51 protein-coding genes (1 of these 51 running past the window's edge) are annotated in these 57671 nt (G+C 66.5%); 13 read left to right on the top strand and 38 right to left on the bottom strand.

The features are described from left to right. A partial coding sequence (locus tag DOM66_RS16255) for a hypothetical protein (RefSeq protein ID WP_157959081.1) occupies nucleotides 1-184 on the top strand: 184 nt, incomplete at its 5' end. 103 nt (nucleotides 185-287) lie between these two features. On the opposite strand, the gene murB is transcribed toward DOM66_RS16255, so the two are convergent. The 7 genes from murB to DOM66_RS16290 form a co-directional block, all read right to left on the bottom strand. Continuing rightward, complete coding sequence (gene murB / locus DOM66_RS16260; protein ID WP_110690898.1) at nucleotides 288-1319, bottom strand: UDP-N-acetylmuramate dehydrogenase; 1032 nt, start codon at nucleotides 1317-1319, stop codon at nucleotides 288-290. Next, the gene (locus DOM66_RS16265) at nucleotides 1312-1815 is read right to left on the bottom strand and encodes a low molecular weight protein-tyrosine-phosphatase (protein ID WP_110690899.1); all 504 of its coding nucleotides are present in this window, start codon (nucleotides 1813-1815) and stop codon (nucleotides 1312-1314) included. Before DOM66_RS16265 ends, murB begins: the two co-directional genes overlap by 8 nt. Then, nucleotides 1808-2584, bottom strand: a complete 777-nt coding sequence (kdsB, locus tag DOM66_RS16270; protein WP_110676660.1) for a 3-deoxy-manno-octulosonate cytidylyltransferase — start codon at nucleotides 2582-2584, stop codon at nucleotides 1808-1810. The genes DOM66_RS16265 and kdsB overlap by 8 nt, the downstream gene beginning before the upstream one ends. Further along, nucleotides 2581-2781: a Trm112 family protein gene (locus DOM66_RS16275; RefSeq protein ID WP_110676662.1), complete on the bottom strand. Its 201-nt coding sequence runs from the start codon at nucleotides 2779-2781 to the stop codon at nucleotides 2581-2583. Before DOM66_RS16275 ends, kdsB begins: the two co-directional genes overlap by 4 nt. Nucleotides 2782-2880: 99 nt before the next feature. Beyond that, complete coding sequence (gene lpxK / locus DOM66_RS16280) at nucleotides 2881-3897, bottom strand: tetraacyldisaccharide 4'-kinase (RefSeq protein WP_110690900.1); 1017 nt, start codon at nucleotides 3895-3897, stop codon at nucleotides 2881-2883. Beyond that, nucleotides 3894-5678, bottom strand: coding sequence for a lipid A export permease/ATP-binding protein MsbA (gene msbA / locus DOM66_RS16285; protein ID WP_110690966.1), 1785 nt, complete (start codon nucleotides 5676-5678; stop codon nucleotides 3894-3896). Before msbA ends, lpxK begins: the two co-directional genes overlap by 4 nt. Nucleotides 5679-5756: 78 nt before the next feature. Then, the gene (locus DOM66_RS16290) at nucleotides 5757-8114 is read right to left on the bottom strand and encodes a DNA internalization-related competence protein ComEC/Rec2 (RefSeq protein ID WP_245392470.1); all 2358 of its coding nucleotides are present in this window, start codon (nucleotides 8112-8114) and stop codon (nucleotides 5757-5759) included. Nucleotides 8115-8216: 102 nt separating this feature from the next. On the opposite strand from DOM66_RS16290, the gene DOM66_RS16295 reads away from it, so the two are divergent. Then, nucleotides 8217-8747 (top strand): DUF2062 domain-containing protein, encoded by a 531-nt coding sequence (locus DOM66_RS16295; protein ID WP_110676670.1) that lies wholly within the window; start codon nucleotides 8217-8219, stop codon nucleotides 8745-8747. Nucleotides 8748-8882: 135 nt separating this feature from the next. On the opposite strand, the gene DOM66_RS16300 is transcribed toward DOM66_RS16295, so the two are convergent. Together DOM66_RS16300 and DOM66_RS16305 are read right to left on the bottom strand one after the other, a co-directional pair. Beyond that, complete coding sequence (locus DOM66_RS16300) at nucleotides 8883-9602, bottom strand: ABC transporter ATP-binding protein (RefSeq protein ID WP_110676672.1); 720 nt, start codon at nucleotides 9600-9602, stop codon at nucleotides 8883-8885. Further along, nucleotides 9595-10836 carry a lipoprotein-releasing ABC transporter permease subunit gene (locus DOM66_RS16305; RefSeq protein WP_110676674.1) on the bottom strand — a complete coding sequence of 414 codons (1242 nt, stop codon included), beginning with the start codon at nucleotides 10834-10836 and terminating at the stop codon, nucleotides 9595-9597. The genes DOM66_RS16300 and DOM66_RS16305 overlap by 8 nt, the downstream gene beginning before the upstream one ends. Nucleotides 10837-11319: 483 nt before the next feature. On the opposite strand from DOM66_RS16305, the gene DOM66_RS16310 reads away from it, so the two are divergent. From DOM66_RS16310 to DOM66_RS16320, 3 genes are all read left to right on the top strand, one after another. Continuing rightward, nucleotides 11320-12381 carry an agmatine deiminase family protein gene (locus DOM66_RS16310; RefSeq protein ID WP_110690901.1) on the top strand — a complete coding sequence of 354 codons (1062 nt, stop codon included), beginning with the start codon at nucleotides 11320-11322 and terminating at the stop codon, nucleotides 12379-12381. 119 nt (nucleotides 12382-12500) lie between these two features. Further along, a complete protein-coding gene (locus tag DOM66_RS16315) occupies nucleotides 12501-13400 on the top strand; it encodes a carbon-nitrogen hydrolase (RefSeq protein ID WP_110690902.1) in 900 nt (299 codons plus the stop codon). A gap of 275 nt (nucleotides 13401-13675) precedes the next feature. Then, nucleotides 13676-14620, top strand: a complete 945-nt coding sequence (locus DOM66_RS16320) for a DNA replication terminus site-binding protein (protein ID WP_245392471.1) — start codon at nucleotides 13676-13678, stop codon at nucleotides 14618-14620. 23 nt (nucleotides 14621-14643) lie between these two features. On the opposite strand, the gene sthA is transcribed toward DOM66_RS16320, so the two are convergent. From sthA to DOM66_RS16370, 10 genes are all read right to left on the bottom strand, one after another. Then, nucleotides 14644-16035 (bottom strand): Si-specific NAD(P)(+) transhydrogenase, encoded by a 1392-nt coding sequence (sthA, locus tag DOM66_RS16325; RefSeq protein ID WP_106420335.1) that lies wholly within the window; start codon nucleotides 16033-16035, stop codon nucleotides 14644-14646. A gap of 146 nt (nucleotides 16036-16181) precedes the next feature. Further along, a complete protein-coding gene (gene nqrM / locus DOM66_RS16330) occupies nucleotides 16182-16439 on the bottom strand; it encodes a (Na+)-NQR maturation NqrM (RefSeq protein ID WP_110690903.1) in 258 nt (85 codons plus the stop codon). Then, nucleotides 16436-17506, bottom strand: coding sequence for an FAD:protein FMN transferase (locus tag DOM66_RS16335; protein WP_232825256.1), 1071 nt, complete (start codon nucleotides 17504-17506; stop codon nucleotides 16436-16438). The genes nqrM and DOM66_RS16335 overlap by 4 nt, the downstream gene beginning before the upstream one ends. After that, on the bottom strand, nucleotides 17503-18735 hold the full coding sequence (gene nqrF, locus DOM66_RS16340) for an NADH:ubiquinone reductase (Na(+)-transporting) subunit F (protein WP_110676682.1): 1233 nt from the start codon (nucleotides 18733-18735) through the stop codon (nucleotides 17503-17505). The genes DOM66_RS16335 and nqrF overlap by 4 nt, the downstream gene beginning before the upstream one ends. Nucleotides 18736-18769: 34 nt before the next feature. Then, entirely contained in the window at nucleotides 18770-19390 is a 621-nt protein-coding gene (gene nqrE / locus DOM66_RS16345; protein WP_035474533.1) for an NADH:ubiquinone reductase (Na(+)-transporting) subunit E, read from the bottom strand. Next, complete coding sequence (locus DOM66_RS16350; protein ID WP_110676684.1) at nucleotides 19383-20063, bottom strand: NADH:ubiquinone reductase (Na(+)-transporting) subunit D; 681 nt, start codon at nucleotides 20061-20063, stop codon at nucleotides 19383-19385. The genes nqrE and DOM66_RS16350 overlap by 8 nt, the downstream gene beginning before the upstream one ends. Before the next feature lie 2 nt (nucleotides 20064-20065). Next, complete coding sequence (locus DOM66_RS16355; RefSeq protein ID WP_110690904.1) at nucleotides 20066-20845, bottom strand: Na(+)-translocating NADH-quinone reductase subunit C; 780 nt, start codon at nucleotides 20843-20845, stop codon at nucleotides 20066-20068. Next, nucleotides 20842-22074, bottom strand: coding sequence for an NADH:ubiquinone reductase (Na(+)-transporting) subunit B (locus DOM66_RS16360; protein WP_110676688.1), 1233 nt, complete (start codon nucleotides 22072-22074; stop codon nucleotides 20842-20844). The genes DOM66_RS16355 and DOM66_RS16360 overlap by 4 nt, the downstream gene beginning before the upstream one ends. Before the next feature lie 106 nt (nucleotides 22075-22180). Then, nucleotides 22181-23530 (bottom strand): Na(+)-translocating NADH-quinone reductase subunit A, encoded by a 1350-nt coding sequence (locus DOM66_RS16365; RefSeq protein ID WP_110690905.1) that lies wholly within the window; start codon nucleotides 23528-23530, stop codon nucleotides 22181-22183. Nucleotides 23531-23854: 324 nt separating this feature from the next. Then, nucleotides 23855-25306: a glyceraldehyde-3-phosphate dehydrogenase gene (locus DOM66_RS16370; RefSeq protein ID WP_110676692.1), complete on the bottom strand. Its 1452-nt coding sequence runs from the start codon at nucleotides 25304-25306 to the stop codon at nucleotides 23855-23857. 277 nt (nucleotides 25307-25583) lie between these two features. Between DOM66_RS16370 and mfd the strand changes: the two genes are divergently transcribed. Next, nucleotides 25584-29033, top strand: coding sequence for a transcription-repair coupling factor (gene mfd, locus DOM66_RS16375; RefSeq protein WP_110690906.1), 3450 nt, complete (start codon nucleotides 25584-25586; stop codon nucleotides 29031-29033). A 66-nt stretch (nucleotides 29034-29099) separates the two neighbouring features. On the opposite strand, the gene DOM66_RS16380 is transcribed toward mfd, so the two are convergent. Then, entirely contained in the window at nucleotides 29100-30224 is a 1125-nt protein-coding gene (locus DOM66_RS16380) for a metallophosphoesterase (protein WP_110690907.1), read from the bottom strand. 120 nt (nucleotides 30225-30344) lie between these two features. Here DOM66_RS16380 and DOM66_RS16385 point away from each other — a divergent pair, with 120 nt between their 5' ends. Both DOM66_RS16385 and DOM66_RS19675 read left to right on the top strand, forming a co-directional pair. After that, nucleotides 30345-32000, top strand: a complete 1656-nt coding sequence (locus DOM66_RS16385) for an FMN-binding glutamate synthase family protein (RefSeq protein WP_110690908.1) — start codon at nucleotides 30345-30347, stop codon at nucleotides 31998-32000. 129 nt (nucleotides 32001-32129) lie between these two features. Next, complete coding sequence (locus tag DOM66_RS19675) at nucleotides 32130-32297, top strand: hypothetical protein (RefSeq protein WP_157958861.1); 168 nt, start codon at nucleotides 32130-32132, stop codon at nucleotides 32295-32297. A gap of 132 nt (nucleotides 32298-32429) precedes the next feature. On the opposite strand, the gene DOM66_RS16390 is transcribed toward DOM66_RS19675, so the two are convergent. The 3 genes from DOM66_RS16390 to topA all read right to left on the bottom strand — a co-directional run bounded on the left by DOM66_RS16390 (nucleotide 32430) and on the right by topA (nucleotide 35941). After that, nucleotides 32430-32669: a hypothetical protein gene (locus DOM66_RS16390; RefSeq protein WP_110676701.1), complete on the bottom strand. Its 240-nt coding sequence runs from the start codon at nucleotides 32667-32669 to the stop codon at nucleotides 32430-32432. 162 nt (nucleotides 32670-32831) lie between these two features. After that, on the bottom strand, nucleotides 32832-33323 hold the full coding sequence (locus DOM66_RS16395; RefSeq protein WP_110690909.1) for a DUF6586 family protein: 492 nt from the start codon (nucleotides 33321-33323) through the stop codon (nucleotides 32832-32834). Then, a complete protein-coding gene (gene topA / locus DOM66_RS16400) occupies nucleotides 33320-35941 on the bottom strand; it encodes a type I DNA topoisomerase (RefSeq protein WP_110690910.1) in 2622 nt (873 codons plus the stop codon). The genes DOM66_RS16395 and topA overlap by 4 nt, the downstream gene beginning before the upstream one ends. Nucleotides 35942-36475: 534 nt before the next feature. Here topA and pyk point away from each other — a divergent pair. Beyond that, nucleotides 36476-37939: a pyruvate kinase gene (pyk, locus tag DOM66_RS16405; RefSeq protein ID WP_110676707.1), complete on the top strand. Its 1464-nt coding sequence runs from the start codon at nucleotides 36476-36478 to the stop codon at nucleotides 37937-37939. A 148-nt stretch (nucleotides 37940-38087) separates the two neighbouring features. On the opposite strand, the gene oadA is transcribed toward pyk, so the two are convergent. Both oadA and DOM66_RS16415 read right to left on the bottom strand, forming a co-directional pair. Then, nucleotides 38088-39905, bottom strand: a complete 1818-nt coding sequence (gene oadA / locus DOM66_RS16410) for a sodium-extruding oxaloacetate decarboxylase subunit alpha (RefSeq protein ID WP_110676708.1) — start codon at nucleotides 39903-39905, stop codon at nucleotides 38088-38090. Between the two features lie 33 nt (nucleotides 39906-39938). Beyond that, a complete protein-coding gene (locus DOM66_RS16415) occupies nucleotides 39939-41354 on the bottom strand; it encodes an acetyl-CoA carboxylase biotin carboxylase subunit (RefSeq protein WP_110676710.1) in 1416 nt (471 codons plus the stop codon). A 143-nt stretch (nucleotides 41355-41497) separates the two neighbouring features. On the opposite strand from DOM66_RS16415, the gene DOM66_RS16420 reads away from it, so the two are divergent. Beyond that, entirely contained in the window at nucleotides 41498-42484 is a 987-nt protein-coding gene (locus DOM66_RS16420; RefSeq protein WP_110676712.1) for a LysR family transcriptional regulator, read from the top strand. A gap of 120 nt (nucleotides 42485-42604) precedes the next feature. Here the strand turns inward: DOM66_RS16420 and DOM66_RS16425 are convergent, their stop codons facing one another. The 13 genes from DOM66_RS16425 to DOM66_RS16485 form a co-directional block, all read right to left on the bottom strand. Further along, nucleotides 42605-43123: a GAF domain-containing protein gene (locus tag DOM66_RS16425; RefSeq protein ID WP_110676714.1), complete on the bottom strand. Its 519-nt coding sequence runs from the start codon at nucleotides 43121-43123 to the stop codon at nucleotides 42605-42607. 144 nt (nucleotides 43124-43267) lie between these two features. After that, complete coding sequence (lipA, locus tag DOM66_RS16430) at nucleotides 43268-44257, bottom strand: lipoyl synthase (RefSeq protein ID WP_198651809.1); 990 nt, start codon at nucleotides 44255-44257, stop codon at nucleotides 43268-43270. 61 nt (nucleotides 44258-44318) lie between these two features. Further along, on the bottom strand, nucleotides 44319-44987 hold the full coding sequence (gene lipB / locus DOM66_RS16435; RefSeq protein ID WP_110690968.1) for a lipoyl(octanoyl) transferase LipB: 669 nt from the start codon (nucleotides 44985-44987) through the stop codon (nucleotides 44319-44321). 5 nt (nucleotides 44988-44992) lie between these two features. Then, nucleotides 44993-45280: an HP0495 family protein gene (locus tag DOM66_RS16440; RefSeq protein ID WP_110676716.1), complete on the bottom strand. Its 288-nt coding sequence runs from the start codon at nucleotides 45278-45280 to the stop codon at nucleotides 44993-44995. A 120-nt stretch (nucleotides 45281-45400) separates the two neighbouring features. Then, entirely contained in the window at nucleotides 45401-46627 is a 1227-nt protein-coding gene (locus tag DOM66_RS16445) for a D-alanyl-D-alanine carboxypeptidase family protein (protein ID WP_110676718.1), read from the bottom strand. Between the two features lie 27 nt (nucleotides 46628-46654). Continuing rightward, entirely contained in the window at nucleotides 46655-47674 is a 1020-nt protein-coding gene (locus DOM66_RS16450) for a septal ring lytic transglycosylase RlpA family protein (protein ID WP_188115207.1), read from the bottom strand. Next, nucleotides 47671-48699, bottom strand: coding sequence for a lytic murein transglycosylase B (mltB, locus tag DOM66_RS16455; protein ID WP_110676721.1), 1029 nt, complete (start codon nucleotides 48697-48699; stop codon nucleotides 47671-47673). The genes DOM66_RS16450 and mltB overlap by 4 nt, the downstream gene beginning before the upstream one ends. 35 nt (nucleotides 48700-48734) lie before the next feature. Beyond that, nucleotides 48735-49874 carry a rod shape-determining protein RodA gene (gene rodA / locus DOM66_RS16460; RefSeq protein ID WP_110676723.1) on the bottom strand — a complete coding sequence of 380 codons (1140 nt, stop codon included), beginning with the start codon at nucleotides 49872-49874 and terminating at the stop codon, nucleotides 48735-48737. Then, entirely contained in the window at nucleotides 49864-51759 is a 1896-nt protein-coding gene (gene mrdA, locus DOM66_RS16465) for a penicillin-binding protein 2 (RefSeq protein ID WP_110690912.1), read from the bottom strand. Before mrdA ends, rodA begins: the two co-directional genes overlap by 11 nt. 87 nt (nucleotides 51760-51846) lie before the next feature. Then, nucleotides 51847-52314: a 23S rRNA (pseudouridine(1915)-N(3))-methyltransferase RlmH gene (gene rlmH, locus DOM66_RS16470; RefSeq protein ID WP_110690913.1), complete on the bottom strand. Its 468-nt coding sequence runs from the start codon at nucleotides 52312-52314 to the stop codon at nucleotides 51847-51849. Continuing rightward, nucleotides 52311-52688 (bottom strand): ribosome silencing factor, encoded by a 378-nt coding sequence (gene rsfS, locus DOM66_RS16475; protein ID WP_110676728.1) that lies wholly within the window; start codon nucleotides 52686-52688, stop codon nucleotides 52311-52313. The genes rlmH and rsfS overlap by 4 nt, the downstream gene beginning before the upstream one ends. Before the next feature lie 100 nt (nucleotides 52689-52788). Continuing rightward, nucleotides 52789-53487 carry a nicotinate-nucleotide adenylyltransferase gene (gene nadD / locus DOM66_RS16480; protein WP_110690969.1) on the bottom strand — a complete coding sequence of 233 codons (699 nt, stop codon included), beginning with the start codon at nucleotides 53485-53487 and terminating at the stop codon, nucleotides 52789-52791. Further along, nucleotides 53474-54757 carry a glutamate-5-semialdehyde dehydrogenase gene (locus tag DOM66_RS16485; RefSeq protein ID WP_110676730.1) on the bottom strand — a complete coding sequence of 428 codons (1284 nt, stop codon included), beginning with the start codon at nucleotides 54755-54757 and terminating at the stop codon, nucleotides 53474-53476. The genes nadD and DOM66_RS16485 overlap by 14 nt, the downstream gene beginning before the upstream one ends. Before the next feature lie 358 nt (nucleotides 54758-55115). Here DOM66_RS16485 and DOM66_RS16490 point away from each other — a divergent pair, with 358 nt between their 5' ends. The 3 genes in view from DOM66_RS16490 to DOM66_RS16500 are tightly spaced (each overlapping or abutting the next) and all read left to right on the top strand, a layout consistent with a single transcriptional unit that may run on beyond the window. Next, nucleotides 55116-55943 carry a hypothetical protein gene (locus tag DOM66_RS16490; RefSeq protein ID WP_157959082.1) on the top strand — a complete coding sequence of 276 codons (828 nt, stop codon included), beginning with the start codon at nucleotides 55116-55118 and terminating at the stop codon, nucleotides 55941-55943. Then, a complete protein-coding gene (locus DOM66_RS16495; RefSeq protein WP_110676734.1) occupies nucleotides 55934-56854 on the top strand; it encodes a diguanylate cyclase domain-containing protein in 921 nt (306 codons plus the stop codon). Before DOM66_RS16490 ends, DOM66_RS16495 begins: the two co-directional genes overlap by 10 nt. Beyond that, nucleotides 56851-57671, top strand: partial view of a bifunctional DedA family/phosphatase PAP2 family protein gene (locus tag DOM66_RS16500; RefSeq protein WP_110690915.1) — the 5' portion only. 586 nt of this gene lie beyond the right edge of the window; only the first 821 of its 1407 coding nucleotides appear in the window; the start codon lies at nucleotides 56851-56853; its stop codon lies off the right edge, out of view. Before DOM66_RS16495 ends, DOM66_RS16500 begins: the two co-directional genes overlap by 4 nt.

Here is a 57671-nt window from a genome sequence, read left to right on the forward strand (position 1 = left end):
AGTCGACGCCAAGGCTGATACCGTAGCGCCACAGGCAGCGACGGCAGAGAGCGCCCAGGCCGAAGAGGCTCAGCCGCAAGCCAAGGCAGACGAAGCCAATACTTCACGTCCGCCCCGCCGCCGCCGCGCGCACAACGATCCGCGCGAGAAGCGGCGTCGTGAACAGGGCAACAGCGACAGCTGATTGCGCCCACCACGCAAAAAGCCCAGACCTCGGTCTGGGCTTTTTATTGTTCGGGCCAGCGCTATCACTGGCACGCTCATTCGCGGGTGAAGCGGTGCCGGCCCTAGCTGTCGGCCTCATGCACCTGGCGCGGCTCCCGCACCAGGGTAACGCCGAAGGTGGCGTGAACGCGCTCGGCTATCGCCGCGGAGAACGCCAGCAGCTCGGCGAGATCGCCGCCGCCGAAATGCACCAGCACCAGCGCCTGGCGGGCATGAATGCCGAAGGCGCCCTGTCGCCACCCCTTGAGACCACAGCGCTCGATCAGCCAACCTGCGGCCAGCTTGACCCGGCCATCGGGCTGGGGGTAGCACGGCAGCTCGGGATAGCGCTGCGTCAACTGCGCCGCGCTCGACGCCGAGACCACGGGATTCTTGAAGAAACTGCCAGCGTTGGGCAACTCTCGCGGATCGGGCAGCTTCTCGCGACGAATGGCGCAGATGGCAGAGAAGATCTCCTCCAGCCCAGGGCTCTTCGACACACGCTCGGCGAGTACGCCATAACCCAGCTGCGGATGCGCACGACGTGACAGCCGCAGCGCCAGCCGCGTGATCACGACCTGATTGGCCAGTTCGCGCTTGAATATGCTGTCACGGTAACCGAGCGCGCAGGCCGTGGATGCCAAGCGGTGACACTGGCCGTCACGACGATCGACGAACTCCACCCAGAGCAGTACATCGCTGAGCTCCACCCCGTAGGCACCGATATTCTGGATCGGCGCGGCCCCGGCAAGACCGGGGATCAGGGCCAGGTTTTCGATTCCCCACAGCCCGCGCTCGACACACGCCGTCACCAGCGCATGCCAACTGACGCCAGCCCCCACCTCCACCACCACGGACTCACCCTCGCCCGGGGCGAAGGTGATATCGGGCAGCTCGGGCACCAGCGTCAGGCCAGCCAGGCGTGCCGGCAGCAGCAGATTGCTACCACCGCCGAGCACCGTCAGCGGCCAGTCGTTGGCATTGGCCAGACGCAGCGCCGCAGCGACCGAGGTGCTGTCCTGCGCGCACCAGAAGCGCTCGGCGATGCAGGGTAGCGCCATGGTGTTGGCGTGACTGAGATCGCGCGCATGTTCGAGCGCCTCGGGCTCACGCATCTGGCGCCACCGGGAAGCGCTGGGCGAGGCTCTCGGCCAGTCCGGCCACCGCCGCTTCGATCCGCTCGATGGCGAAGGTGAATCCTGCCTCGCCCCCGTAATAGGGGTCGGGCACGTCGGCCTCGGGCTCGCCGGCATAGTGCAGAAGCCGGGCCAACCACGCCCGACTCGAGTCCGGCGCCAGCGCCAGCGCCTGGGCGAGATTGTCGCCATCCATGACCAGTATCTCGTCGTAGCGGTCGAAATCCTCGCGCACCAGCTGGCGGGCACGCAGTTCGCTCAGGTCGACCCCCCGCTCCCGCGCCGCCCGCTGGGCACGTAGATCCGGTGGCTGACCGACATGCCAGGCGCCGGTGCCGCAGGAGTCGACCGCGACCCGCTCGGTCAGGCCCAGCTGCGCCAGGCGCTGACGCAGCATGCCCTCGGCGGTCGGCGAGCGACAGATATTGCCCATACAGACGAACAGCACCCGGTAACTCGGCTCACGTTCAGCCATGCGCACCCCGTGCCGCGAAGTGCTCGCGCACCCGCTCCAGGTCTTCCTGAGTATCCACGCCTCCGGGATAGGGCGAGGTGACGTCAGCGACCTGGATCAGATGCCCCTGCTGCAGCGCGCGCAGCTGCTCCAGCTGCTCCAACTGCTCCAGCGGCGCCGGCGGCCAGGTCACGTAATCGGCCAGAAAGCCGGCACGATAGGCGTAGAGACCGATATGCCGACGCCAGGCATCGGTCTCCAGCAGCGTCGGCGGCTGGGTCTTCCAGGCGTTGCGATCCCACGGGATCGGTGCCCGCGAGAAGTAGAGGGCGCGTCCGCTGAGATCGGTGACCACCTTGACCACATTGGGATTGAATAGCGTCTCCACATCGAGGATCGGCTCGGCCAGTGTGGCTATCGAGGCGCGCGGATCGCCTGCCAGGCGCTGCGCCACCAGATCGATGGCCGCGGCCGGCAGCAGCGGCTCATCGCCCTGCACGTTGACCACCAAAGTGTCGGCGGCCAGCGCTAGCGCCTCGGCGACCTCGGCCAGGCGATCGGTCCCGGAGGGATGATCGCCGCGGGTCATCACGACCTCGGCGCCGAACGCCCGCGCCGCGGCCTCGATCCGCGCATCATCGGTGGCGATCACGATCCGCGCAGCACGACTCTCGCCGGCGCGCTGCCATACGTGCTGTACCATCGGCAGGCCAGCGATCTCCATCAGCGGCTTGCCGGGCAGACGGCTCGAACCGTAGCGGGCCGGAATGACGACGACGAATTCACTCATGGTGCCGGCGCCGCCTTACCGAGCTTCTCCTCGGTGGTCATCACCCGGGCCTCACTCTCGAGCATCACCGGGATGCCGTCACGGATCGGATAGGCCAGCCCGCTGACCGAGCTCTTGAGCTCGTTGCGCTCGCGGTCGAAGGTCAGCTCGCTGTGGCTGACGGGACAGATCAGCATCGCTATCAGTTCCTTGTCCATGGTCTCTCCTCGTGGCGATTCGGAGCGGACGGGTGTCCGCGGAATGTCTCATGCGACTGGCGTCTTTCATTCGGCCGCTGCGCCGGCGTGGCAGGATAACTAGGATGGCCGTTGCCACTGATCGACGCACGCCGCCCACCACCGCTCGAAGCCGTCATCCGGCGCGGCGATCACGTCCAGCACCCAGCAGCGCTCGTCGGCGAAGCCGCGGCACTTGACCCCATCCTTGGCCGTCATCACGATCGGCCGGTCGCCCTCGGGGAGGTCGGCGGCGCTGAAGTCGTGGTGATCGGCGAAGCGATGAGCACGGTGCGTAACGCCCAGCGCCGCCAGCGTGGCGAAGAAGCGCTGCGGATGACCGATCCCCGCCAGCGCCTCCACCGGCGTATCGGTGGCGAACGGCGGCTGTTCGATCGGCCGGGTCTCGCCGCTGAGCAGATGGCGCCAGGCGCGGGGACGCACCTGCATGGCGAAGCGCGGCACACCGGGCGCGTCACGCTTGGACAGCGGACCGAGCCCGCCGTTACCGATCAGGGCATCGACCGCTGCCAGGCGTTCGAGGGGCTCACGCAGAGGGCCCCGTGGCAGGCAGTGGCGATTGCCGAAGCCGCGCTCACCGTCGACCACCGCGATCTCGAGTGTCCGCCCCAGGGCATAATGCTGCAAGCCGTCGTCCGCCAGCAGCACGTCGCAGCCGCGCGACTCGATCAACGCCTGGGCGGCCCGCGGCCGACGCGGGTCGACCGCCACCGAGACGCCACTCTGCTGCGCCAGCATCAGCGGCTCGTCGCCGCTGTGTGCCACCGGCGTCGTGGGCTCGACCAGCAGCGGATAGGCGGGCGCCTTGCCGCCGTAGCCCCGCGACACGATGCCAGGACGCCAGCCCTGCGCCACCAGCCACGCGGCCAGCCAGGCGACCAGCGGCGACTTGCCGGTACCGCCCACGCTCAGATTGCCCACCACCACCAGCGGCACCGGCGGCTGCCACACCTCACGTCGACCCTGCCGATAGGCCGCACGGCGGCGGCGGACGACGCCGCGGTAGAGCACCTCGAGGGGTTGGAGCAGCGCCAACCAGGGGGCGCCCTGATACCAGGCGCGCTCGAGTGGCGTCACGTCTGCTCCTGAAACTGAAGCTTATAGAGCGAGGCATAAGCGCCCTCCTGGGCCAGCAGCTCGGCGTGGGTGCCGTTCTCGATCAGCTCACCCTGCTCCATCACAACGATGCGATCAGCGCGCTCGATGGTCGACAGACGGTGGGCGATGACGAAGGTGGTACGCCCCTGGCAGACCGTCTCCAGGGCCTGCTGGATATAGCGCTCGGACTCGGTATCCAACGCCGAGGTCGCCTCGTCGAGGATCAGTATCGGCGCATCCTTGAAGATCGCGCGGGCGATCGCCAGGCGCTGACGCTGGCCACCGGAGAGCATCACGCCGTTGTCGCCGACCAGGGTGTCGTAACCCTGCGGCAGGCGCTCGATGAACTCGTGCGCATAGGCAGCCTTGGCGCTGGCGATCACCGACTCTCTCGATGCGTCAGGAGCGCCGTAGGCGATATTGCCAGCGATCGTGGTATTGAACAGCGTCACCTGCTGCGAGACCAGCGCGATCTGCTGGCGCAGCGGGGACAACTGGTACTCCTGGATATCGATGTCGTCGATCAAAATGCGCCCGGCGGTGGGCCGGTAGAAGCGCGGCAGCAGGCTCATCAGGGTCGACTTGCCACTGCCCGAGCGCCCGACGATGGCTACCATCTGCCCTGTCGGCACCTCCAGATCGATGCCCTTGAGCACCTCGGGCTGATCCTCGTCATAGGCGAAGCGCACCCCCTCGACACGTACCCGGCCAGCCAGGCGGTGCGGCACGCGCTCGCCCTCGTCGACTTCGGTCGGTCTGCCGAGCAGCCCGAACAGCTCCTGGGAGGCGGAGAGCCCCTTCTGGATGATGCTGTTGACGTCGGTCAGCGAGCGGATCGGCTTGGCCATCAGCGACGCGGCAGTGATGAAGGCGACGAACTCACCGGGAGTCATGGCGTTCATCAGCTCGGGCGCCATCGCCAGCCACACCAGGCCAGCGAGGGCCAGCGCCACCAGTAGCTGGATCACCGGTGTGCTGGTGGCCTTGGTCATCGCTTCCTTGATGCTCTGCTCGCGGTTGTAGTTGCTCGCCGCCTCGAAGCGGCGCTTCTCGTACGCTTCGGCCCCATGGGTGCGCACCACGCGATAGCCGGTCAGCGCCTCGGAGGCGACATGCGTGACCTCCCCCATCGAGTTCTGGATGCGCCGGGAGATACGCCGGAAACGCTTGCTGGTGTAACGCACCACCAGTCCGATCAGCGGCGTCACCGCCAGGAAGATCAGCGTCAGAAGCCAGTTGGTCCACAGCAGATAGCCGATCAGACCGATGACGAAGAGTCCCTCGCGCAGGATGACGGTGATCGCGTTGGTGGCCGCGCCGGTGACCTGGTCGACGTGATAGGTCACGCGCGAGATCAGGTGACCGCTGGAGTGCATGTCGAAGAAGCGCCCCGGCAGATGCAACATATGGTTGAAGACGTTGCATCGCAGCTTGTGCACCACGTTACGCGCCACGTTGCTCATGTAGAAGGTGCCGAGGAAGGTACCCACGCCCCGTGCGGCGAACATCATGATCACGAACAGCGGCAGAAAATAGCGGAAGTCGGCATCGGGATGCTGAATACCGTCGATCAACCGCTTCATCATCTCTGCCAGCGCCGTACTGGAAGCGGCATAGATCGCGTAGCCCAGCACCGCCAGCGCGAATGAGCGCCACTCCGAGTGCACGTAGGTGAGAAGGCGTCGATAGAGTGCCCAACTGGAAGCTTGTGACACGGTAACTCCGTTCGACTGGATAGAGAGAGCGTCGCCCGCGAACATACGGGCCCAGCAGACGGCCGGGCCAATGCCGGCGCGGGGCGATAACCACCAGGCCAGCGACACGCGCCGCGGGCGCATTCAGGGGCTGGATTCTACCCCAACATCCCCGGCGTCGACAGTCGCCCGGCGTGACCATCCCGGATGACGCTGGGTCTCGACCTCGATCCCGCTCGCGCTCAGCACGAACCGCACGGCACCGTCGTAGGCGGTGTTCCAGATGCGGCTGCCCACCGCCTGGAAACGCGCCACCACCGCCGGCCTGGGGTGACCGAAGGGGTTGCCGCGACCACTGCTGAAGACCACCTCACGCGGGCGCGTCGCCGCCACGAAGCTCGGCGCCGAACTGGTGGCACTACCGTGGTGACCGGCCACCAGCAGATCGATACGCCCCACACCCAGACGTGGCAACAGCTGGTGGCGTTCGATGGCGACCCCGGCGTCACCCGTGATCAGCACCCGTCGCGAGCCGAGCGTAACCAGCAACACGCAGGAGCGATCATTGCGCGACAGCGCCTCGGCGTCCGCCGGTGGCGACAGAAACCGCCAGCTGGCGCCATCCGCGCGCCAAGCCTCACCGGCAACACACGGACGCGATGGCAGGCCAAGGGTATTGCCACGCGGCGCCCACCAACGGTCCACGCGGTGCTGCGCCCGCAGTGCCGGCACCCCGCCGGCATGGTCGCGGTCGCTGTGGGTCACCACGACCGCATCGAAGTGCTGATCCGGCGGCCACAACAGCGTCAGCGGCATGAAGCCGGAGCCGAAACGCGGCCCGGCGTCCACCAGCACGCGCTGATGGCGACTGCGCAGCTCGACCAGTTGACCCTGGCCAACGTCGTAGACCGTCACCACCAGCGTGCCTGGGGGCAATAGCGGCGCGCGCAGCAGGGCCACGCTCACCAGCAGCAGCACGCCGCCCCAGAGGCGTAGCGTAGTGGCAAGGCCCGGCAGCAGCCAGAGCAGCGCCCACAGCAGCAGCGCCAGGGCCAGCGGCCAGTGCCACCACGCTGCAGGCTGCCACAGCGGCACGACCTGGGCGCTCCAGGCGAGCGCCGCGGCCACGCTCCGGGCCAGCAGATCGAACGGTGCCCACACCCAGCCGGCCAGCATGGGCCAGGCCACTAAGAGCCAGCCGCAGAATCCCAGCGGCACCATCAGACTCCCCACCACGGGTACCGCCAGCAGATTGATCAGCGGCGCCGCCGGCGCCAGCCGACCGAAGGCTAGCAGTACCGCCGCCGCCATCACCGGTGCCAGCAACCATTGGGTGCGCAGCAGTGCCAGGCACCAGCCGCGCACCCCGCGCGGGCGCGGCCTCCCCGACCAGGCCAGGATCAGTACCGCTACCGCAGTGAACGAGAGCCATACGCCTGGCAGCCACGGCGCCATGGGATCGGTGATCACCACCAGGGCCAGGGCCAGCCACCACGCCTGCCACCAGCCCGGGGCATGACGCCCGCTGGCCACCCACAGGCCGATCGCGGTCATCAGTGCGGCCCGCAGCGTCGGTGGCGCGAAGCCGGCAAGACCGGCGTAGGCGAACGCCGCCAGCGCCGCCCCCGCCCAGGGCCAACCGGTCAGCCGCCAGGCATCGGGCACCAGCCAGCGTGCCAGGCGCCGCAGCAGCCACAGCACCAGCGCCGCCACCATCCCCACATGGAGTCCCGAGATCACCATCAGGTGAGTCGTGCCGGTAGCGTTGAGCAACGCCCAGTCATCCGAGGTCAGACCAGCGCCGGCGCCCAGCGTCAGCGCCGCCAACCAGCGCTTGCCGAGGGCGCTCATCGGCACCTCCGCCAGACTATCGAGCGCCGCCTGGCGCAACGAGAACGCTGCCGGCGCCAGACGCTGAGCCGTCTCCGTCGCGCGCACGTAGCCCAGGGCATGGATACGCTCCCGGCGCAGCCAGGCGGCGTAGTCGAAGGTGTCCGGATTGGTGAAGCCCAGCGGCGGGCGCAGGCGCGCTGTCAGTACCCAGCGCTCCCCCGCGACCAGAGTGTTGTCGGCGTACCAGGAGAGGCGCACCCGCCCCAGCGGCGGGCAGGCGATATCCTGCGCCAGCGCCTCGCACCGGGTGACACCCAGTTCGAAGCGGGTACGCCGGCCGTCGCGCGCGAGGTTCTCGACCACGCCCCGAAGGCGGAACTCCTGCCCCGCCAGGGCCTCGCCTAGCCGCCCTGCCCGGTCATGGGCCAGCACGAGCGCGCACCAGGCAGCCACCAGCAGACATAGCCCGCCGCCCACCAGCCCCCTGCGACCAGTCCACCCCGTCGCCCGCGCCAGCATCGCACCCAGCAGCAGCAACACCCCCAGCAGCGCCAGCCCCATCCCGGTGGCCGCGGGTAGCGCCTCGCCAGCCAGGGCGCCACCGATCGCCGCCAGGGCCAGCGGCATCGCCAGGCCCGGACGCCATGCCCTACAGAGCGCTGTCATCATCCCCGGATGCCGGCGTTGGCCGGCGGTAAAGGCCGCTGCAAGACATGGCGAGCCCTCGGCGTTGTATGGATAATGGTCACTCTTCGTCCAGCGAGCGGTCTCATGCCTCGTCGATGGTTACAACGCTACATCCCCAGTCAGGAGAGACTGCAGCGCACACGCTCACTGCGCTTCATGCACCACATGCTGGGCGACCCCGCACTGTGGATCCTGTCGCGGCGCAGTGTCGGCAACGCCTGCATGGTCGGGTTTTTCTCGGCGATGCTGCCGATCCCGTTCCAGATGGTGCTGGCAGCCTTCGGTGCCTACTGTTTCCGTGGCAACCTGCCGCTCTCGGTGAGCCTGGTCTGGATGACCAACCCGCTGACCATGCCAGTGGTGTTCTACTTCAACTACCGGGTCGGGGCCTGGGTCATGGACTACCCTGCGCGCCACGTGCCCGACCACATCACCACCGCCTGGATCGCCGGGCAGATGGCCCATATCGTGGTCCCGCTGTTCGTCGGCTCGATCCTGGTCGGGCTGGTACTGGCGCTGTCGAGCAATCTATTGGTGCGCCTGATCTGGCGCTGGCAGATCGCCCGCAGCTGGCGCCGCCGGGCACGCCATCGCGCCCGGCGCCAGCGCCACTGATCGCGTCCCGGCGAGAACGCGCCTCCCGCTTCACGCCTCCCGATGAGAGCTCTCACGGCACGCCCCAAAACGACGCCGCCCTGAACGATTGATCGTCCAGGGCGGCGCGGGCTTTAGTCAGTCGTGCTCGCGGTGTCAGGCGGGCGTCAGTCGCCCCTTGTCGAGGCGCAGCTTGCGATGCTGATGATCGGCAACCGCTGGATCATGGGTGACCACCACGAAGGCGCACTCGGTACTCGAGGCGAGCTCATCCATCAGTGCGAGTATGTTCGACGCGGTGGTCTGGTCCAGATTGCCGGTGGGCTCGTCCATCAGCACCAGGCTGGGATCGGTGACCAGCGCCCGCGCGATCGCCACGCGCTGACGCTCACCGCCGGAGAGCTCTCCCGGCTTGTGGTCACCGCGCGGCGCCATGCCCACCCGGGTCAGCAGCTCCAGCGAGCGCGCTATCGCCGCCTTGCGCGACTGCCCGCGGATGATCAGCGGCAGCGCCACGTTCTCGGCGGCGGTGAACTCCGCCAATAGATGGTGGAACTGGTAGACGAAGCCGACGTAGCGATTGCGGAAGCGCCCCAGCGCCGCTTCGCCGAACCCCGCCAGCGAACGCCCGCCGATCACCACCTCGCCGCCGCTGGGACGGTCGAGCCCCCCCAGCAGATTGAGCAGCGTGGTCTTGCCAGACCCCGAGCTGCCCACCACCGCCACTCGCTCGCCCGCCGCGACCTGTAGATCGAGATGGTCGAGCACGGTGATGTCCTGCGGCCCTTCGCTGTAGACCCGGGTCAACTGCCGGCAGTCCAGCATCGGCTCGCCATGTGCCGCCCCAGACCTGCGATCGATGGATACATCACTCATAGCGCAGCACCTCCGCGGGCTGGATTCGAGCCGCCCGCCAGGCGGGATAGAGCGTCGAGATGAAGGTCAGCACGAAGGCGCTGGAGACGATCACCCAGACATCGTCCCACTCCAGTCGCGACGGCAGATAGCTGATGAAATAGACGTTGGGGTCGAGGAACTGGATGCCGGTCACCGACTGGAACCAGGCGATGATGTCCGACACACTCAGCGCCAGCGCGATACCCGCGACCACGCCAAGCACGATGCCGATGATGCCGATCGCCAACCCCTGGACCACGAAGATGCCCATGATCGAGCGCGGCGTCGCACCGATGGTGCGCAGAATGGCGATATCGGCGTGCTTGTCGGTGACCACCATCACCAGGGTGGAGACGATATTGAACGCCGCCACGGCCACGATCACCATCAGCAGCAGGCCGATCATGTGCTTCTCCATCTGAATCGCCTGGAACAGATTGCCGTGGGTGTAGGTCCAGTCCAGTCCGCGATAGCCGGCCCCCAGCGAGCTGACGATATCGCGAGTCACGGGGCCGGCCTTGAACAGGTCATCGAGCTCCAGACGCAGGCCATCGACCTTGTCGCCGAGACGCGCCAGCGCCTGCATGTCTTCGATGTTGGCATAGGCCAGGTTGGCGTCGAGATCGGCGCCCACCTTGAAGATGCCGCTGACGGTGAAACGCTTGAGCCGCGGGAAGACGCCGCCCGGCGTGATCGAGGCTTCCGGCACCAACAGCGTCACACGGTCGCCGACCCCGACGCCCAGATTGCGTGCCAGCAGGTCGCCCAGAATCACGTTCCAGCTTCCCGGCGTCAGGTCATCGAGGGAACCGGCCTGCATGTGCTTGCCGATGATCGACACCTTGCGCTCGTACTCGGGCTGGATACCGGTCACCAGCGCCCCCTGGGTGCGCCCGCCCGCGGAGAACATGCCCTGTTGCCGCACGTAAGGCGCTACTGCGACGACGTCACGATGGTGGCTCACCCGCTCGGCCAAGGCCTTCCAGTCGCGCATGCCACCCATCTGCTCGATGCGTGAATGCGGCACCATGCCCAGCACACGCGTGCGCAGCTCGTGATCGAAACCGTTCATCACCGAGAGCACCAGGATGAGCACCGCCACACCCAGGGCCAGGCCCAGCATGGAGGTCAACGAAATGAAGGAGATGAAGTGGTTACGGCGTTTGGCCCGGACGTATCTCAGGCCCACCAGAAAGGGTAAACGGTCGAGCATCAGGTTGGGTTCCTTGTCAGCAGCGCCTCATGTTACGGGTTTTGATGCGCCCCGCAAACGCTTGATCCGGGCCGCTGTTCCGCGCGACATCCGGCAAGCGTCATCGCATTGTCAACCATCGAGAACAGACTCGTAGCCTCAGGCGCCTCCGCCCGTCGCGACAGCCAGTGAAAGGTGGGCCAGGCCTGCCACGCGGAGCGCGCTATCGCCCGGTCAGAACAGTCTTGGGTAACCGTCGAATAGGCCGCCATGCGACACCGCCGCGCAGCCGAGGCGAGCCAATCGGCCAGGAGACAGACACCGCTCGGCGTGAAATTCCACAGCTTGCTAGACTGGCGATCAGAGCTGAGACGCTGCCAGGCCGTCAGAGGTTCCCTGCCGACGCTGACATCGCGCTTGCATCGCCCCGGCCAGGCTCTAAAATGCCGCGTCCTCCGGCATCCGTGCCACCCTTCGCCGCCACCATCCGCCATGGAGACCGCCTTGACCCCGCGCCTGCTTCCGGAGTGGCATCCCCAGGATGCCGTGCAACTCACCTGGCCCACGCCCACCAGCGACTGGGCGCCGCTGCTCGACACCATCGAAGCGACGCTCGAGGCGATGGTGGTGGCGATCGCCCGCTATCAGCCGGTGCTGGTGTGCGTCCACGACGCCATCCAACGCGAGCGACTGACGCAGCGTTTCGACGCCCTCGGCGTCGACCCGCAGCGACGTGCCCTGGTCATCGCCGACAGCGACGATACCTGGGCCCGCGACCATGGGCCGATCGCCGTCTCCCGCGACGGCGCGATCAGCCTGCTCGACTACGTCTTCACCGGCTGGGGCGGCAAGTTCCCGGCCACACGCGACGATCGACTCAGCCGCGCGCTGGCCGCCCAGGGCGTGTTCCAGGCGCCGTTGACGAGCCAGGACCTGGTCCTCGAGGGCGGCGCCATCGAGAGCGATGGCGAAGGCACGCTACTGACCACCAGTGCCTGTCTGCTCAACCCAAACCGCAACCCGGCGCTCGACCGTGCCGCGGTCGAAGCGCGCCTGTGCCGGGATCTCGGCGCCTCACGGGTGCTGTGGCTCGAGCACGGCCATCTCGAGGGCGACGACACCGATAGCCACATCGATACCCTGGCGCGCTTCTGCGATGCCGCCAGCATCGCCTACGTGCGCTGCGACGACTCCGAGGATCCGCACTACGCCGAGCTCGCCGCCATGGAGCGCGAGATTCAAGATCTGCGTCGCGAAGATGGCTCGCCATATCGACTCTTCGCGCTGCCCTGGCCAAAGGCCTGCCACGATCCCGACGACGGTCACCGCCTGCCGGCCACCTACGCCAACTTCCTGATCATCAACGGCGCGGTGCTGGTACCGACCTATGGCGACGCCGCCGACTTCCGCGCCCTCGAGGTACTGAAGGCGGCGTTCCCCGACCGTGATCTGATTCCGATCGACTGTCGTGCCGTGATCCGCCAGCATGGCAGTCTGCACTGCCTGACCATGCAGTTGCCCCGCGGATCGCTGGCGCCCACGCTGTTCTCGGCGGACGCCGACTGAGTGAGCACCGCCCAGCAGCGTGTCGCCGCTGTCGTCAGTGCACGACGATCACCGCATCATGGTCATCGCATCGCCACCGCATGACTGCTACCGCACTATTGCCACCACAAGGAGGAGGCATGTCCCAGACACTCAAGGTCGGCCTGGTTCAACAACAGGCGTGGCCCGACAAGCAGCAGAGCCTTGCCGTCAGTGCCGAGGGTATCCGCAACCTCGCTGCCCAGGGCGCTCAGCTGGTGCTGCTGCAGGAGCTGCACGCCACGCACTACTTCTGCCAGTGCGAAGATGCGGACCTGTTCGATCTCGCCGAGCCACTGGACGGCCCGACTGCGCAGACCCTGGCCGAGCTGGCACGCGAGCTCGACATCGTCATCGTCGGCTCGATCTTCGAGCGCCGCGCCGCCGGGGTCTACCACAACACCGCAGTGGTCATGGATCGCGCCAAGGGGCGCGTGGGCCACTACCGCAAGATGCACATCCCTGACGATCCGGGCTTCTACGAGAAGTTCTACTTCACCCCCGGTGACGGCGACGAGCGCCAGGGCTTCGAGCCGATCGACACCTCGGTGGGTCGCCTCGGCGTGCTGGTGTGCTGGGACCAGTGGTACCCGGAAGCCGCACGCCTGATGGCACTGGCGGGTGCCGATCTGCTGCTCTATCCCACCGCGATCGGCTGGCATCCGCCGGACGATCAGCCCGAGAAGCAGCGCCAGAAGGATGCCTGGACCCTGATCCAGCGCTCCCACGGCGTGGCCAATGGCCTGCCGGTGGTGGTCGCCAATCGGGTCGGCCATGAGCCGGATCTGACCAAGGTGAGCGACGGCATCGACTTCTGGGGCGGCAGCTTCATCTGCGGCCCGCAGGGTGAGCTGCTCGCTCACGCCGGCGAAGAGAGAGAAAACCTCCTGGTCGAACTGGACATGCGCCGCAGTGAGCAGGTGCGCCGCATGTGGCCCTACCTGCGCGATCGCCGCGTCGACGCCTATGGCGACCTGACCAAACGCTACCGCGACCGCTGAACGACCGCGTGCACCGGACGGCCGGCCGTGCTCACGTCACGGCCGGCCAATGTCCTCATGGCCGAGGGCATCACCCGTTCACCGCACCCCACGGATCTCTCCCTGTCAGTTCGTGATGTCGCCGCCGGAGCTCTCCCTCAGGGCGAGTCGTCATCGGCGCCCAGACACACACCACCACACCTGCCGAACCCTCATGCCCGGCAATCCGCTATCCCGACGTTGAACTGGCTATAAGATAACGGTATAAACTGATCAAAAACGTCGCGGAGTGGCTTATGGAACTGCAATACCAGCTGCTGGCCGAGCTGGAGTCGGATTTCGACGAATTGATCGCCGCCGCCGATCAGCTTGCCAGCACCTACGCCGAGGCGCCGACGCCGGCCTGGGCACTGGGCGACGTCGCCATCGATGCCGCCTGGCTCCGCCGAGCCCTGACCGACTTCTGGTACCAGGATGGGCAAGATGGGCGCGAGACGCGCAGCTATATCGGGCTGATCGTCGCCAGCCCCGAGCTGATGACGGCGGTCGAGACGGTCAACGCCGCCAAGGCGCGCTTCGCTGCCACCCTCAAGCACATTCGCGAAGCCGCGCCGCGACTGGTGCCCGAGATCAAGGCGGTGCTGCCCTTTCGCCATCCGGCGCTGCACGATCATCTGCGCGGCCAGGGCTTGGCGCGGCTGCATCTCAAGCAGTGCTGGCGCCAGCTGCCGATCGCCGATGCCCCGGTCTCGCGGGTACGCCTGGCGTGGTATACCAGCGGCCGCTCGATCAAGCGTCTGAGTGTGGCCGACGCCGAGGCGCGGCTGGCACGCATGGACACCGCCGGCGCCCATATCCGCATCCAGCTGCGCAAGTTGGGCAACATTCCCAGCGACGAGCCGCTGGCGCAGATCCAGAACCAGGCTCCGGTGATGCGCGCCAACCTGTTCTTCCGCGAAGCGCTGGCGGATGGCCGTCAGCGGCGCGCCATGAACCTGCCGCTGCCGCTGTTCATCCCCGACCCGACCCTCAGGCTGCCCGACCACAACGCCCCGCCGCTACAGCCACCAGCGAGTCGCACCCGGGCCAAGCGTTCGGACCAGCGCCTGGAAGACGAACCTTTCCTGCCCAGCCTGCGCGTCTACCGCTACCGCAACCCGGCGCTGCAACTGGCCGAAGCGCGCGAGCAGGCCTCAAGAGGGCCAGCAACACCAGCGCCCGGCGAGGAGGCCGGGCGCTGAGGGCGAGCCGTCAGCCGCGCACGTCAGAACAGCCGATTGAGTCCGTTCTGCGCGGCAATACGATAGGCCTCGGCCATGGTGGGATAATTGAAGGTGGTATTGATGAAGTAGCGCAAGGTGTTGGCTTCGCCCTGCTGCTGCATGATCGCCTGACCGATGTGTACGATCTCGGAGGCCTGGTCACCGAAACAGTGAATCCCCAGGATCGCGAGGGTTTCGCGATGGAACAGGATCTTGAGCATACCGGCGGTGTCACCGGTGATCTGCGCCCGCGCGGTATCCTTGAAGAACGCCTGGGCCACTTCGTAGGGCACCTTGGCCTCGGTCAGCTCGCGCTCGGTCTTGCCCACCGAGCTGATCTCCGGAATGGTGTAGATCCCGGTGGGAATATCGTCGACGAAGCGGAAGTCGCCGCCCAGAAACTCGTCACTGGCGTTGCGCCCCTGATCGTAGGCGGCGCTGGCCAGGCTGGGCCAGCCGATCACATCGCCCACCGCATAGATGTGCGGGATCGCAGTGCGGTAGTGATCATCGACCTGCAGCTGGCCGCGGCCGTTGGGCTCGAGGCCGATCGTCTCCAGACCCAGCTCGTCGGTGTTGCCGGTACGCCCGTTGGCCCACAGGAAGGCATCGGCGCGCAGCCGCTTGCCCGACTCGAGATTGACCACCACCCCCGATTCGTCACCCTCGACGCTGCGATACTCCTCGTTGTGCCGGATCAACACACCGTTGTTGCGCAGCTCGTAGGAGAGCGCGTCGCTGATCTCGTCATCCAGGAACGACAGCAGCCGCTCACGGGTGTCGATCAGATCGACCTTGACCCCGAGCCCCGAGAAGATCGAGGCGTACTCGGAGCCGATCACCCCGGCCCCGTAGATGATCAGCGTGCGCGGCGTGTGCGACAGCCCGAGGACGGTATCCGAGCAGTAGATACGCGGATGGCGGAAATTGACGTCCGCCGGCCGATACGGGCGCGAACCGGTGGCGATCACGAACTGCCGCGCGCTCAGCTCCTCGACACCCTCGTGGTTGTCACGCACCACCACGGTGTTCTCATCGCGGAAGCGTGCGGTGCCGAAGAACAGGTCGATCCGGTTGCGCGAATAGAACTTGGTGCGCAGCTCGACCTGCTGGTCGATGGTGACCCGCGAGCGCTCGAGCACCTTGGGGAAAGAAAACCAGCGCGGCTCGCCGATATCGCGGAACATGCGGTTGGTGTTGAACTGCATGATCTGCTTGACCTGATGCCGCAGCGCCTTGGAGGGTATCGTGCCCCAGTGGGTGCAGTTCCCGCCTACCGACGACTGTCGCTCGACCACCGCGACCCGCTGGCCGTGCTTGGCCGCATTGATGGCGGCACTCTCCCCGGCGGGGCCCGAACCGATCACGACGACATCGTAGTTGTAGACTGCCATGGATTTCGCCTGCTCCTTGACTTGGCTAATTCTGAAGATGGTGGGCAAAAACGCCGGTGCGGTCGTCATCGCGACCGCACCGGACCGCCAGTCGGCGGGTATCGACTCTCGAGACGGCAACCGGGGCCACCATACGGCGGCCCGACTCAGCGCTTGATGGCGTCGTAACCGAGATCGGCGCCACGATTCTCGTCGCTGCGCCGACGTGCGCCCACCGCATTCTTGCGGCTCTCCTCCTCGCACACCTGGTCGTTGCCACCGCAGATGTCACAGCCGTTCTTCAATCCCAGGGTGTTGAGTCCCCCACAGGAGCCACTGATCGGCTTGCGCCCCACAATGACCCCGATCGCCATGCCGGCAACCAGCAGCAGCATGAGAGCGAAGGCCAGAATCCAGATCATCATGATTGCGTCTCCTCATCGGCGTCCGCGAGATAGGCCTGAAAGGCGTCGGATGCCCGCGTCTCGAACCCATCGGCCGTCTTGACCACCAGATAGACCGCGAGCTTTTCCCGCTGGGCCATCTGCATGCCCGCCTCGGGACCGAGCACGTCGATCGCCGTGGCCAGGGCGTCCGCGGTCATGCAGTCAGGGGCGATGACCGTCACCGACACCAGATGGTGCTTGATCGGCCGCCCGGTGCGCGGATCGATGGTATGTGAATAGCGCTCGCCGTCATCCTCGAAGTAGTTGCGGTAGTCCCCCGAGGTGGCGACGGCGGCAGCGTCGAGTTCAATGATACGCTGCACGCTGCGCTCGTACGAGATCGGTTTTTCCACCGCGATCCGCCACGGCTCACCGCCGGGCTTGTCACCATGGGTGCGGATCTCGCCGCCGACCTCGACCAGATAGCGCTCGACCCCGGCGGCCTCGAGCGCCCGGGCTGCCTGATCGACACCATAGCCCTTGGCGATCCCCGAGAGATCGACATAGACCGGTTTGGTCTTGGTCAGGGTATTGCCGTCGAGCTCGAGCGCGCGGTAATCCACCGACTTCAGGGCCTGGGCGATCTGGGCGTCATCCGGCACCCGATCGGGATGCTTGTCGGGGCCGAATCCCCACAGATTGACCGCATTGCCCACGGTGACATCGAAGGCGCCATGGGAGAGTTTGCCGATACGGATCGCCTCGCGAATCACCGCTGCGGTCTCCGGCGACAGCGTGAAGGGCTCACCCACCGGCGTGCGATTGAAGCGCGACAGCTCCGAGTCCGGCTTGTAGGTCGACATCAGCTGGTCGACCTGCTGCAGCGCCGCCTTGACCGAGTCCTCGATCTGCGCAAGCTGAGCGTCGTCGTAGTCACCGTAGAAGGTGATGTGGAAGCCGGTGCCGTAGATCGGCCCCTCGAGCCGATAGGACTGCGGTTCACGCTGGCAGCCGGCCAGCACCACGGCCATCGCCATGACCAACGACAGCAGGGCCAACCCCCGAAGGATTGGCCCTGCCATCTTGCGCGTGGGTCGCGGCGTCATCCGCCGAAGTCATCCAGCATGATGTTCTCCGGCTCGACCCCGAGATCGGTGAGCATCTTGATCACCGAGGCGTTCATCATCGGCGGCCCGCACATGTAGTACTCGCAATCCTCCGGCGCCGGATGGTCCTTGAGATAGTTCTCGTAGAGGACGTTGTGGATGAACCCGGTCGGGCCCTCCCAGTTGTCCTCCGGCTGCGGATCGGAAAGCGCCAGGTGCCAGTCGAAGTTGTCGAACTCCTCGGCCAGCTGGTCGTACTCTTCGTTGTAGAAGGTCTCGCGCCAGGAGCGTGCACCGTACCAGAACGACATCTTGCGCTTGGACTTGAGACGCTTGAGCTGGTCGAAGATATGGCTACGCATCGGTGCCATGCCGGCGCCACCACCGATGAATACCATTTCGGCGTCGGTATCCTTGGCGAAGAACTCGCCGAACGGCCCCATGACCGTGACCTTGTCACCCGCCTTGAGACTGAACACGTAGGTCGACATCAGCCCCGGCGGATGGCTCGACTTGGGCGGCGGTGTGGCGATACGGATGTTGAACTTGAGGATACCCTTCTCTTCCGGGTAGTTCGCCATCGAGTAGGCACGAATGATCTCCTCGTCATTCTTGTGCGAGATGTTGAACAGCCCGAACTTCTCCCAATCGCCGCGGTACTCCTGCTCGATATCGAAGTCGGAGAACTTGACGTCGTAGGGCGGTGCCACCAGCTGCACGTAGCCGCCGGCACGGAAAGCCACTTCCTCCCCCTCCGGCAGCTTCAGGTTGAGCTCCTTGATGAAGGTGGCGACGTTGGGGTTCTCGATGACCTCACACTCCCACTTCTTCACCCCGAAGACCTCGTCGGGCACGCGGATCTTCATGTCCTGCTTCACCGGCACCTGGCACGAGAGACGCCAACCCTCGTTCTTCTCGCGCATGGTGAAGTGCGACTCCTCGGTGGGCAGGATCGAACCGCCGCCCTCCTGGACCCGGCACTTGCACTGCGCGCAGGTGCCACCGCCGCCGCACGCCGACGACAGGAAGATGCCATTGGCGGCCAGCGTCTGCAGCAGCTTGCCGCCGGCCTGGGTGGTCACGGTGTTGTCGGGATCGCCATTGATCTCGATCGCCACGTCGCCGCTGCTCACCAGCCGCGAGCGCGCGGCCAGGATCACCGCAACCAGACCCAGCACGATCACGGTGAACATGACGACGCCGAGCACGATGATAGATGTATCGACCATGTCGGTTTCCTATTTGCCTAGATTGCGTTGGGCGTCAGAGCTGAATGCCGGAGAAGGACATGAAGCCCAGCGACATCAGACCGGCCGTGATGAAGGTGATGCCGAGACCCTGCAGGCTCGCCGGCACGTCACTGTACTTGAGCTTCTCACGGATACCCGCCAGGGCCATGATCGCCAGCGCCCAGCCAGCGCCGGCACCGGCACCGTAGATCACCGACTCGCCGAAGGTATAGTCGCGCTGCACCATGAACAGCGACGCACCCATGATGGCGCAGTTGACCGTGATCAGCGGCAGGAAGACACCCAGCGCGTTGTAGAGCGCCGGCACGAACTTGTCGAGGAACATCTCCAGGATCTGCACGATCGCCGCGATCACGCCGATGTAGCTCAGAAGCCCCAGGAAGCTGAGGTCGATCTTGTCGGCCCCGGGGATACCGGTCCAGCTCAGCGCGCCCGCCTTGAGCAGATAGTTGAGGATCAGGTTGTTCATCGGCACCGTGATGGTGAGCACCACCACGACCGCGATGCCCAGACCGATGGCCGAGGAGATCTTCTTCGACACGGCGAGGAAGGTACACATGCCGAGGAAGAAGGCCAGCGCCATGTTCTCGACGAAGACCGCCTTCACGAACAGGCTAACGTAGTGCTCAAACATTGGCGGTCTCCTTGATCTTGGCCTTGCTGTTGGCAACGATGCGGTATTCGGTCTTCTCGACCTGCTCCGGGTTGAACCAGCGCAGCACCCAGATGAACAGGCCGATGACGAAGAAAGCCGACGGCGGCAGCAACATCAGGCCGTTGGGAACGTACCAGCCGCCGTTCTGCACCGTCGGCAGCACGGTCATGCCGAACACGCTGCCCGAGCCCAGCAGTTCACGCACGAAACCCACGATCAGCAGGATCACGGCATAGCCGAGACCATTGCCGACCCCGTCCAGGAAGCTCATCACCGGGCCGTTCTGCATGGCGTAGGCCTCGGCACGCCCCATGACGATACAGTTGGTGATGATCAGACCGACGAACACCGACAGCTGCTTGGACATGTCGTAGGCGTAGGCACGCAGCACCTGGTCGACCACGATCACCAGCGAGGCGATGATCGTCATCTGCACGATGATGCGGATCGACGACGGGATATGGTTGCGGATCAGCGAGACGAACAGGTTCGAGAACGCGGTCACCGCGATCACCGCCAGCCCCATGACCAGCGACACGCTCATCGAGTTGGTCACCGCCAGCGCCGAACAGATCCCCAGCACCTGCAGCGCGATGGGGTTGTTCTTGAACACCGGCGAGAGGACGACGTCTCTTACGGAGTCTTTGGCCATGGTCACGCTCCTCCTTGGGAATCGTCATGGAACCGGGCGAGATAGGGCGCGAAGCCCTCGTCACTCAGCCAGAACCGCAACATGTTGGTGACGCCTCGACTGGTCAGCGAGGCACCCGACAGCGCATCGACCTGATACTCGCCGCTGGCGCCGCCTTTCACGAGATGAATCTTCGGATCCTGATAGTCGCCGTCGGCGTAGATCTTCTTGCCATCCCACTTGGCCTTCCAGCGCGGGTTGTCCACCTCGCCGCCGAGTCCGGGGGTCTCGGACTGATCATAGTAGGACAGCCCGACGATGGTATTGCCATCGCCGCGCACCGACAAGAAGCCCTCCATCAGGCCCCACAGCCCCTGGCCGCGGATCGGCAGCACGATCTGCTCGGGGTCGTCGGGATCGCCGACCAGATAGACCGTGGCGTAGTTCTCCTGACGCCCGATACCGGCCAGATCCTCCTGACCCGACAGGGTGCGAGAGGTCGCCGGGTCCTTGGCCGCTTCGAACTGGTCATAGGTCTCGGGATCGAGATTGTCGGCGTACTTGCCGTTCTTCAGATCGACGACACGCGGGGTGATCAGCTCGGCGTACTTCTTGTCGACGTTGTCACCCGGCTTGTAGAGCTCGGTCACCTGCAGGATGTTGGACTTGCGGTCCAGCTCCTGATTCTGCACCTGCTTGGGCTTGAGCACCACCGCAGCGGACGAGACCACCACGGAGCACACCACGCAGAGCGAAAATGCCACGATGAGCGTCTTCTTGATCGAGTTGTTGCTCGCCATCAGACAGCCTCCTTCTCGGCGGGCAGCACGGCAGCCAGGCGCTTGTGACGCCGCTTGACGTTGGCCTGCACGAAGATGTGATCAATGAGCGGCGCAAACAGGTTGGCGAACAGGATCGCCAGCATGATGCCCTCGGGGAACGCCGGGTTGACGACGCGGATGAGTACCGTCATCACGCCGATCAGGACACCGAAGATCAGCTTGCCAGGGTTGGTCATGGAGGCCGACACCGGGTCGGTGGCCATGAACACCATGCCGAAGGCGAAGCCCCCCAGCACCAGGTGCCAGTACCACGGCATCGCGAACATCGGATTGCTGTCGGAGCCGACGACGTTGAACAGCGCCGAGGTCAGGATCATGCCGAGCATGACACCGCCCATGATGCGCCAGGAAGCGATACGCGTCAGCAGCAGCACCGCCGCGCCGAGCAGGATCGCCAGGGTCGAGGTCTCGCCCATGGACCCCATGATGAAACCGAAGAAAGCGTCCAGCCAGCTGTACTGCTGGTGCAGGCCATCCATGCCGTTGAGCGCGGCGTTGGAGAGCGCGGTCGCGCCGGTGTAGCCATCGGCCGGCACCCACACGCTGTCGCCCGAGATCTGCGCCGGGTAGGCAAAATAGAGGAAGGCACGCCCGGTCAGCGCCGGGTTGAGGAAGTTCTTGCCGGTGCCGCCGAAGATCTCCTTGCCGATCACCACGCCGAAGCTGATGCCCAGCGCCACCTGCCACAGCGGAATGGTCGCCGGCAGGGTCAGCGCAAACAGCACGGAGGTGACGAAGAAGCCTTCGTTGACCTCATGGCCGCGCTTGATCGCGAACAGCACTTCCCAGAAGCCGCCGACCACGAAAGTGACGAAGTAGATCGGCAGGAAAAAAGTCGCCCCGAGCACGAAATTGGCCCAGATGCTGCCCGGATCGTGGCTACCGGCCAGTGCCAGGGTGATCGCCTCGCGCCAGCCGCCCATGGCCTGGAAGCCGCTGGCGATGGCGGTGTTGGCCTGATAGCCGGCGTTGTACATGCCGAAGAACATCGCCGGGAAGGTGCACAGCCACACCGTGATCATTATGCGCTTGAGGTCGATGCCGTCGCGCACGTGCGTCATGCTCTTGGTGACGCTGGGCGGCGAGTAGAAGATCGTGTCCACCGCCTCATACAGGGCGTAGAACTTCTCGTACTTCCCGCCCTTCTCGAAATGAGGCTCCAGCTTGTCGAGCGTGTTGCGAATACCCATCGTCAGGCCTCTTTCTCGATCATGGTCAGGTTGTCACGTGGACCCGGAACGAGACCGTACTCGTACGAGGTCGGGACATCAGGCAAGTTGCGAATCCTCATCTCCGTCAGGCCTCTTTCTCGATCATGGTCAGGTTGTCACGCAGGATCGGACCGTACTCGTACTTGCCCGGGCACACATAGGTGCACAGCGAGAGATCCTCCTCATCCAGCTCGAGACAGCCGAGCTGCATGGCCGTCTCGATGTCGCCGACGATCAGCGAGCGCAGCAACTGCGTGGGCAGGATGTCCAGCGGCATGACTTTCTCATAGGCGCCAATCGGCACCATGGCGCGCTCGGAGCCATTGGTCGAGGTGTTCGGCGCATAGTTGGGCAGCCCCAGGAACTGGGAGACATAGATGCCCATCACCGAATGGCGATTGCGCCCCGGCGAGAGCCAGCCCATGAAGGCACGCTTGTTGCCCTCCTCGAGCAGCGAGAACTGGTTGTGGAAGCGCCCCAGGAACTCGCGACTGCCCTCGCACTGACTGCCACCGAAGACCGACCCCGAGATCACGCGGGTATCTTCCGGCTTGACGATCTCGCCGTCGAGCAGCTCGCTGCTGCTGGCGCCGAGACGCGTACGCACCAGACGCGGATTGTTGGCCCGCGGGCCGCCGATCGCCACCACACGGCTGGTATCGAGCACGCCGTCGACGAACAGCTTGCCCACCGCGATCACGTCTTGGTAGCCGAGATGCCAGACCTGACGCTGCAGGCCGACCGGCGACAGATGATGAATGTGCGTCCCCACCAGACCGGCGGGATGCAGACCGTCGAAGCCCTCGGCCTGGATACCCTCGAGCTCGTCGCCCGGGAGCTGCGCCGAACCGCGGCGGCACACGAACACCTTGCCCGGGGTCAGGTGGCGTAGCGCCTGCAGACCGTGGCGGAACGCCTCGGCATCGGCATCGATCACCACCTTGGGGTCCGCCGCCAGCGGATGGGTGTCGATCGCGGTGACGAAGAGATCCGCAGGCACAGCATCGAGCTCCGGGGTGCGCGAGAACGGACGCGCACGCAGTGCCGTCCACAGCCCCGATTCGACCAGTTGCTCGACCACCTGCTCACGCGACAGGCTCGCCAGCGCGTCGGCGCCGTGGGCGGTGAAGCTCACGCTCTGCTCGTCTTCGTCGAGCTTGATCACCACCGACAGCAGACGCCGCTTCTCGCCGCGATGGATGGCCACCACCTCACCCGCGCCCGGGGCGGTGAAACGCACACCCGCCACCTTCTTGTCGGTGAACAGCAGCTGGCCCCGCTTGACGCGGTCGCCCTCGCGGACCTCCATGGTCGGCTTCATGCCGACGTAGTCGGTCCCGAGCAGCGCCACGTGACGCACGGCTCGTCCGGCGTCGATACGCTGCTCCGGCGCCCCCGCGATGGGGAGATCCAGGCCTCGTTTGACTTCGATCATAGTCTCGCCCAGTTATCGAATCTGATTGACGTAAGGAAAGAGTTTCGACGGACGCCGAGGCACCCCCGCTCGACCGCGGTAGCGCCGTGGAGTCAGGAGACAGCGTCACGGACTTCGAATGCTTTTCTTATCAGAAAGGGTGACTTCCATGACCCGTGCGCGGCACGGACCACGCCAAAAAACGCGCACCAGTATAATGAGAGAGGCCCCGAAAGACCACTCATCCAGCCCCTTCACTCCCCCCACAATAACGAAAAAGTCCCGACGGCGCCGGGACTTGTCTACGACCAAAGTCTAACTCATGCCGCGCCGGCGGCGGCCACCTCAGGGGGTGGCCGGCAGGTAGCGATGGCGCACGTTGGACATGTGCTGGAGGATGCGCACCACCTGACAGCTATAGCCGAACTCATTGTCGTACCAGACGTAGAGTACCGCATGCTTGTCGTTGGCGATGGTCGCCTTGGCATCGATCACCCCGGCATGGCGGTTGCCGACGAAGTCCGACGATACGACCTCGGGGGAGTCGACGTAGTCGATCTGCTTGTGCATCGGCGAGTGCAGCGCAGTCTGGCGCAGGTACTCGTTGAGCGCCTCGCGCTCGGTGCCCCGCTCCAGCGTCAGATTGAGAATCGCCATCGAGACGTTGGGGGTGGGCACGCGAATGGCGTTGCCGGTGAGCTTGCCGGAAAGCTCGGGCAGCGCCTTGGCCACCGCCTTGGCCGCGCCAGTCTCGGTCAACACCATGTTGAGCGGTGCACTGCGCCCGCGGCGATCGCCCTTGTGATAGTTGTCGATCAGGTTCTGGTCGTTGGTATAGGAGTGCACCGTCTCGACGTGGCCGTGGACGATGCCGAACTCGTCGTCCATCGCCTTGAGCACCGGCACGATGGCGTTGGTGGTACACGAGGCGGCCGAGACGATGCGGTCGTCGTCGCCGATCGTGGCGTGGTTGATACCGTGCACCACGTTCTTGAGATCGCCCTTGCCCGGTGCGGTCAGCAGCACCTTGGCCACGCCCTTGGCGGCCAGATGCTGGGACAGCCCTTCACGGTCGCGCCACTTGCCGGTGTTGTCGACGACGATGGCATGGTCGATGCCGTAGGCGGTGTAGTCGACCTCGGCCGGCGCGTCGGCATAGATGACCTGGATCACGTGACCGTTGGCGATCAGCGCCTGGCGCTCGCGGTCGACGTCGATCGAGCCCGAGAAAGGTCCGTGGACCGAGTCGCGGCGCAGCAGGCTGGCACGCTTCTCGAGATCGTCGCCGCTGCCGCGCACCACGATCGCCCGCAGTCGCAGCAGGTTGCCGCCGCCGGCCTTCTCGATCATGATCCGCGCCAGAATACGGCCGATACGGCCGAAGCCGTAGAGCACCACGTCCTGGGGTTCCCCACCCATGCCGCTGGCGTCGTGGCCACCGATGATGTCGGCCAGCTCACGCTCGAGGAAAGCGCGCACGTCGGACTCGCCGGCATGCTTGAACGCCACCGCCAGACGCCCGATGTCGATGTGCGCCGGCCCCAGGTCGAGCTCGGTCATCGCGCGCACCATGGGCAGCGTATCCGCCACCGTGAGCTCGGTACCCTCGACCTTGCGCACATAGCGATGGTTCTTGAGGATGCGCGTCACCGAGCGGTTGATCAGCGAGCGTCCGAACAGCGACGGGATCACGTTGTACTGGCGGTAGAGCTTGCCCAGCAGCGGAATCATCTCTTCCGCCTGCGCTTCGTTGTCCTGCCACTGTTGAAAAACGTGCTCGAGCTGTTGCTGACTCACGGCCGGGTCTCTCTTCTGTGTCATCGTCGTCGATCGCCGGGAAGGCGCTGACAGCGCCCCGGCTCGTCCAAAAACCCGAGCATTATCGGTAACCTACGAGACAAGCCGCAATCACTGCGTAGTCGCAAGCGTTGTAGTTTGACTACAGGCGACCGTGTCAGCGGCGGCCGCGTCCCGCTCACGCCCGCCCCCTGCTATCATGAAGGGCCATCGCGCGGCGGCCGTCGCCTAGCCCGGCCGTGCCACTGTCTTGTTCAATTCCGCTAGCGAAAGGTCCATGTCGCAATTCAGCCCTCTCTCGCCGCCACAACCCCAGGGCGTGCGTGAAACGATCTACTGCCAGCGCCCCCACGGCAGCGCGCTGGCGCTGACCCTGGCGCGCCTGGCCGACGACGCGCCGCTGCTGGTCATCACCCCCGACACGGCGGCGGCGCAGCGCCTGGAGAGCGCACTGCGCTTCTATGCCCGGGTGCCGGTGATGCCCTTCCCTGACTGGGAGACCCTGCCCTACGACAGTTTCTCGCCACACCAGGACATCGTCTCGGCCCGTCTGCGCACCCTGCGCGAGCTGCAGGAGGGTACCCGTGGCATCGTGCTGGTGCCGATCAACACCCTGATGCAGCGCCTGCCGCCGCGCGACTACGTGGCCGGCCGCGTACTGACGCTGACCACTGGCGAGCGGCTCGACCGCGAAGGCTTCCGCGAACGCCTGTCTCGCGCCGGCTACCGCGCGGTGGAGACGGTCTACGAGCCCGGCGAGTACGCCATGCGTGGAGCGCTGATCGATCTCTTTCCGATGGGGACCGATGCGCCGCTGCGCATCGACCTGTTCGACGACGAGATCGACACCCTGCGCCGTTTCGACCCCGACACCCAGCGCTCCCAGGAGAAGATCGAGCGGATCGAACTGCTGCCGGCCCACGAATACTCGCTGTCGCGCGCCGCGATCGCCTGCTTCCGCGAGGGCTTCGAGACGCTGTTCGACGTCGATCCGCGCCAGTGCCCGCTCTATGTCGACGCGCTCAAGGGCATCCCCTCGCCCGGCCTCGAGCAGTATCTGCCGCTGTTCTTCGAGGAGACCGCCACCCTGTTCGAGCATCTCGATGCCGGCACCCGGGTCGCGCTACTGCCCGAGGCGTACGCCGCCGCCGAGAGCCACTGGCGCGCGATCGAGAGCCGCTATGAGAATCTCGGCGTCGACCCCACCCGGCCGCTGCTGCCGCCGGCACGGGCCTTCGTCCCGGTGGCCGAGGTGTTCGCCGCGATCAAGCGCCACCCGCGGCTCGAGTTCATCGCCGAGACGGATAGCCGCCATGCCACTGACAGCGCCACCCAGACCCCGCCGGCGGTAGCGATCAATGCCCGCGCCCAGCAGCCGCTGGCCACCCTCGAACAGTTCCTGGCCAGCCACCAGGGCCTGCGCGTACTGTTCGTGGCCGAATCCCGCGGGCGGCGCGAGGCGCTGGAAGAGGCGCTCGCACCGCTCCACCTGAGCCTGCCCCACGTCGATGACTGGCACGCTTTCCTCGATGGCAGCATGCCCTACGCCATCGGCGAAGGCGGGCTCGACGAGGGCCTGTGGCTGGGCGACCCCGAGCTCGCGGTGATCACCGAGACCGAGCTCTACGGCGAGGTGGTGCGTCAGTCGCGGCGGCGCGCCAAGGCCACCGACGACAACGAGCTGGCGGTGCGCCACCTGTCTGAGCTGCGCCCCGGCTCGCCGGTGGTTCACCAGCACCACGGCGTGGGCCGCTACCTGGGCCTGGAGACACTCACCGCCGGCGGCCAGGCAGCCGAATTCCTGGCCCTGGAGTACGCCGGCGGGGCCAAGCTCTATGTGCCGGTGGACAACCTGCAACTGATCTCGCGCTACGCCGGTGCCAGCGACGAGCTCGCGCCGCTGCACAAACTCGGTTCCGACAGCTGGGACAAGGCCAAGCGCAAGGCCGCCGAGAAGGTGCGCGACACCGCCGCGGAGCTGCTCGACATCTACGCCCGACGCGAGGCCCGCGAGGGCTTCGCCAGCGATATGCCGGGGGATGAGTACGCACGCTTCGCCGCCAGCTTCCCGTTCGAGGAGACCCCGGATCAGCAGGCCGCGATCGAGGCGGTGATCCACGACATGACCGCCCCCAGGCCGATGGATCGCGTGGTGTGCGGCGATGTCGGCTTCGGCAAGACCGAGGTCGCCATGCGCGCGGCCTTCCTGGCGGTCAGCTCCGGGCGTCAGGTGGTGGTCCTGGTGCCCACCACCCTGCTTGCCCAGCAGCACTACGACAATTTCCGCGACCGCTTCGCCGACACCGCGGTACAGATCGAGATGCTCTCGCGCTTCACCGGCGGCAAGGGCGAGAGTGACGCCCTGACCCGCATCGCCGAGGGGCGTGCCGATATCGTCATCGGCACCCACAAGCTGCTGTCGAAATCGATCAAGCTGCCCAACCTGGGGCTGATGATCATCGACGAGGAGCACCGCTTCGGCGTGGCGCAGAAGGAGCGCTTGAAGCAGCTGCGGGCCGAGGTCGATATTCTCACCCTCACCGCCACACCTATCCCGCGAACCCTCAACATGGCGATGAACGGCATCCGCGATCTGTCGATCATCGCCACGCCGCCGGCGCGCCGACTCTCGGTCAAGACCTTCGTCCAGAACCGCAACGAAGCGGTGATCAAGGAGGCACTGCTGCGCGAGATCCTGCGCGGCGGTCAGGTCTACCTGCTGCACAACGAGGTGCGCACCATCGAGGCCAGCGCCGACAAGATCCGCGAACTGGTACCCGAAGCGCGGGTCGGCGTGGCCCACGGCCAGCTGCCCGAGCGTGCGCTGGAGCGGGTCATGTCGGATTTCTACCACAAGCGCTTCAATGTGCTGGTCTGCTCGACCATCATCGAGACCGGTATCGACGTCCCCAGCGCCAATACCATCATCATCGAGCGCGCCGACAAGTTCGGCCTGGCCCAGTTGCATCAGCTGCGCGGCCGGGTCGGGCGCAGCCACCACCAGGCCTACGCCTATCTGTTGACCCCCTCGCCCAAGGTGATGACCAAGGACGCGATCAAGCGTCTGGAAGCGATCGCCCAGAGCGACGATCTGGGGGCCGGCTTCACCCTGGCCAGCCACGACATGGAGATCCGCGGTGCCGGCGAGCTGCTCGGCGACGAGCAGAGCGGTCAGATGGAGACGGTCGGCTACAGCCTCTATATGCAGATGCTCGATCGCGCAGTGAAGGCGATCCGCGCCGGCAAGACGCCCAACATCGAGGCACCGCTGGACGATGGCACCGAGATCAGCCTCAATCTGCCGGCGCTGATCCCCGATGACTACCTGCCCGATATCCAGCAGCGCCTGATCATGTACAAGCGTATCTCCAGCGCCGCCGACGAAGGCGAACTCAAGGAGCTGCAGGTGGAGATGATCGACCGCTTCGGCCTGCTGCCGGCACCGCTGAAGACGCTGTTCCGCCAGACCCGACTGCGCCAGCGCGCCGAACGCCTGGGTATCGCGCGGCTCGAGGCCGGACCAGAGCGTGGCCGGGTGATCTTCGGAGCCGACCCGCAGGTCGACCCGATGACGCTGGTCGAGCTGATCCAGCGCCACCCGGATCAGTACCGGCTGGATGGCGCCGACACTCTGCGCTTCAACGCCGAGATGGAGCAGGAGGAGGCGCGTCTGGCCCGGGTCGATGCCCTGCTCGATATCCTGAATCGCAAGGCCAAGGCGGCCTGAGATCGCTGAGATCGGATTGACGCCCGAGCGCCCCGCCGACGACGGAGAGCTCGGGCGGTCTCAGCCTCAGTCGGCGCGCTGCAACCGAATCAGGGTGATCTCGGCGGGCGCACCGAAACGCATCGGCGGGCCCCAGTAGCCGGTGCCGCGGCTGGTGTAGACCCACATCCGCCCTTCACGACCGAGCCCGGCCAGGAAGCGGTTGGCGCGCCGCGCCGCCAGGCTCCAGGGCCACAGCTGGCCACCATGGGTGTGGCCCGAGAGCTGCAGGTCGAAGCCGGCGCGGGCTGCCGCCGGCGCCGAATTGGGCTGGTGCGCCAGCAGCACCCGCGGTACCGCCTCGGGCAGGCCGGCGGCGGCGCGCTGCGGGTCGCTGCGGTGCGCCTCAAGGTAGTGACCGGCGGTGAGATCGGTGATCCCGGCGACCGCCAGCTGCGCGCCCTCGTGGGTGATCAGGGTGGCAGCATTGACCAGCACCTTCAGCCCCAACTGCTCGAAGGCCCGGGTCCAGGCCGCCGCCTCGCTGTAGTACTCGTGATTGCCAGTGACACAGAAGACCCCATGCCGCGCCGCGAGTCCGCGCAGCGGCTCCAGCTCCGGGGCCAGCTCGTCGACCCGTCCATCGGTCAGGTCGCCGGTGATCGCCACCAGATCCGGCCCCAGGGCATTGGCTCGGGCCACATAGCGAGCCAGCTGGCGACGCTTGATGGTCGGGCCGACGTGGAGATCGCTCAACTGGACGATACGGAAATCGACCAGCGCCGACGGCAACCCCGCCAGCGGCACCCTCACCTCGACCACCCGCGGCACCCGGCGCGCCTGCCACAGCGCGTACAGGCTCAGCCCCAGGGTCGCCACCACCACGCCCCACGCGCTTGCCTCGCGCCAGGCCCCGAACGCCAGCGGCATCAGCAAGAGCACCAGCAGCAGCAGATCCCGCGCCAGGGTCAGCACCAGCAGGAACGAGAAGGCACCGGTCATCAGCGAGATCGGCCAGGCGAACCAGCGCCCGTTGAGCCAGCTCACCCGCAGCACCCAGGACAGTGTCAGCGCACTCAACGCCAGATAGCCCCATGCCAGGGCCGCGCCCGGCAGCGCAAGATCGAGGTCCGGCAGCAGCCGCCAGCCGATGTAGACGTGCAGCAGCACGAGCCAGAAGCGCAGACGCATGACGAAGCGAGAGTGGCGCAAGAGCGAAAATTCCTTCTACTTCAGTGGTGGTGTGGTTAGCCGCAGGGGCGCGCTTTCGCTATCCTTGCCCCCTTGCGCGGACGCCGTCGCGACCGCCATGAGCCAGGAGCCGATGTTCGCATGATCTACGCCAAGGGTCTCTCCCGCGTCCCCCTACGCAACGCCGCCTTCGTCGCCACTCTCGCGCTGTTCGGCGTATCGCTGATCGGCCTGGCATTCTCGCCGCAGTGGCTGTGGGGCGTGGTGATCTTCGGCGCCCTGGCGCTGCTGGGAGTGTATGACGTGCGTCAGCGGCGGCGTACGATCAGCCGCAACTATCCCATCCTGGCCCACTTCCGCTACATGCTGGAGTCAATCGGCCCGGAGATCCGCCAGTACTTCATCCAGTCCGATCTCGACGAGCGCCCCTTCTCGCGCGAGCAGCGTGCGGTGATCTACCAGCGTGCCAAGAACGCAAGCGACAAGAAGCCCTTCGGCTCGCTGCTCGACATGTATAGCCCGGGACACGAGTGGGTCAACCATTCGCTGCGCCCCACCCACATCACGGACCACGACTTTCGCGTCAGCGTCGGCGGCAGCCTGTGCCTTCAGCCCTACGCCGCCAGCGTATTCAACATCTCGGCAATGAGCTTCGGCTCGCTCTCGGCCAACGCCATCGAGGCGCTCAACGCCGGCGCGCGCAAGGGCGGCTTCTACCACGACACCGGCGAGGGTTCGATCTCGCGCTATCACCGTATCCACGGCGGTGACCTGGTGTGGGAAGTCGCCTCGGGCTACTTCGGCTGCCGCCGGGAAGATGGCAGCTTCAATCCCGAGCGCTTCGCCGCCAACGCCCGTGAGCCGCAGGTCAAGATGATCGAGATCAAGCTCTCCCAGGGGGCCAAGCCCGGCCACGGCGGCATCCTGCCGGCGGCCAAGGTGACCGCGGAGATCGCCGAGGCGCGCGAAGTGCCCATGGGCCAGGACGTGGTCTCGCCGGCCGCCCACAGCGCCTTCTCGACCCCGCTGGAACTGATGGCGTTCATCGGTCAGCTGCGCGAACTCAGCGGTGGCAAGCCGGTGGGCTTCAAGCTCGCCATCGGCCACCCCTGGGAGTGGTTCGCGATCGTCAAGGCGATGCTGGAGACCGGCCAGCGCCCCGACTTCATCGTCGTCGACGGTGGCGAGGGTGGCACCGGTGCGGCGCCGCTGGAGTTCATCAACCGTCTCGGCGTACCCATGAGCGAAGCGCTGATGCTGGTCCACAACACCCTGGTCGGTGTCGGTCTGCGCGACGAAATCCGCATCGGCGCCGCCGGCAAGATCACCTCGGCCTTCGATATCGCGCGCACCCTGGCGCTGGGCGCGGACTGGTGCAATTCAGCCCGCGGCTTCATGTTCTCGCTGGGCTGCATCCAGGCACTCAACTGCCACTCGGACAAGTGCCCCAGCGGCGTGGCGACCCAGGACCCACGCCGCGGTGGCCATCTGGATGTGGCCGACAAGCAGGAGCGGGTCTACCACTTCCATCGCAACACCCTCGCCGCCCTGGCCGAAATGCTCGGCGCCGCGGGCCTGCAACACCCCAGCGAACTGGGGCCGGAACACATCATTCGCCGGGTCTCCAGCGATGAGATCCAGTCCTACGACCGCCTGTTCAGCTTCCTCGCACCGGGCGAACTGATCAGCGGCGAGAGCGAGCACACGGTATTCAAGCAGTACTGGCATCTGGCCCGGGCCGACTCCTTCGCGCCGCCGCCGGCGGTGGCCGAACTACGCGCCACCAAACTGCGCTAGGAAACTGTACCGACCGCTGGCCCGCGACGACCGGTCGCGGCAGATCCGCGACACGGCGACGCCTCATCGAGGCGCGCCACGCGCTATACTGCGCGCCCACGCCTGTCACCACCCACGTTAGGAGTCTTCATGTCGACGGCCAATATCGCCTGGATCATCTCGACGCTGGCGATGACCATCGCTTTCGCCACCTTCTTCGTCTTCAGCGCCACGCGCAAACGCGGCCTGCTGGCCGTGGCGCTGGTCTCGGCAGCGGTCGCGTTCTTTGCCGGCCTGACCGCCGGACTGCTGCAGTAGGCGGAAACGGCGGCCGTCCGCGGCCCCCTGACAGGGCCGCGCCGACGCGGCGGAAGGGTTCAGCGTCCCGCGGGGACGCCTCATGCAGACAGGATCAGGCAGGGATGGCCGGTGGAGTAGCGCGACCGGCACTCAGTGGAACGTCGCCGGCGCCTGCGGCGCCTCCTCCTCTTCGCCATCCCACAGATGGGTCCGGGTGATGGCATGGTCGAGCATCTCCCGCGCCACGTCGAAACGGCTGCGGCGCAGCAGCTCCAGCGCCTCGTCGGAGAAACGAATGCTCACCAGCGGTTCGCCGCTCGCCTCCGCCGGTCGCAGCACCACCTCGCCGTCGGCGAGTTCGACGATTTCCAGAATGGCGGTATCAGACACGGTCTCTCTCCTGTCACGGCGATAACGACTGCTCTTATGAAGCATGCGGAAACGGCGCCGTCCCCGGATCCGCGTCCGGAGACGGCGCTCAATAAAAAACGACCAGGGTATGAGCCCCGGTCGTCAGTCAGTGAATAAGGCTATCATGTCGGCCCAGGGCCGTCACCACTCCTGGCTGCCCTGGCGCAGGCTCGGCAACAGCGCCTTGAACTCCTCGAGGCACCAGCACAGCTCGTCGCCCAGCGGCGTCGCTCCGGCACGGGTGATCAGCCCCGGCGACCCACCCCGTCGCGCCGCGCCCTCGTCACTCTGCAGCGCGACGAGACGCGCCAGCAGCAGTGCCAACCAGCTCTCCGGCCGCGCCGCCAGGGTCTCGAGCCAGACCAGCTCGGCGATCTCGCCACGCGCCGCCGCGTCGCCGCCGGCCTGAGGCTGGCCCGCGGCGTCAAGCCACGTGCGCCAGTCCGGTGCTCCGCCCGGGGCATGTGTGGTCACCTCGCGCAGCAGTGCCTCGAAGGCCAGCCCGAGCTGGCCCAGCGCGCCCTCCTCCAGCGCCATGCGCCGCGCCGGCGCGTGCTCGTCGTCACCCGCCGGCAGGGCCAGCAGCAGCTCGGCCTGATAGAGCAGCTGATTGGTGCGGGCGACGGCACTCACTTGCGCTTGTCCTCAACCTGCCAGCGCCCGTCTTCGAAGATCGCGCGCCAACCGGTCGCCTTGCCATCCTCGTCGGTCATCACGTACTGGCTCTTGGTCTTGCGCGAGAAGCGGATCTGCGCCGGACGCCCCTCCGGGTCCTCGCTCGGTGCCTCGAGCAGGAAGTGATACTTGTCAGGCAGCGCTTCGGCGTGCGCCTTGAGCTCCTTGACCAGCGGCGCGCGAGTCTCGCGATTCTTGGGGAACTGACTCGCGGCCAGGAACAACCCACTGGCTCCGTCGCGCAGCACGTAGTGGTCGTCGACCTTCTGGCAGGCGAGCTCGGGCATCGGGATCGGGTCCATCTTGGGCGGCGCCACCTCGCCACTCTTGAGCAGCTTGCGGGTGTTGCCGCAGGCCTCATTGGTGCAGGCGAAGTACTTGCCGAAGCGGCCGCTCTTGAGCTGCATCTCCGAGCCGCACTTGTCGCACTCGATCACCGGACCGTCGTAGCCCTTGATGCGGAAGCGGCCCTGTTCGATCTCGTAGTAGCCGTCGTCGTCGTTGCTGATGTAGAGCTTGCGCCCCTCGTCGATGAGGTAGCTGTCCATCGCCGTGCCGGTGTTGGGGTTGCGGCGCTTGGCACGCAGCGCATCGGTTTCCGCCGACTCGTCGGCATCTTCCGGCACCGCCTCTTCACCGGGGATCAGATCGATGGTGGTCTTGCAGCGCTCCTTGGGCGGCAGATTGTAGCCGGAACAGCCGAGGAAGACCCCGGTGGAGGCGATACGAATCTGCATCTTACGGCCGCAGGTGGGACAGTCGATATCGGTCCCGATCGGCTCGTTGGGACGCATGCCGTCATCGCCCTCGGCGTGGTCGAGCTTGCGCTTGAAGTCGGCGTAAAAGGCATCGAGCAGCTTCTGCCAGTTCTCGTGCCCCTCGGCGACCTCGTCGAGCCGATCCTCCATACGCGCGGTGAAGCCGTAGTCGAGCAGGTCGTTGAACGACTCGACCAGACGATCGGTGACGATCTCGCCGAGCTTCTCGGCGTAGAAGCGGCGGCTGTCGAGCTTGACGTAGCCTCGATCCTGGATGGTCGAGATGATCGCGGCGTAGGTCGAGGGGCGGCCGATCCCGCGCTTCTCCAGCTCCTTGACCAGGCTCGCCTCGGTATAGCGCGCCGGCGGCTTGGTGAAGTGCTGCTGCGGGTCGAGCTGGACCACCTCGAGGCGGTCGCCCTTGTCGACGTCGGGCAGCTGGGTGGCGTCGTCCTTCTTCGCCATCGGCTTCATCACCCGGGTGTAGCCGTCGAACTTGAGCACCCGGCCGCGCGCCTTGAGCTCGAAGCCGTCACTCTCGATGGTCAGGGTGGTGGCCAGGTACTCCGCCGGCACCATCTGGCAGGCCACGAACTGGCGCCAGATCAGCTCGTAGAGACGCTGCGCATCACGCTCCACCGGCATGTCGTCGGCGCGCTGTTTGACGTTGGAGGGGCGAATCGCCTCGTGCGCTTCCTGGGCGTTCTGCTTGCTCGAATAGCGGATGGCCTCCTCGGGCAGGTAGCGCTCGCCGTACTCGTTCTGGATGTAGTCACGCGCACTCGCCACCGCATCCTGGGACAGGTTGGTGGAGTCGGTACGCATGTAGGTGATGTAGCCCGCCTCGTAGAGCCGCTGCGCCAGGGTCATGGTCTTCTTCACCGAGAAGCCCAGACGCCCGCTGGCAGCCTGCTGCAGGGTCGAGGTGATGAAGGGCGCATTGGGCTTGGAACGGGTCGGCCGGGTCTCGCGCTCGGTGACCGTGAAGGCATCGCGTCTCAGCGGCGCGATACGCTCGATGGTCTCGCGCTCGGAGGTGGGGCGGAAGGTCTCGCCCTTCTCGCGCACCACCTCGAAGCGCACCGCCTCACCGTCGGCGGTGGCCGTGTCGAGGTGGACATCCCAGAACTCCTCCGGCACGAAAGCGCGGATCTCGCGCTCGCGGTCGACGATCAGACGCACCGCCACCGACTGCACACGACCGGCGGAGAGCCCCCGGGCGACCTTGCTCCAGAGCAGTGGCGAGACCATGAAACCGACCACGCGATCGAGGAAGCGACGCGTCTGCTGGGCTTCGACCCGGGCCACGTTGAGATTGCCGGGGTGCTTGAAGGCTTCCTGAATGGCATTCTTGGTGATCTCGTTGAACACCACCCGCTTGTAGCGCTGGTCGTCGCCGCCGATGGTCTCCTTCAGGTGCCAGGCGATCGCCTCCCCTTCGCGGTCCAAATCGGTCGCGAGATAGATGGTGTCGCTCTTGTCGGCCAGCCTCTTGAGCTCCTCGACCACCTTCTCCTTGCCCGGCAGCACTTCGTAGTTGGCGCGCCAGCCGTGCTCGGGGTCGATGCCCATGCGCCGCACCAGCTGATCCCACTGTTTCTGCTTCTTGTACTCGGCCTTCTCGTCCGGCGACATCTTGCGCGTCGCGGCAGCCTGACGCGCGCGCTCCTTGGGATCGCTGGCCTGCTTGGACGAGCCACTGGTCGGCAGATCACGAATATGCCCGACGCTCGACTTCACGACGAAGTCGTTGCCGAGATACTTGTTGATGGTCTTGGCTTTGGCCGGAGACTCGACGATAACCAGTGACTTGCCCATAGCGCTCCTGCTTCTTCTATATATAGCGGCGGCTCCGGTCGACGCGTGCTCGAGATGGCGCGGGTCGAGGGGGAGGCGGCCGGAAAATCCGCCTACCCTACCCTAGCGCTCCGCACGGCGCCAGCCGTAGCTTGACTTTCACGACGAGGCGTTGGCCGCCGCCGGGAACCGCGTTATTGGGCTGCCGATGCCGAATTCCAAGCACCAGTCCAGCGATGTGTCACCGCCGCATCCAGGCGCTTTCGAGTGCGCGGCACGCTGGCGGTATCTGTGAATACCCTAGCCGGAATCTGTCCGCACGCCAGGATTTGCCGCCGAGGCCTTGAGCCCGAGTATCGGGTGGCACGGTTCTGCTTGCGTGTCGCTCGACGCGCTGGCGCGTTACACTCGGGTCGAGACGGCGCGCCGCCGGAGGCAGCCGGCCGCCATCGTCTCGGACAAGGCGCAGCCGATGTTGTAAAATAACCACCTGTCATCGCACCCGCCGCCGCACGTCGACGCGGGACGCACCACCCAGTCGCCAGGAGATTCTCCATGCAGCACGCCTTTCACGGCCCGATTCGCCGCACCAAGATCGTCGCTACGCTAGGTCCCGCCACGGACCGCGAAGGCGTGTTGGATGCCCTGATCGAAGCGGGCGTCGATGTGGTTCGCCTGAATTTCTCCCACGGCAATCCGGAAGATCACCGCCGGCGCCTCAAGGCGGTGCGCGAGTCCGCCGAACGCCAGGGCCGTGCGGTTGCCGCCCTCGGTGATCTGCAGGGACCGAAGATCCGTATCGCACGCTTCCAGGCCGAGGGCGGGGTCAAGCTGGAGAAGGGCCAGTCGTTCGTGATCGACGTCTCGCTGGGACGTGACGAGGGCACCAGCGAGCGCGTGGGCTGCGACTACAAGGAGCTGGCCGATGACGTCGACGCCGGTGACGTGCTGCTGCTCGACGATGGCCGCCTGGTGCTGGAGGTGGAGCGCCTTCAGGGCAGCGAGATCATCACCAAGGTGAAGGTGGGTGGCAAGCTGACCAACAACAAGGGCATCAACAAGCAGGGTGGCGGCCTCTCCGCCGCAGCGCTGACCGAAAAGGACAAGGAAGACCTGAAGACCGCCATCGACATCGGCGTCGACTATCTGGCGGTCTCCTTCCCGCGTAGCGGGGCCGACATGCAGTACGCCCGCGAGCTGCTCGGCGAGGCGGGACAGGAGATCGGCCTGGTGGCCAAGATCGAGCGCGCCGAGGCGGTCGCCGATCCGGAAACGCTGGATGACATCATCCGCGCCTCGGAGGCAGTGATGGTGGCCCGCGGCGATCTCGGCGTCGAGATCGGCGATGCCCAGCTGATCGGCGTGCAGAAGCGCATCATCGGCCGCGCTCGCTCGCTCAACAAGGTGGTGATCACCGCCACCCAGATGATGGAGTCGATGATCGACTCGCCGCTGCCGACCCGCGCCGAAGTGTTCGACGTCGCCAACGCGGTGCTCGACGGCACCGACGCGGTGATGCTCTCCGCCGAGACCGCCGCCGGTGACTATCCGGTCGAGACCATCCGCGCCATGGATCGGCTGTGCCTGGGTGCCGAGCGCGAGCGCAGCGCCCAGGAGTCCAAGCACCGCATCCACGAGGGCTTCTCGCGCATCGACGAGACCGTGGCACTGTCGGCGATGTACGCCGCCAACCACCTCTCCGGTGTGGTCGCCATTGCCTGTCTCACCGCCACCGGCTACACCCCGCTGATCGCCTCGCGCATCCGCTCGGGACTGCCGATCGTGGCCCTGGCCGAGACCCCGGCCGTCCAGCGACGCATGGCGCTCTATCGCGGCGTGGTATCGCTGGTGTTCGACAGCTCGCGCTTCCCGCTGACCGAGATCAACGCCGGTGCCATCGACGAGCTGGTCGGGCGCGGTCTGGCGGCCAAGGGCGATCACGTGATCCTCACCCGCGGCGACCACATGAACGCCCATGGCGGCACCAACACCATGAAGATCATTCAGGTCGAGGCCTGAGCCCCACCAGTTGGGCGGCGCGCCAGGCGCCGCCTGGCGATGTGCTGCGGGCCGCTGGTGGCGACGCAGCCAGGCCGAGCGAAAGACAAGACGGCGCNNCGTCTTGTCTTGGGCTTCCCGGGTCGGCGGCGGAGACCGCCGCCACCACTCACTCGATCTCGACCAGCACCTCGCCCGGGGTGACGCGGTCTCCCTTGGCCACGTGGACCGCCTTGACCGTGCCCTGGATGCGCGACTGCACCTCGGTCTCCATCTTCATCGCCTCGGTGATCAGTACCGCCTGACCGGCCTCGACGCTATCGCCCTCGGCCACCAGCACGTCGACGATATTGCCCGGCATCGAGGTGGTGACGTGTCCCGGCGCACTGGCCTTGGCGCGTCCGGCGCTCTTGCCCTCCTGCACGAACTCGTTCTTGGCCTCGAACACCACCTCTTCGGGCATGCCGTCCAGCGTCAGGTAGACGCGCCGCTTGCTGCCGCTGCCGCTGCCCACGCCAGTGATCTGCACCTCGTAGGATTCGCCGTGGACGTCGATCACGAACTCGGTCGGCACCCCCTCGGAGACCGGGCGCTCGCCGCCGCCACTGCTGGGCGCGGGGATCGCCTCCGGCACCAGCGTGCCGTCACGCCGGCCCTTGAGGAAATCACGTCCCAGGTCCGGGAACATGGCGAAGGTGAGCACATCCTCTTCGCTCTCGGCGAGCTCGCCGATCTCCGTCTCCAGGCGCGCCATCTCCGGCTGCAGCTGGTCGGCGGGCCGCCCCTCGTCGACCGGCTCGCTGCCGATCGCCTTGCGCCGCACCTCCTCGTCGACCGCCGCCGGCGGCTGGCCGTACCCCCCCAGCAGGTAGCGCTTCACTTCGTTGGTGATCGACTTGTAGCGTTCGCCGGTGAGCACGTTCATCGCGGCCTGGGTACCGACGATCTGCGAGGTCGGGGTGACCAGCGGCGGATAGCCGAGATCGGCGCGTACCCGCGGGATCTCGTCGAACACGTCCATGATGCGGCCAAGCGCGTTCTGCTCCTTCATCTGGTTGGCCAGGTTGGACATCATCCCGCCGGGCACCTGCCAGATCTGCACGCTGACATCTTCACGGGTGTACTCGCTCTCGAAGGCCGCATACTTCTTGCGCACCTCGCGGAAGTAGTCGCCGATCTCCTTGAGCGCCACCAGATCGAGACCGGTGTCATAGGGCGTGCCCTGGAAGGCCGCGACCATCGCCTCGGTCGAGGGATGGCTGGTGCCATTGGCGAAAGCCGAGTTGCAGGTGTCGATATGCCGACAGCCCGCTTCCACCGCCTTCAGTTGGCACAGCGAGGCGAGCCCGGCGGTGGCGTGCGCGTGCAGATGCACCGGCACCTCCACTGCCTCGACCAGCCCAGCCACCAGTTCGCTGGTGGCATAGGGGGTGAGCAGCCCCGCCATGTCCTTGATCGCGATCGAGTCGGCGCCCATGTCGACCAGGCGCCGGGCCTGCTCCAGATAGGTCTCCAGGGTATGCACCGGGCTCACGGTGTAGCAGATCGTGCCCTGGGCATGCTTGCCGCTCGCCTTGACCGCCTTCATGGCGGTCTCCAGATTGCGCAGATCGTTGAGCGCATCGAACACCCGGAAGATGTCGACGCCGTTGTCGGCGGCGCGGGCCACGAAACGCTCGACCACGTCATCGGCATAGTGGCGGTAGCCGAGCAGGTTCTGGCCGCGCAGCAGCATCTGCAGCGGGGTATTGGGCAGCGCCTCGCGCAGCGAGGTCAGGCGCTCCCAAGGATCCTCCTTGAGGAAGCGCACGCAGGCGTCGAAGGTCGCCCCGCCCCATACCTCCAGCGCGTGGAAACCGATGGCATCGAGCTTGGCGCAGATCGGCAGCATGTCCTCGGTGCGCATGCGCGTGGCAATCAGCGACTGGTGGCCGTCGCGGAGCACGACATCACTGATCTTGACCGGCGTCGTCTTGGCGTTGTTCATCGTTTCTCTCCTCATGACTGTCGGCACGGCGCCTCAAAGGCCGGCATGCGCGGCGATCGCGGCGGCGATCGCCAGCGCCACCTCTTCCGGGTTGCGTTTGACGGAGTAGTTGAGCAGCTCCGGGTGCGCCGGCACGAAGCCGGTATCGAAGTGGCCGGCGCGGAAATCGGGATGGCGCAGGATCTCCTGATAATAGGGAGTGGTCGTCTTGACCCCCTGCAGACGCATGTCGTTGAGCGCGCGGATACCGCGATCGAGCGTCTCCTCCCAGGTCATGCCCCAGACGATCAGCTTGAGGCACATCGAGTCGAAATAGGGTGGAATGGTGTAGCCGGTATAGATCGCGGTGTCGGTGCGCACCCCCGGCCCCCCGGGGGCGTAGTAGCGGGTGATGCGGCCGAAGCTGGGCAGGAAGTCGTTCTTGGGGTCCTCGGCGTTGATCCGGAACTGGATCGCATAGCCGTGGTGGACCACATCCGCCTGGCGGAAGGCGAGACGCTCACCCGCGGCCACGCGCAGCTGCTCGCGCACGATGTCGATCCCGGTGATCGCCTCGGTGATGGTGTGCTCGACCTGGACCCGGGTATTCATCTCCATGAAGTAGACCTCGTTGTCCTTGACGAGGAACTCCACGGTGCCGGCATTCTCGTACCCCACCGCCTCCGCCGCACGCACCGCCATCTTGCCCACGTAGCTGCGCAGCTCCGGGGTGAGCTGCGGACTGGGCGCGATCTCGATCAGTTTCTGGTTACGACGCTGGATCGAGCAGTCGCGCTCGAACAGGTGGATCACGTTACCGTGGGCATCGGCGAGAATCTGCACTTCGATATGGTGCGGATCGACGACGCACTTCTCCATGAACACTTCGGCGCTGCCGAAGGCCTTGGTCGCCTCCGAGATCACCCGCTCCCACGCCTGCTTCAGCTGGCTCTCGTCGTCGCAGCGGCGAATGCCGCGACCACCGCCGCCGGAAGTCGCCTTGAGCATGACCGGGTAGCCGATCTCGGCGGCCACCTCCAGCGCCGCGTCGCGATCGGGCAGATTGCCCGCCGACCCCGGGGTCACCGGGACCCCCGCCTCGCGCATCGCCGCACGCGCAGCGGTCTTGTCCCCCATACGCGCGATGACCTCGGCGCTGGGGCCAACAAAGGTAATCCCCGCCTGGGTGCAGATGCGCGCAAAGTCGGCACTCTCGGAGAGAAAGCCATAGCCGGGATGAATCGCGTCACAGCCGGTTTCGCGGGCCAGGTTGACCAGACGATGGGCGTCGAGATAGCCGGCCAGCGGCTCCTCGCCGACGAAGTGCGACTCGTCGGCCCCCTTGACGTGAAGCGAAAAACGGTCCGGTTCGGTATAGATCGCCACCGAACGGATGCCCATCTCGGCGCAGGCTCGTACAATACGCACGGCGATCTCGCCGCGGTTGGCAATTAGCAGCTTCTTGAACACCGTCTGCCCTCCGGGTTGCGCGTCGTTGTTATCGGCTTCGTTATCGGCTTTCTACGCTAGCCACCCGCGAGCCAATAGAAAAATTGATATTTCTTTGCCGACCTATAAGCTAGACCTTATACCTGACCGCGAGGACGTTCATCATGTCGCGCCCCAACCTGCTCAATCGCCTGACATTCCGGCAGCTCCAGGTGTTTCAGGCCGTGCATCGGCAGCAGTCCTACTCGCGGGCCGCCGAGCAGCTGGGTCTGACTCAGCCCGCGGTGAGCGCGCAGATTCGTCAACTCGAGCAGGCGCTGGGCCAGCCACTGTTCAAGTACGCCGGCAAGACGCTGCACGTGCTGCCGGCGGCGGATGCACTCTCGGCCTCGGTGCAGTCGATCTTCGGTCAGGTGTCGAGTCTGCAGATGGAGCTGTCGGAACTGGCGGGAACGATTCGCGGGGAGCTCAATCTGGCAGCGGTCTCCACCGCGCAGTACGTGGTGCCGCACATCCTGGCGCGCTTTCGCGCGCGCTATCCGGAGGTGCAGGTGCGGCTGCGGGTGTGCAATCGGGTGCAGGCGTTGGAGCGACTCGCCGAACGGCGCGACGATCTGGTGATCATGGGGATGGTGCCGGATGACCCGAACCTGGTGTTCATGCCGATTCTGGACAACGAACTGATCCCGGTGGTGTGGCCGGGGCATCCGCTGGTGACCGCCGAACGGCCGACGCTGGAGGATTTCGCGCGCCACTATATCCTGATGCGCGAACCGGGATCAGGCGCGCGCACGGCGTTCGAGGATTTCGCCGCCCGCGAGCGCATCTCGCTGCATCACACCATCGAGCTGGGGACCAACGAGGCGATCAAGCAGGGGGTGATGGCGCACCTCGGGGTGGCGGTGCTGCCGCGCCTGTCGGTACAGCTCGAGCTCGCCTCGAACCTGCTCGCCAGCCCTACCCTGCCGGGCTTCCCGCTACGCCGCTCATGGTGCACCGTCTACCCCAAGGATCGCTATCCCACACCGGTGACGGAGCTGTTTTTGCGTTTCGTGCGCGAACTGCTGCCGGAGCTCAATGCCCACTTCCGCGCCCCGATGACGCCGATCGACACCCCGACCCTGGTGTGTCTGCCCAGCGCCGACGCCTGAACGGCGTAGGCTCGGCCCGAAAGAAAGGCCTGGGGGCGATCTGAACGGCGCCAGGTCAGTCTTGGCGGGCGCCGCACCATAACCACTCAACGAGATCGAAAGATCGCCCCCGGCGCGGCCTCAGGCGTCGCCCCGGGCCATCTGCACGCGCAGCACGTGCAGCGACACCAACTCCTCGGCGAGTGCCGCCATCAGGCGCAGGCGATCCATGTCGCCTTCGTCGAAGGCACGCGGCAGCGTGCCGATCAGGCACAGCGTACCGATGCACGCCCCCGATTCGACGAACAGGGGATAGCCGGCATAGAAGCGGATGAACGGTGCGCCGAGCACCAGCGGGTTGTCGGCGAAGCGCGCATCCTTCAGCGCGTTGTGGATCACCAGCGGCACACCATCGGCCACCACGTGCCCACAGAAGGAGATACGGCGCGGCGTCTCGCACACGCTCAGACCCTGACGCGACTTGAACCACTGCCGATCCTCGTCGACCAGGGTGATCATCGACATCGGCACGTCGAAGATGCGCGTAGCCAGTTCGGTCAGGCGGTCGAAGCCGTTGTCGGCCTGGGTGTCCAGCAGCTCGAGCTTGTGCAGCGAGGCCAGGCGCGCCTGTTCGTTGTCGGGAGATGAGGGAGCAATCATGTCAGGACCTCTGCGAACGCGGCGGCACGCCGCCGAAAGGCGCGGCGCCGGTTCCAGCGGCCGCGTCCCGGTTGTCTTGCGGCCCACGCCCGGAGGGGCATGGAGACCAGCGCGATACATGAACGCGCCGGCCTCACCGCAAACTCACTTCACTTCGACCCCGTGGGCCTGCTTGTCGGCGTGATAGGAAGAGCGCACCAGCGGCCCCGAGGCGACATGGGTGAAGCCCATCGCCCTGCCCTGCTCGGCGAACCAGTCGAAGGTGCTCGGATGGACCCAGCGATCCACCGGCAGGTGGTTGCGCGACGGCTGCATGTACTGCCCCAGGGTGAGCATGTCGACGTCGTGGGCACGCAGATCGCGCATCACTTCGATCACCTGCTCGTCGGTCTCGCCGACGCCGAGCATCAGCCCGGACTTGGTCATCACCTCCGGACGACGCGCCTTGTAACCCTTGAGCAGATCCAGCGACCACTGGTAGTCGGCACCGGGACGCACCTTGCGGTAGAGCGACGGCACCGTCTCCAGGTTGTGGTTGAAGACGTCCGGCGCCTCCCCTTCGAGGATGTCCAGCGCCACCTGCATGCGCCCGCGGAAGTCGGGCACCAGCACCTCGATCTCGATCTCGGGGCTGTCGCGGCGAATCTCGCGGATACAGTCGGCGAAGTGCTGGGCACCGCCGTCACGCAGGTCGTCACGATCCACCGAGGTCACCACCACGTAGTTGAGGCCCATCTCGGCGATCGCCTCGGCCAGCTCGCGCGGCTCCTTGTCGTTGAGCGCATTGGGGCGCCCGTGGGCAACGTCGCAGAACGGGCAGCGCCGGGTGCAGATGTCGCCCATGATCATGAAGGTCGCGGTACCGCCGCTGAAGCACTCGCCCAGGTTGGGGCACGAGGCCTCCTCGCACACCGTGTGCAGGCCGTGCTTGCGCAACGTCTGCTTGATATGGGTGACCTGGGGCGAGACCGGCATGCGCACGCGCAGCCAGTCGGGCTTCTTGGGCAGCGTCTCGGTCGGGATGACCTTGACGGGGATGCGCGCGACCTTCTCTGCGCCGCGCAGCTTGACGCCGCGCTCGACACGCCCCGGCTTTTTCGACTCGGGCGTTTGCATGACGGTGGTCTCGGTCATAAGTCCCATCCTGATGATTCGTTGAGTTCGGGCGGCGTCTTTCGCGCCCTGGCGATGCCGCTCAGGCCACCGCGTCTGATGTCAGGGCCGCCGGTCGACCCGCGCGCTCGACCAGGGTGGCACCGAGACGCGCAGCGAAGCAGCCGGCGAGACGGGTGGCTTCCGCGTCGAGATCCGGCGCCGCGACACCGAGGTCGCGCAGCTGGGTCATCTCGAGCCCGGCGTAACCGCATGGATTGATACGCGAGAACGGTGTCAGATCCATGTCGACATTGAGCGCGACGCCGTGAAAGCTGCAGCCGCGCCGAATGCGCAGTCCCAGCGATGCGATCTTGCGCGCGCCGACATAGACGCCGGGGGCATCGGCCCGCGCCTGCGCGCTGATGCCGTGAACGGCGAGCAGATCGATCACCGACTGCTCCAGCAGGCTCACCAGCTCGCGCACCCCGACGCCCAGTCGGCGCACGTCGAGCAGCGGATAGAGCACGATCTGACCCGGGCCATGGTAGGTCACCTGGCCACCGCGATCACTGGCCACCACCGGGATGTCTCCCGGCATCAGCAGGTGTTCGGGCTTGCCCGCCCGGCCCTGGGTGAAGACCGGCTCGTGCTGCACCAGCCACAGCTGATCGGCACTCGCGCCATCGCGGGTATCGGTGAAGCGAGACATCGCCTCCCACACCGGGCGATAAGGCGAAAGCCCCAGACGATAGAGTTCCAGCTCGACCATGGCGCTCACAGCACCATATGCACGCGGCCGGTCGCCTTGAGCTCCTCGAACAGCGCATTGAGCTGCGCCTCGCTGGTCGCCCGGATCACTGCCCGCGCAGACTGGAAGCGGCCGTTGCGGCTATCCGACAGCGTGATCGCCGAACTGTCGAAGCCCGGCGAGTGGCGTGCGATCACCTCGCCGATGGCGGCGACGAAATCCTCGGCGGCGTCACCGACGACGCGAATGGGATAGTCACATGGGAATTCGATCTTGGGTCGCGGCAGATCGACGTTATCGGGGGTCTGTGTCATCGAGTTTCGAACCGGCTGCGATTTCCGCCCATTCTACGCAAGAACGCCGCGCTCACCAACACGCCCGCCGCGGCCGCCGGATCGAGCCGGCGTGCCGCGGCGGGCGTCAGGTGACGTGGATCAGTTGAACAGGCCGGTGACGAACAGCACGATGCTGTCCCACACGCGCTTGAAGATACTGCCCTCTTTGACCCCTTCCAGCGCCACCAGCGGCTCCTGGCCCAACACCTCGTCGCCGGACTTGATCTCCAGCGTACCGATCTGCTGCCCCGCCTGGATCGGCGCGTGCAGCGTCTCGGGGATATTGAGACGTGCGGTCAGATTGTCGGCACTGCCACGCGGCACGGTCATGCTCACTTCGTGCTGCACGCCCAGACGCACCGTATCCTGGGCACCACCCCAGACGCGCGCCTGGTTGAGCACCGAGCCGGCGTCGTAGAGCTTGCGCGTCTGATAGAAACGGAAGCCGTAGTTGAGCAGTCGCTGGGTCTCGGCCGCACGCGCCTCGTCGGACTGGGTTCCCATCACCACCGCGATCAGGCGCGTGTCCTGCTTCTTGGCAGAGGCCACCAGGCAGAAGCCGGCCGCCTCGGTGTGACCGGTCTTGAGGCCGTCGACGTCAGGGTCGCGCCACAGCAAGCGGTTACGGTTGGGCTGACGAATGTCGTTGTAGGTGAAGTACTTCTGCGAGTAGACCTTGTAGTGGTCGGGATAGTCTTCAATGATGTGGCGGGCCAGGATCGCGAGATCGTGGGCCGAGGAGTAGTGCTGCTCGTGGGGCAGGCCGGTCGGGTTCATGAAGTGCGAGTTCTTCATCCCCATGCGCTGCGCCTGCTGATTCATCAGATCGGCGAACGCCGACTCGCTGCCGGCGATGTACTCGGAGAGCGCCACGCTGGCGTCGTTGCCCGACTGGATCACCACGCCGTGGAGCAGATTCTTGACGCTGACCTGGGTGCCTTCGCGGATGAACATGCGCGACCCGCCGGTACGCCAGGCGTTCTCGCTGACGCTGACCATGTCATCGTCGTGGATATTGCCGCGCTCGATCTCCTGCTCGACGATATAGGCAGTCATCATCTTGGTCAGGCTGGCCGGCGGCAGGCGCTGATCACCGTTGTGATTGACCAGCAGCTGGCCGGTGGTGGCATCCATCAGCACCCAGGAGGAGGCGGCGAGATCCGGCGGCGAGGGGATCATCTGCTCGGGCTGCGGATTGCTGCCCTCGGGCATCTGACTGTCCGGGGTGGGTTGCTGCTGTGCGCCTGCCGGGGAGGTGAGCAGCCCCAGGCAGAGCGACGCCGAGAGGACCCAGCGGGGAAGAGACGAAGTGAACAGCGCTTTCATGACAATCGAATTCTCGTTGAACGAAGGTTACTGGGTGGGCGACACCACGAACGTCTGACCGAAGCCGGCGTCACTCAAGGTTGCCCGAACGGTTTCCAGGGATGCCAGGTCATCGATCGGGCCGACCTGAACGCGATAGAGAGAGGCGCTATTGTCGATGCGCACCGGCTGCGACAGCAAGCCTTGCAACCTCGACTGGAGCGCCAGGGCCTTGTCCCGCGAGCCCAGCGCAGCGACCTGTAGATAGCGTATGCCGCGCGTCACATGCGACACATCAGGCCGCGTCACCGGGCCGGGGGCGGCGCTGGCGGCGTTGGTGCCGGCATCGTTGGCACCGACGTGATCAGGGGAAGTCGCACGGCCGGCGGTATTCATCAGCGCATCGATGCGCGCGGCGTCATTGCGCCGGGGCGCCGCCGGCGAGGTCTGCGCGGCGCTCTCCGCCCGCGCGGAGGGGGCCGGCGCGGCGGCGACCCGGCCACCCGAGCGACCGCCACCATGGTTTTTCGCCCAGGCTACCGGATCGATCGCCTCGACCCGCACCCGCCCGGTGCCGTGGCCCAGAATATCCAGCCGTGCCGCCGCGGCATAGGAGAGATCGATCAGGCGATCGTCGTGGAAGGGTCCACGGTCGTTGATGCGCACGATCACCTGGCGCCCGTTGTCCAGATTGGTCACCCGGGCATAGGTCGGCAGCGGCAGCGAGCGATGCGCCGCCGACATCTTGTACATGTCGTAGGGCTCGCCGCTGGCGGTATCGTAGCCCTGGAACTTGGTACCGTAGAAAGACGCCCGCCCCTCGGCGACATAGCCTCTGGGGTCACTGAGCACATGGTAGGTCTTGCCCCATACGCGGTAGGTCGAACGATTGCCGCTGCGCGAGCGCGGCTCCACCTTGGGCACCGCGTCCGGCACTTTAGAAACGTCCCGCGGAGCGTCGGGATAGCCGTCCTGACTCGCCGCGTAGCGCCCGCCGCCGGCACCCGGGCCGCCGGCACAGCCGCCGACCAGCAGCGCGGCGGCCAGCATCAGCCACAGTCGTCTCACGTCCCTGCCGCCTCCAGCGCAAGCTGGATACGCTGCGCCAGGGTGGCCACTGCCATGGCGTAGAGATGGCTGTGGTTGTAACGGGTGATGACGTAGAAGTTGTCGAGTCCGAGTACGTAACGGACATGCCCATCGGCGTAGTCCAGTACCAGCGGCATCACCTTGTCGTCGGGCGCGAGCGAGCCCGCGGTGGGCCGAATGCCCGCCGCCGCCAGCGCGGAGACCCGGGTCGCCGGCGGTTCGGTCTGATTGAACGCAAGCTGAGCCGGCGGCGTCGCCGGACCGCTGGCCTCGACCAGCACCGCCTGACCGCGGCGCCAGCCGTGTTCGCTGAAATAGTTGCCGATGCTGCCAATGGCATCGGTGGGGTCGTTCCACAGATCCTTGAGCCCATCACCATCGAAGTCGACCGCATAGGCCTGATAGCTGGTGGGGATGAACTGCGGATAGCCCATGGCGCCGGCATAGGAGCCGTAGCGCGAGGCGGGATCGACGCCCTGCCCCAGGGTGATGGTCAGAAATGCCATCAGCTCACGGCGAAAGAAGTCGCCACGGGTCGGGTGGTGAAAGGCCAGCGTGGAGAGCGAATCGAGCACCCGATGGCTGCCCTTGTGCTCACCGTAGCGGGTCTCGACACCGAGAATCGCCACGATCACCTCCGGCGGCACGCCGTACTCACGCTGGGCACGCGCCAATGCCTCGCGGTGCTGCTGGAGGAATGCCACCCCCTGGGCCACGCGATCGGGCTGGATGAAGATATCGCGGTACTGATCCCAACGCAGCCGGTGCTCGGCGGCATGACTCATGGCCTGCAGCACCTGCGGCCGGTAGACAGCGTCGCGCATGGCCTCATCGAGCTGCTGCTGCGACAGCCCACGCGCACTCAAGGTATCGAGCATGGCGCGCACCTGGGGATGCGTCGCCGGATCGAAATCGGTCTCTGCCAGCGCCGTCCCGGCACTCGCCATCCCCACTATCAAGGCCAGTGCTCGGACCACCCTTCCCTGTTTCCAACGCAGCGCCATGCGCCAGTGCTCCCTGCTACAGCCCGCCACAACGCTCAATGCTTGAGCAGGCGGCGGTGCGTGTGAATCGACATGAGAATACCGAAACCGGCCATCAAGGTCACGCCGGAGGTCCCGCCATAGCTGACCAGCGGCAGCGGCACCCCGACCACCGGCAGGATACCGCTGACCATGCCGATATTGACGAAAACGTAGATGAAGAACGTCAGCACGATACTGCCGGCGAGCAGACGGCCGTAGGTGTCCTGGGCCTGGTTGGCCATCACCAGCCCGCGCGACACCAGCAGCAGATAGAGCACCAGGATGGTCGCCATGCCGATCAGCCCGAACTCTTCGCCCAGTACCGCGACAATGAAGTCGGTGTGGCGCTCGGGCAGAAACTCCAGCTGTGACTGGGTTCCCAGCCCCCAGCCCTTGCCCTCGAGACCGCCACTGCCGATGGCGGTCTTCGACTGGATGATGTTCCAGCCGGCGCCCAGCGGGTCGCTCTCGGGGTTGAGAAAGGTCAGCACCCGTTGGCGCTGATAGTTGTGCATGTTGAGCCAGAGCAGCGGCATCGCCGCACCCGCCATCACTGCCAGGCTCAGGATGAAGCGCCACGACAGCCCCGCCAGCAGGATCACGAACACCGCCGCGGCGGTCACCAACATCGAGGTGCCCAGGTCCGGCTGGCGCGCGATCAACAGTACCGGTACCGCGATGATCACACCGCACACCAGCAGATCGCGCCACGATGGCGGCAGCGGCCGGCGGTGCAGATAGGCCGCCAGCATCATCGGCATGGCGATCTTCATCAGCTCCGAGGGCTGGAAGCGCAGCGGGCCGATCTCCAGCCAGCGCTGCGCCCCCATGCCGATATCGCCCATGATCTCCACCGCGATCAGCATCAATAGCCCCAAGCCATAGGCCAGCGGGGTCCAGCGATAGAGCGTCGCCGGCGAGAACTGGGCGATCACCACCGCCCCGATCAGCGCGATGCCCATACGGATCGCCTGAGCCATGGTGGTCTGTGCCGACATGCCGCTGGCGCTGTAGAGCACCACCAGGCCGAAGGCGATCAGCAGCAGCAGGATAGACAGCAGCCAGGGGTCGAGGTGGAGCCGCAGCCACAGCGAGCGCTTGCGCCCGACCCGCGCGCCGTGCGTCGGCGCACTGCGTTGGAAATCAATCGCCATCGAGACTCTCGACCTCTTCAGGAACGGTGGCATCGGGCCGGTCTTTCAGCTCGCTCTTGGGCAGCAGCCAGGCGTCGGTGAGCTCGCGGCCGAGCCCCGACACCCCGCCGCCGGCATTCTCGACGATCACCGCCACCGCGATCTGCGGATCGTCCACCGGCGCGAAGCCGATGAACAGCGCGTGGTCGCGCAGGCGTTCGGCCAGCTCGCTGGCGTTGTACTTCTGGTTCTGCCCCAGCGAGAAGACCTGCGCGGTACCGGTCTTGCCCGCCATGGTGTATTCGAGGCCGGCCCCGGCCTTGCGTGCCGTGCCCTCGCGGCCACTCATGACCTCTTCCATGCCTTCATAGACGTCGTTCCACCACTGCGTCTTGTCGACCTGCACGTCGGGCTTGGTGTCGGGAAACGGTGGTTTCACCGGCTGATCACCGATCCGCTCGGCCAGGTGCGGACGCACCCAGTGGCCATGATTGGCGAGCGTCGCGGTCGCCGCCGCCAGCTGCAGGGGCGTGGCCATGAAATAGCCCTGACCAATGCCGGCGGAGAGCGTCTCCCCCGGGAACCAGGGCTGGTTGTACTTCTCGCGCTTCCACTCCCGCGACGGCATCAACCCCGGCAGCGCGCCCTGGACATCCAGCGAGTTGACTTCGCCGAAGCCGAATTCGTGCATGAACGACGACAGCCGGTCGATGCCCAGGCGGTAGGCCATGGTATAGAAATAAGTGTTGTTGGAGACCTCGATCGCCCGGCGCAGATCGACCCGTCCGTGCCCCCAGCGCAGCCAGTTGTGGTAGCGCCGTGTGTCGTTGGGCAGTTGGAAGTAGCCGGGGTCATAGACGATGTCGTTGGCATCGACGACCCGATTCTGCAACGCCGCCAGCGCCTCGAACGGCTTGACCGTGGAGCCCGGCGGATACTGGCCACGGGCGGCGCGATTGTAGAGCGGCAGGTCGATATCGTCCTGCAGCGCACGGTAGTCGGCGTAGGAGATACCGGTGACGAACTTGTTGATATCGAACCCGGGGGCCGAGACCATCGCCAGGATGTCTCCGGTCTTGGGCTGAATGGCGACAATGGCGCCGCGGCGGCCGCCGAGCAGATCGTAGGCCAGATGCTGCAGACGGCTATCGATGGTCAGGGTGAGATCCTTGCCCGGTACCGGCGGCTCACGGTCGAGCTCGCGCAGCACGCGCCCGCGGGCGTTGGTCTCGACCTTGCGCAGCCCCGCCTTGCCGTGGAGCTGATCCTCGTAGGTATACTCGACGCCGGTCTTGCCGATGAAGTGGGTGCCGGCGTAATTGCCCGGATCGAGCCCGGAGAGCTCCTCGGCGTTGATCCGGCCGACGTAGCCGAGCACGTGGGACATCACGATCGGATCGGGGTAGTAGCGCATCAGCTGCGCCTCGACCTCGACGCCACTGAGCAGATAGCGATTGACCGCCAGGCGAGCGATCTGATCCTCGGTGAGGTCGCTCATCAGCAGTGCCGGCTGATACGGCCGCTGACGCTGCAGCGAGCGCTCGCGGAAGGTCTCGACCTCGTCCTCGGGCAGGCCGAGGATCTGCACCAGACGATCGAGTGTGGCATCGAGGTCATCGACCCGCTCGCGCACGATGGTGAGGTTGTAGGTGGGGCGATTCTCCGCCAGCAGCTGGCCGTTGCGGTCGTAGATCAGGCCGCGCCGCGGCGGCAACGGCTCGACGCGCATGCGGTTGTTGTCGGAGCGGGTGATGAAGACATCGTGCTCCATCACCTGCAGATAGAACAGCCGTGACACCAGGGCGCCGGCCATCAGCACGATCAGCGCCGCGGCGACCAGAGAGCGGTTGCGGAAGACGCGGACTTCCTGCTCGTGATCCTTGACTCGCTCGCGGCGCTTACGCATGACGTCGCCGGGTCAGGGCGGGATTCGGCCCGCGAGGGGCGCAGCTTTGCGGGGCGTCGAATAACGGCAAGCGACTGACTCTCTGACTCAACGGTGATACGGGTGCCCGGCGAGCAATGTCCAGGCACGATAGAGCTGCTCGGCCAGCAGTACCCGCACCAGCGGGTGCGGTAGCGTCAGTGCCGAGAGTGACCACGACTGGCGCGCGCGGGCGCTGAGGCGGGGATCGAGACCGTCGGGGCCGCCGATCAGCAACGCCACGTCCTGCCCGCCCTGGCGCCAGTCATCGAGCCGCTGCGACAGCTGCTCGGTGGTCCACGCCGAGCCTTTGACCTCGAGCGCGACGACATGTTCCTGATCGCGCAATTTTTCCAGCATGCGGTCGCCTTCGCTCTGGATCGCCCGGGCGATGTCGGCATTCTTGCCGCGCGCACCGGGGACGATCTCGACGATCTCCACCGGCATCTCCCGCGGCAGCCGCTTGCGGTACTCCTCGACACCCGCCTCGACCCAGGCCGGCATGCGCGTGCCCACCGCCAGCAGCCGCACCTTCATCCGTGCGACTCGTGCCGCTCGCCGTGGCTGGCTCCCTGCTGACGATCGACGGGTAGATCGGACCACAGCCGCTCGAGATCGTAGAGTTGCCGGGTCTCCGGCATCATCACATGGGCGACGACATCGCCCAGGTCGACCAGCACCCAGTCGCCGCCCTGCTGCCCTTCGACACCCAGGGGACGCACACCGGCCTCCTTGGCCTTCTCGATCACGTTGCCGGCCAGCGCCGAGACATGACGCGAAGAGGTGCCGCAGGCCACCACCATGACGTCGGTCACGCTGGTCAACGCGGCGACGTCGAGCTCGACCACGTCGCGCGCCTTCAACTCCTCCAGCGCCTCGACGACTAACGATTTGAGAGAATCTGTCTGCATAGCTCCTCGTTTGGGAATCGCTGCCCCGAATTCAGGGAAACGCGCATTCTACTCCGATGAGACGCCGGCGCCACTCTTCACCTCTCGTTAGCGCCGCGGATCAGCTCTCGTCAGCACCAGCGGTCGACTCGCGATAGAGCCCCTGGGCGGCGATATAGCGCTCGGTCGCCTCGGCCAGCAGATAGCGCACGCTCTGCCCACGCTGCAGCCGACGGCGTACTTCGGTGGCCGCAATCGCCATGCGGCTGGGCAGGCTGAGCCGTAGCACCCCGCCCGCGGGCGCCACCATCAGCGCCTCGGCGGTCGCGACTTCGCGCCCGGCGATCAGCGCGGCCAGCTCGGGGGCCAGCGGCGCGGCGTGGTCGGGCCGGTCGAGCACTACCACATGCGCCAGTGACAACAGCCGCTCGTACTGATGCCACTGCGGCAGGCCGAGGAAGGCATCATGCCCCACCGCCATCACCAGGCGGGCCTGCTCGCCATACTCGGCGCGCAGCGAGGCCAGGGTATCCACCGAGAAGGAGTGGCCGCTGCGCCGTATCTCGCGATCGTCCGCCAGCAGCCCCGGGGTGTCGCCGATACCCGCGGCGAGCATCGCCAGGCGATCGCCAGCGGCGATACCGGGCGCGGCACGATGGGGCGGCACATGGACCGGAATCATGTGCACCCGGTCCAGCGCCAGCGCCTCGCGCAACTCGACCGCGCTACGTAGATGCCCCAGATGCACCGGATCGAAGGTGCCCCCGAGCATCGCGATGCGCGGCGCCCGGCCGCTCACGCCGCCATCACTGGCGCACATGGCCATCGCCGAATACCACGTACTTGCGGGTGGTCAGTCCTTCCAGCCCCACCGGGCCGCGGGCATGCAGCTTGTTGGTCGAGATGCCGATCTCGGCACCCAGGCCATACTCGAAGCCGTCGGCGAAGCGGGTCGAGGCGTTGACCAGGACCGAACTCGAGTCGACCTCGGCAAGAAAGCGTCGCGCCAGCGTCACGCTCTCGGTGACAATGGCATCGGTATGCTGGGAACCATGGCGATTGATATGGGCCACTGCCTGCTCGAAATCCTCGACCACGCGGATGGCAATGATCGGCGCCAGATACTCGGCATCCCAGTCCGTCTCGTCGGCGGCCACGGCGTCGGCGATCCACTCCCGGGTCAGCGGACAACCGCGCATTTCCACGCCCTTGTCGCGGTAGATCGCGGCCAGCCGCGGCAGCACCTGCGGCGCCGCCTCGACGTGAACCAGCAGCGTTTCCATGGCGTTGCACGGCGAGTAGCGCTGGGTCTTGGCGTTGTCGGCGATCGCCACCGCCTTGTCGCTGTCGGCGGCGGCATCGATATAGACGTGGCAGACGCCATCGAGGTGCTTGATCACCGGCACCGTGGCCTCTTCGGCGATCCGCGCGATCAGCGACTTGCCGCCGCGGGGAATGATCACGTCGACGCTGGCGGTGAGCCGGATCAGCTCACCCACTGCCGCGCGGTCGGTGGTTTCGACCACCTGCACCGCGTCTTCACTCACACCGGCATCGCGCAGGCCGTCACGAATACAGGCGGCGATCGCGGCGTTGCTGGCGGCGGCCTCGGAGCCACCGCGCAGAATACAGGCGTTACCGGACTTCAGGCACAGGCTGGCCGCTTCCAGCGTCACGTTGGGGCGCGACTCGTAGATGATCCCGACCACCCCGAGCGGCACCCGCATCTGCCCCACCTGGATACCGCTGGGCTGGTAGCGCAGACCATCGATCTCGCCCACCGGGTCGGGCAGCGCCGCGACCTGACTGGCACCTGCGAGCATGGCGTCGATGCGCGCCGGCGTCAGTGCCAGGCGGTCGAGCAGCGGCTCGCTGAGCCCGCGCGCGCGGCCGCGCTCGAGGTCAGCGGCATTGGCGCTGGCGAGCGCCGGACGTGCAGCATCGAGCCGCGCGACGATGGCCGTCAGCGCGGCATTCTTGCGCCCGCTGTCGAGAGCGCGGAGCGCGGTGCTCGCAGCACGGGCACGGGCCCCGAGCCGCTGCATGTAAAGCGGGATGTCGTCGACGCTATCGGTCGCGGAGTGTGACATGGCGTGGTATCTCTTCAAGGGTGCCGGACAGCGATGGCATCAGGGTCGCGGACGCCCCGGCGTGCCACGCCCGACGCAGGCCTGGCGGCGCTCGGCAGGCCGCAACCGCTGCAGGCAAGAGTTTGTCTCGAATCGTGATTCGCAGTGTACGGTCAGTGACAGCCCGTGCGATAGTTGAAGCGTAGACTCCGTTCGGGGCCGGTCAGCCCAGCGCGCCACCCAGAACGGAGGCCGTCGCCCCGCCGGGACGGCGGCCGCGCGAGACCGCCTTCTGGCCAGCGCCATGCCGCCTGTCGTCTGCGCAGAGGCCAGACGGCATTCCGAGCCACACAGGACCATCGGCCCAATATAAGCCACCATGCCAAGCAAGTACAAAAGCCCCGGGACAAGGGCGCTGATTCTCGCCTGCGTGGTAGCCGCCGCCGCCACGGGCACGTTCTCCGAGGGAAGCGTGCGGCTGATCGCCTGGGGCGGTGCCGTGGCACTGCTTGCCACGCTCGCCTGCGGCGCGCGCAGCGCGTTCTGGATCGCCCCCGCCGCCGCCGCGCTGGCCGTGGCGCTACTCGCCACCGGCCATCCGACGACCCTGCCCTGGATATGGGTGCTGCCGCTGTGCCTGCATCCGTTGAGGGGGCGCATGGGGCTCGCGCTCAACCTGGCCGCCTTCGTCATCGGCGTGGGCTACATCGCCCAGCATTTCTCGCTGCCGGCCACGCTGTTGGCCGCGACCTCATTGGTCATCGTCTGGCTTCTGGCCCAGGAGCAGCGCCTGCGGGCCAAGCCGCTGCTCAATCGCGAGGGCGCTCAGTGGCTACTGCCGCCGGCAATGCTGGACACCGACGCGCGTCACGAACAGCGCCGGGTGGAGCGCGAATCGCTCTACGGCGAAGTGGTAATATTCGGCTGCGCCCACTCCACGCCCAGTGACATGCAGGAGCTCAGCCGACTGCTATATGACCAGCTGGCGCTCTACGAGCGCGCCTACCGGCTCAACGATTACGGCATCGCGGTACTGCTGGTGGCCAACGACGCCAAGCTGGCGGAGCAGCGCCGCCATCAGCTGCAGCATGCCATCGCGCCCCATCGCATCGTATCGCATACGCCGCTGGCGCAGCTCGGCGACCGCTTTGCGCGCTACCGCCCCAGACGTGCAGCCCCCCGTCGTGAGGCGCAGCCATGGCCATAAGCCGCTACAAGCTTGCCGCCCAACTGCTGGCGCTGGCGATGTTCACCGGGCTGGCGCTGTGGCACTACCTGATGCGCCACTACGATCTGATCCTGCCCCCGGCTTTGCTCGCCTGCGGGCTGCTGGTGTCGCTGCCGCTGCAGTGGCTGGGCCGACTGCGCCCAGCCCTGGCCGACTACCTGATGCTGGTCGGGGCGCTGACCCTGTTCGCCATCGAGGCACCCGGCTGCGCCAATGGCATGCTGTGGCTGGGGCTGCCGGCGGTGGTCAGCCTGCTGGTGCTGTCGCTGCCCCTGGCGGTACTGCTCAATGTCGCCCTGGTCCCCGCCTGGACGCTACTCCTGGGCGGCACTCACGTGTCGCTGCTCACCCTCAGCATGGGCTGGTGGCTGGCGCTCAGCGCCGCGCTGGTATTGAGCAGCCTGGATGCCCGCCGCCGCCGGGCGCTGCGCCTGCCACAGTGGCGCCGGGATCCCAAGCTTCCGCGTCAGGCTCTGCAACGCAGTCTGGCGATCGAGGTCGCACGGGCACACGCGCTCGGCCGCCCGCTCAGCGTACTGGTTCTCTACGTCCCCCAGCTCGACCAGGCCGACGATCAGTTCGGCACCGAGCTGCGCGAAGCGCTCTCCCATGCCTTCAGCCACGCGGTGGTCAACGACAGCCGCCATAGCGACCTGCTGGGTGAGTACCGCGAGAACGTTTTCTGCCTGATACTGCCCAATGCCGGCGAGAGTGGCGCCCTGGCCGCCGCCCGCCGCCTGGCCGCCACCGTGGCCACCATATCGCGCCCCGAAACCGGCCCCCTGGAGAGCTTCAGCCGTGTCTGCATGCTTCAGCACGGCGAGGCAACCGCGCACTTCCTGACCCGGCTCGACAACGCCGCCACCAAACTGCTGGAACCGCTCGCTTGAATTTCACCCACTGGCTCTACTCGCTCTCCCCATCGCCCACCCTACTGCTGCTGATCATCGCCGCCGTGGCGCTGCTCGAATCGCTGGCGGTGGTGGGTATCGTCGTGCCCGGCGTGGTCCTGCTGGGCGCCGCCGCCAGCCTCGCCGGGCACGCCGACATGTCGATCACGCTGGTGCTGATCGCAGGCACCCTGGGCGCGTTCGCCGGTGACAACCTGAGTTTCTGGCTGGGGCGCTCGCAGCGCACACGCATTCCCGGCTGGTGGCCACTCGACCGCCACCCGGAGTGGCTCGAAGGTGGTATCGACTTCTTCCAGCGCCACGGCACACTGTCGGTGGTGATCGGCCGCTTCGTCGGCCCGGTGCGGCCATTCGTGCCGTTGGTGGCGGGCATGCTGTCGATGCCGAACCGGCGCTTCGCGCTGGTCAACGCACTCTCGGCGTGCCTCTGGGCGCCGGTCTATCTACTGCCGGGCTACTGGCTGGGACGCTCCTGGAGCGAGCTGATGAAGCTGCCGCCGGAGGCCGAGCACTGGCTGCTCGTGCTGTCGCTCTCGCTGCTGGCCCTGGGCGTGCTGTTCTCCTGGTTCCGCTACCAACTGGGTGGACAAGGCCGCCTGCACCGCTGGCTCGAGGGCTACCAGCAGCGCCACCCGACCTTCGGGCGTCTGTGGCGGGCACTGCGTTCGCCGCCACCGGCCAACGAGTTCCCGCTGGCGTCGCTCTCGCTGCTGCTGACCAGCCTGATTGCGCTGGTCGCCTGGACCAGCTGGGTGCTGATCCACAACGGCCCGCTGCCGATGGATCGCCAGATCCA

It is taken from the genome of Salinicola endophyticus, assembly GCF_003206575.1.
GTDB lineage: Bacteria > Pseudomonadota > Gammaproteobacteria > Pseudomonadales > Halomonadaceae > Salinicola > Salinicola endophyticus.

Coding starts and splice junctions, on each gene's coding strand:
- sthA (WP_106420335.1), bottom strand. CDS start 16,035: ATGGCAGTCTACAACTACGATGTCGTCGTGATCGGTTCGGGCCCCGCC.
- nadD (WP_110690969.1), bottom strand. CDS start 53,487: ATGTGCGCCAGTGATGGCGGCGTGAGCGGCCGGGCGCCGCGCATCGCG.
- DOM66_RS16445 (WP_110676718.1), bottom strand. CDS start 46,627: ATGAAAGCGCTGTTCACTTCGTCTCTTCCCCGCTGGGTCCTCTCGGCG.
- oadA (WP_110676708.1), bottom strand. CDS start 39,905: ATGAACAACGCCAAGACGACGCCGGTCAAGATCAGTGATGTCGTGCTC.
- topA (WP_110690910.1), bottom strand. CDS start 35,941: ATGGGCAAGTCACTGGTTATCGTCGAGTCTCCGGCCAAAGCCAAGACC.
- rodA (WP_110676723.1), bottom strand. CDS start 49,874: ATGGCGATTGATTTCCAACGCAGTGCGCCGACGCACGGCGCGCGGGTC.
- pyk (WP_110676707.1), top strand. CDS start 36,476: ATGCAGCACGCCTTTCACGGCCCGATTCGCCGCACCAAGATCGTCGCT.
- DOM66_RS16360 (WP_110676688.1), bottom strand. CDS start 22,074: ATGGGTATTCGCAACACGCTCGACAAGCTGGAGCCTCATTTCGAGAAG.
- msbA (WP_110690966.1), bottom strand. CDS start 5,678: ATGTTCGCGGGCGACGCTCTCTCTATCCAGTCGAACGGAGTTACCGTG.
- kdsB (WP_110676660.1), bottom strand. CDS start 2,584: ATGAGTGAATTCGTCGTCGTCATTCCGGCCCGCTACGGTTCGAGCCGT.
- rsfS (WP_110676728.1), bottom strand. CDS start 52,688: ATGCAGACAGATTCTCTCAAATCGTTAGTCGTCGAGGCGCTGGAGGAG.
- DOM66_RS16385 (WP_110690908.1), top strand. CDS start 30,345: ATGATCTACGCCAAGGGTCTCTCCCGCGTCCCCCTACGCAACGCCGCC.
- DOM66_RS16440 (WP_110676716.1), bottom strand. CDS start 45,280: ATGACACAGACCCCCGATAACGTCGATCTGCCGCGACCCAAGATCGAA.
- rlmH (WP_110690913.1), bottom strand. CDS start 52,314: ATGAAGGTGCGGCTGCTGGCGGTGGGCACGCGCATGCCGGCCTGGGTC.
- lipA (WP_198651809.1), bottom strand. CDS start 44,257: ATGACCGAGACCACCGTCATGCAAACGCCCGAGTCGAAAAAGCCGGGG.
- DOM66_RS16495 (WP_110676734.1), top strand. CDS start 55,934: ATGGCCATAAGCCGCTACAAGCTTGCCGCCCAACTGCTGGCGCTGGCG.
- DOM66_RS16315 (WP_110690902.1), top strand. CDS start 12,501: ATGTCCCAGACACTCAAGGTCGGCCTGGTTCAACAACAGGCGTGGCCC.
- DOM66_RS19675 (WP_157958861.1), top strand. CDS start 32,130: ATGTCGACGGCCAATATCGCCTGGATCATCTCGACGCTGGCGATGACC.
- nqrF (WP_110676682.1), bottom strand. CDS start 18,735: ATGGTCGATACATCTATCATCGTGCTCGGCGTCGTCATGTTCACCGTG.
- DOM66_RS16485 (WP_110676730.1), bottom strand. CDS start 54,757: ATGTCACACTCCGCGACCGATAGCGTCGACGACATCCCGCTTTACATG.
- mfd (WP_110690906.1), top strand. CDS start 25,584: ATGTCGCAATTCAGCCCTCTCTCGCCGCCACAACCCCAGGGCGTGCGT.
- DOM66_RS16290 (WP_245392470.1), bottom strand. CDS start 8,114: ATGATGACAGCGCTCTGTAGGGCATGGCGTCCGGGCCTGGCGATGCCG.
- DOM66_RS16300 (WP_110676672.1), bottom strand. CDS start 9,602: ATGAGTGATGTATCCATCGATCGCAGGTCTGGGGCGGCACATGGCGAG.
- nqrE (WP_035474533.1), bottom strand. CDS start 19,390: ATGTTTGAGCACTACGTTAGCCTGTTCGTGAAGGCGGTCTTCGTCGAG.
- DOM66_RS16350 (WP_110676684.1), bottom strand. CDS start 20,063: ATGGCCAAAGACTCCGTAAGAGACGTCGTCCTCTCGCCGGTGTTCAAG.
- murB (WP_110690898.1), bottom strand. CDS start 1,319: ATGCGTGAGCCCGAGGCGCTCGAACATGCGCGCGATCTCAGTCACGCC.
- DOM66_RS16335 (WP_232825256.1), bottom strand. CDS start 17,506: ATGACGCCGCGACCCACGCGCAAGATGGCAGGGCCAATCCTTCGGGGG.
- nqrM (WP_110690903.1), bottom strand. CDS start 16,439: ATGATGATCTGGATTCTGGCCTTCGCTCTCATGCTGCTGCTGGTTGCC.
- DOM66_RS16305 (WP_110676674.1), bottom strand. CDS start 10,836: ATGCTCGACCGTTTACCCTTTCTGGTGGGCCTGAGATACGTCCGGGCC.
- DOM66_RS16265 (WP_110690899.1), bottom strand. CDS start 1,815: ATGGCTGAACGTGAGCCGAGTTACCGGGTGCTGTTCGTCTGTATGGGC.
- DOM66_RS16320 (WP_245392471.1), top strand. CDS start 13,676: ATGGAACTGCAATACCAGCTGCTGGCCGAGCTGGAGTCGGATTTCGAC.
- DOM66_RS16365 (WP_110690905.1), bottom strand. CDS start 23,530: ATGATCGAAGTCAAACGAGGCCTGGATCTCCCCATCGCGGGGGCGCCG.
- DOM66_RS16275 (WP_110676662.1), bottom strand. CDS start 2,781: ATGGACAAGGAACTGATAGCGATGCTGATCTGTCCCGTCAGCCACAGC.
- DOM66_RS16425 (WP_110676714.1), bottom strand. CDS start 43,123: ATGATTGCTCCCTCATCTCCCGACAACGAACAGGCGCGCCTGGCCTCG.
- DOM66_RS16420 (WP_110676712.1), top strand. CDS start 41,498: ATGTCGCGCCCCAACCTGCTCAATCGCCTGACATTCCGGCAGCTCCAG.
- lipB (WP_110690968.1), bottom strand. CDS start 44,987: ATGGTCGAGCTGGAACTCTATCGTCTGGGGCTTTCGCCTTATCGCCCG.
- mrdA (WP_110690912.1), bottom strand. CDS start 51,759: ATGCGTAAGCGCCGCGAGCGAGTCAAGGATCACGAGCAGGAAGTCCGC.
- DOM66_RS16490 (WP_157959082.1), top strand. CDS start 55,116: ATGCCAAGCAAGTACAAAAGCCCCGGGACAAGGGCGCTGATTCTCGCC.
- mltB (WP_110676721.1), bottom strand. CDS start 48,699: ATGGCGCTGCGTTGGAAACAGGGAAGGGTGGTCCGAGCACTGGCCTTG.
- DOM66_RS16295 (WP_110676670.1), top strand. CDS start 8,217: ATGCCTCGTCGATGGTTACAACGCTACATCCCCAGTCAGGAGAGACTG.